The organism is Evansella cellulosilytica DSM 2522, from assembly GCF_000177235.2.
GTDB classification, from domain to species: Bacteria; Bacillota; Bacilli; order Bacillales; family Salisediminibacteriaceae; genus Evansella; species Evansella cellulosilytica.
This window is the reverse complement of sequence record NC_014829.1, coordinates 1-57,671: the sequence shown is the minus strand read 5'-3', so window position 1 is coordinate 57,671 and position 57,671 is coordinate 1. Positions and strand designations below refer to the sequence as shown.

The window sequence follows — 57,671 nt, the reverse complement described above, 5'->3', positions numbered from 1 at the left end:
TCTCTAAAAAGTCAGCGACCGTTGTCGAAGTTGTCCAAAATTCTTTTTCCTCACCGTCACTATGTACTATTACTTTAAATGCTTCTTCATAAGTAATAGTCATATTACTCGTAATAGCTTCATGTAACGATGGGCTGATGACATCGTGTTCATTCACTTCAACATCTAATTCGTCCAATAATTGTTTAACGTTACTAGCAATTGTCCATACTTCCTCTTCGTTTCCATCAATTGTGACAATCACTTGTTGTGCTGGTATATATACAATTTCTGTTGCGTCATTGATTACTGTATCTAGGGATGGTTCGATGTAATCGTGAACGCCTACTTCTATCCCGCGCTCCTTTAAAACCTCTCCAACTGTTGATGCATGAGTGTAAATCGTTTCTTGCTCATCATCTACCTCAACGGTAACTGATATTTTCGTAGCCTCATAGATAGCGAATACGAGAATTCCCATCAACGTTAGGAGGCCAACACTGGATATGGCAAATTTTCTCCATGAAAGACGAGAGAAAAATTGCTTCATCCATTGAGTCATGGTTGAACCCCTCCTTCAGAATCCAAATTATATGACAGAGCCACCATCTTGTCAACATAATTGTTGTGAATCATCCTTGCCATTATCTAGTATTTCCAAAAATATTGGTAGGGAAACTTCTCGACACAACTATTTTATGTTTTGTACATGCTATGTAGAACAATACATTTCCGTGATTATTTTAGACATTGTTATTTAATATCCGCTATCAATCTATGTCACTTTATTCCGAAAAGTTTTTTTGCATTTTCAGTTGTCATTTTTGCAAAATCGACTACATTTATTTCTTTTAGCTCAGCTATTTTTTCTGCTATTAGCTTTACATAAGCTGGTTCATTTCTTTTTCCTCTGTATGGGTGTGGCGCTAGATATGGTGCATCAGTTTCAACTAAAATACGATCCATTGGTATTTCTTTAGCAACATCCTTTGGAAGCTGGGCGTTTTTAAAAGTAACAGGTCCCCCAAAAGATATATGGAAACGTAAGTCTAGACACTGTTTCGCTATATGTAAATCACCACCGAAGCAGTGCATGATACCTCCTACTTCTTGTGCATCTTCCTCCTTCAATATATTTACAATATCTTGATGGGCTTCTCTATCATGAATAATAAGTGGCAACTTTACTTCTTTTGCTAATTGAATCTGCTTGCGAAAAACTTCTTTTTGTACGGACTTAGGTGATTTATCCCAATGATAATCTAAGCCTGTTTCACCAATAGCTACAACTTTTTCATGTGACGAAAGCTCTTTTAACCACTGTAAATGACGCTCTTCAAAGTCGATGGCGTCGACAGGATGCCATCCAACAGCCGCATATATAAAGTCATACGTTTCAGCTAACTGTATTGCTTTCGGTATCGTTTTCTCATCAAAGCCAACAACGACCATGTTTGTAACTTCGTTAGCCAAAGCTCGCTCTATCACTTCGTTTACATCTTCTTCATATTGATCTGCATTTAAGTGTACGTGTGTATCAAATAACATGTTTACTATGCTCCTTTTTCTATTTGTTATAGTAAGAAAGTGTCTCAAATGGTAATCATACCTTCTGAGACACTTTTCATTTCATTAGTAAAACTACTCCTTTATTTTACCTTCGCACCATTTGGTAATGACTCTCCTATTGTCGCTAAAGTAAGCTGATCTCCTTCAGATGCTGCAAGGATCATTCCTTGCGAAAGCTCCCCGCGAAGCTTTACCGGTTTAAGGTTTGTTACACATATTACTTTTTTACCTACCAAATTTTCTGGTGTATAATATTTTGCAATTCCAGAGACTACTTGTCGCTGCTCATAACCTAAATCTAGCTGGATTTTTAGTAGCTTATCTGCTTTTTTCACCTTTTCAGCTTTCATGACTTCCGCTACTCTTAATTCAACTTTTGTAAAGTCATCTATCGTAATCTCCTCGACTTCTGGAGCAGCTTTGTCTTGCTGTTTTTTATTTTTTTCCTCTTCTTCTGATATCACTTCTCCACCCATTGAAACGATGATGTGCTTTATTTCTTCCTTTACATCAAGTCGAGGGAAAAGCGGTTCTCCCTTTGTTACAACCTTTGTTCCACTTTCAGTTTTTCCAAAGTCCTGTAATGTGCTCCATACTGTTTGATCTTCTGTAATCCCTAACTGCTCCCAAATTTTCTTTGGTGCTTCTGTTAAGAACGGCTGAATCAAGATGGAAATATATCGAAGCGATTCTGCAAGATGATACATGACAGAACCTAATTGTTCTTTTGCTGTTTCGTCTCTCGCTATAATCCAAGGCTGTGTTTCATCTATATACTTGTTTGTACGACTTACAAGCTGCCAAATCGCTGTTAATGCAACGGAAAATTCCATGTCCTCCATGGCATCCTCAACCTTCTTTACTGTTGCATTGACGTGGTCGACTAATGATTCATCGTATGATGTTGCATTCTTAATATACTTTGGCATTTCTCCATCAAAATACTTATTGATCATCGCCACTGTACGATTTAATAAATTCCCTAAATCATTGGCCAAATCATAGTTCACTCGATCGACGAAGCCTTCTGGAGTAAATGTTCCATCTGAACCAAAAGGCACTTCTCTTAGTAGGTAGTAGCGTAGAGCATCAAGTCCATACCTTTCAATGAGTGGTACTGGATCGACTACATTGCCTTTGGATTTAGACATCTTACCGTCCTTCATTAATAGCCATCCGTGACCGAAAACTTTCTTTGGTAATGGTAAATCTAAAGCCATTAACATAATAGGCCAATAAATCGTATGGAAACGTACAATTTCCTTACCAACTAAGTGTACATCTGCTGGCCAATATTTTTTATACAATGTTTCATCATCACTGCCGTACCCTAACGCTGTAATATAGTTTGATAATGCATCAATCCACACGTATACAACATGCTCTGGGTTACTTTTAACGTTAATACCCCAATCAAATGACGTTCTTGAAACTGCTAAATCCTCTAATCCAGGCTTAATGAAATTGTTGATCATTTCATTTTTTCTCGACTCTGGTTGGATAAAGTCTGGGTTTTCTTCATAATACTTTAGTAATCGATCTGCATATTTACTCATGCGAAAGAAATACGACTCTTCTTGTACCTTTTCTACTGGACGACTACAATCTGGACATTTTCCATCCTTAGCTTGGTAATCTGTAAAAAAGGATTCGCACGGTGTACAATAAAGACCTTCATACTGATCTAAATAAATATCTCCTTGCTGCAATAGCTGGTCAAATATTTTTTGAACGACCTTCTTATGACGCTCCTCCGTCGTGCGAATAAAATCATCATAGGAAATATCTAGCTTAGACCATAGACTCTTAATCGTTTTAACAATATCATCAACAAATTGCTGTGGTGAAACACCTTTATCCTCTGCTTTACGTTCAATTTTTTGGCCGTGCTCATCAGTACCTGTTAAGAACATCACATCGTAACCACGTAACCTTTTATATCTGGCCATCGCATCCCCAGCCACAGTTGTATAAGCATGGCCGATATGTAGTTTATCACTCGGGTAATAAATTGGTGTTGTTAAATAAAACGTTTTCCTTGCTTCGCTCATATTCACATCCTCCTAACTTTTCCCTTTTACTAGTATTCCTGTTATTCAACACTTAAAAACAATAAAACATAAGATTTCCTGTAAATAACTTGTTAAAAATAAAAAAACTCTCATCCAACTTGGGACGAAAGTTACACTCACGTGGTACCACCCAGATTCACTGTCTACTTTATCCTTTGACAGCCTCTGAAGCTACACAATATAGTCGTAGCTAACTAAATAACGCTTAGATACGTTTCCCCCTTACAACCTAATTGCTCGAAGGAAAATTCCTCAAGGACCATATTCAAAAGTGCTTTTCATACCAGTTTTCAGCTACCCTGGCTCTCTGTCATGAAATACGACCTTTTACTCATCCTGTCATTGGACATATGATATGTAAATTTCATGGTTTATAAAATGCCATCTTACTCTACAAAATATACATAATCAACGTGTTCCATGTCAAGGTGTAACACGAGTTTTACTGCTTTAAAACTTCTTTTATGGAAAAATATGAAAAAAAAGGTTTTGCCTATGTAGTTTAGGGTATATAGTCAATACTCATTTTCCAAATTTACAGAAAGGAGTAAGTACTTTTTATAAAAGATTTTGTAATTCACATAAAAAAATAACATCTTTTTTATAATCTTTTGCGTATTCGACAAATATCTATTTAAATTTACAAATATAGAGTATTTTTCAATTGACTTCTTTTGGAAAACTTGGTATTCTAAGTTTAATAGAATTTTGTCGAAAAATGACATGATATGACAAATAACATCAAGATATATTAATTGAGAGGAGAATTTATTGTATGAAATCTACTGGAATTGTGCGTAAAGTTGACGAATTAGGGAGAGTTGTTATTCCAATTGAACTACGTCGTACACTTGATATTGCTGAAAAAGATGCTCTAGAAATATATGTAGACGATGAAAAAATCGTTTTGAAGAAATATAAGCCAAATATGACTTGTCAAGTAACTGGAGAAGTTTCTGACGACAACCTATCTATTGCAGATGGAAAAATTATTTTAAGCCCACAAGGTGCAAAAGAAATCATTCGTGAGCTTGAAAATTATTTAACTAAGCAAGACTAGAACTTTATTTATACTTAATAAGAAAAGACTAAAAACGAGCTTGACGAAGCTCGTTTTTAGTCTTTTCTTAGAAGCGATCAAGAAATGATGCTAGTCTTTAAAGTAGTATTGAGTGCTCTTCTCGCTAATACGCGTAGCATCATTTCCACCGCAAAATTTAAACATTCATATCCTTTATAAAGAGGGAGACTCAAAAGGTTGATTATCACCTAAAGAGTCTCCCTTTTTATTTAATTTTTCAGCCAATTATAGTTTCATTGGCTGAAAAATTTTAGGTCATCTACGCTAATACTAATCAATGCATCGTTAGTTTATATGATATTTCTGATAAACATCTCGTTTTTTTAACCCGCGGTCCTCTGCTGTTCGTTTTATTGCATCTTTAGATATCATCTCTTCATCATCAATATACGCTTGCACATGTTCTTTAATCGAGAGGGATTCCCACCAAGGAGCTTCCTGTAATTGCTCTATCTCTTCTTCTGTTGCGCCTGATAGTATAATTACACATTCTCCCTTTATACCTTCTTGCTCAATATGTGATAAAACCTCTTCGATTCTTCCTCGTACAAATGTTTCATACTGTTTCGTGATCTCACGGCATAATGCTATTTGTCTATTCCCTAATACTTCTCGTACCGCTTCTAAAGTTTCCTTTAATCTGTGCGGAGCCTCATATAAGATGAGGGTGCTCAATGATGCTTGCCATCTTTTTAGTGTTGTCTCTCTTTCTTTTTTCTTTCTATTTAAAAATCCTAAAAAAGTAAACTCATCTGTAGATAAGCCAGACGCAATTAATGCTGTTAATGCCGCATTTGCCCCAGGTAAAGCAATGACTGATAGCCCTTCAGCTGTAAACCTAGCAACAAGATCAGACCCCGGATCAGAAATAGCTGGCATACCAGCATCACTCACTAAAGCAATTTTCTCTCCTGACTTTACTCGCTCTACTAAATAGTTTTCTCGTTCTTTTTTATTATGTTCATGATAACTAATTAACGGGGTATCAATAGAAAACACATGGCATAACTTTTTTGTATGCCTTGTGTCTTCAGCTGCGATAACATTTACACCTTTTAATACATCCACTGCTCTATATGTCATATCTTGAAGATTTCCTATCGGTGTAGGAACAAGATATAAACAACCTGCCTCATCGTTACTCCGAAAGCTTTGCTGTATAAACATGATTGGTCTTCCCTTCTAAGCGCCATTTATTTTTCATGATAATATTTATTAAATTCCTCTGTAAATTCTTTCCCATCACCGTATACGATAAACGGAGGTAATGTCTTTATCCCTGGTTTTCCAGCTCGTGAACCTTCAATTAATACCATATTTGCTTCTCTATCCTTTTTTGGATGAACATACTGTATTCGTTTCGGTTCGAGTTGATATTTTGTCATTAACGTTATTATTTCCACTACACGTTCTGGACGATGCACCATCGCTAACCTTCCAGTTTGTTTTACTAACCTCGAAGAAATACGTATGACATCCTCTAAGTTACAGGCAATCTCATGACGAGCATAAGAGACTTTTTCATTATTATTTATTCGATCTAGCGCAATTACAGGGAAATAAGGGGGATTACATGTCACAAGATCATATGTGCCCCACTCCACCTCATCTTGTAAATGAAGAATATTTTTGTTTATTACGTTTATTTGTTCTTCTAAACCATTATAACTAACGCTTCTTTCAGCTAATGAACAAAGAATATCTTGAATTTCTACTGCGTCTATTTTCGCTTCTGTTCTGACGCTTAACATTAATGGGATTGCACCATTCCCTGAACAAAGGTCTATTACTTTTCCCTGCTCTTTAGGTACTTTTGCAAATTTTCCTAATAGTACAGCATCCATTGAAAATGAAAAAATGTCTTTCCTCTGATAAATATAACGTTGTTTACCTGGCATATAGTCTAATCTTTCCATCGGTTGCTCCTGCAATTTACATCACTCCATTAACAGTGTTCTCTCATGCTGTCTTAAAATATAGCGACTATGAAGAAAAAGCCTTTCCTATTAACTTAAGGAAAGACTTAAAGCCGCTTACACTTTATTTAAAAATGTTAAACAGAAAAGACAATCGCCCTCTTTACGAATACTTCCATAGTGCATATTACAAATATGAAAGCCTTCCTGATATAAGCGTGCAAGATTATCATAGCCTTCACGAAAATCAGTATGAGTACGACCTGCACTTTCTTGATCGCCTTTTGGAGACGGACTGGTGTTGTTTTTTGAATCGTTTTCTTTTTCTTTCATATCTTGATCTATACGATCACGCAAATGATCATTCTCTATTTGAAGGTGATGATTTTCTTCTAGTAATAGGGCAAGTTGTTCTTTTAAATCCTTTAATTCACTATGAAGTCCGCCAATGCTTTCCTCTAATTGACTGACACGAGCAAATATCTCATGTTTTTTCACGATTCCCACACCTCATTATTTCGTGGTTTCCGTGGCGATAGCTCCCTCTTCCATTAGCTCAGCCATTGTAAATTCAATGACACGACTTGACTCAAATAATTCGATTTGAACAAGTCTTTCTAGCATATTAAGTCCTACAACTTTTCCTTTTCCATAAGATGTCTTAATTTCTTCATTGAGGTCTGGAAGATCTTTCTTTGCTGTTTCATACATATCATTCTCATACTTTAAACAACACATGAGACGACCACATAAACCTGAAATTTTCGTTGGATTTAACGATAAATTTTGATCTTTGGCCATTTTTATTGAAACAGGTTCAAAGTCTCCTAGGAAAGTAGAGCAACAAAGCATACGTCCACAAGGTCCTATACCACCAAGCATTTTTGCTTCATCCCGAACGCCAATTTGTCGTAACTCAATTCTCGTTCGGAAAATTGATGCTAAATCTTTTACTAACTCCCGAAAATCAATACGCCCATCTGCTGTGAAATAGAAAAGAACTTTATTACGATCAAAAGTATACTCAACATCTACTAATTTCATGTCTAGATCGTGTTCATTAATCTTTTCAATACACACAGTAAATGCCTTTTGAGCTTCACTATGATTTTCTTCTACGATTAGTTTGTCTTTATCCGTTGCAAGGCGTAAAACGTTTTTTAAAGGTAATACAACATCATTTTCATGTACTTCCTTTATACCAATGACGACTTTACCAAACTCAATACCCCTTGCTGTTTCAACGATAACATAATCGTCTTCTTGTATATCTATATCCCCCGGTGAAAAATAATATATTTTACCGGCTTTCTTAAATCGAACACCTACTACTCGATGCACGTTATCCCTCCTGTAACCGAAGGAGCATTTGCTCCATTAATAGCTGGGGAGCGGCATTAGCACCCAATCGACGTTTTGCATCCATAACCGCCTGGAGGTTGGATCCCAGCTTTCTTTGTGATAATTTTAAAGCTTGTTCTTCAAGCTTATTCTCTTGATCTATATTAACGATTTGCTCTTTTTGATCTACTTGGATACGTAATACGTCTCGATACCAAATCATCAATAAATCCAATCCTAGCAGCATGTCCTCTTTTTCTTTAAAAAAGGACATCCATTGATCTTGTAATGTTATGAATACAAACTTTGGACGCAAATGTATCTCATCAACTAATTGTATCACTTTGCTTCTAGCCTGTGCAATCCAATTATCATGGCAAAACTGGATTGCTTCTTCCAAATCAAAGGTAATTTGAGAAACTGCCAATGCATCAGGTTTATTTATTCCTTTATCTATTAGCTTTTCTACTAATATTTGCTGTGACAAAGGCGCAAAGGACAATACTTGTGATCTCGAAACTATTGTTTTAATAATTTGTTGGTATTGCGTTGTCATTAAAACTGCTAATGCTTCTCCATCGGGTTCCTCTAAAAACTTTAAAATACTGTTAGCTGCACCAATCGTCATTTTCTCAGCATCTTCTACAAGATAAACCTTCTTCGTAGATTCCATACCTCTAAAGCTAAATTCTTTCTTTAAGTGACGAATTTGGTCAACTTTTATCGTTTGTCCTTCTGACTTTATTGTATGAACATCTGGATGATTACCAGAATCTATTCTTTTACAGTCGCTACAGTTATCACACGGCTCAAACCCTTGCTTTTGTTGACAAAAAAATGATTTAGTTAACGCATTAGCTACTTCTTTTTTTCCAGTACCACGTGGTCCTTCAAACAAGTAGGCATGACTTAATCGATTCTTCTTAATACTATTCGTTAACATTTTTACAACAATACTTTGGGTCGCTTTTAATTCTTCCCAAATCATCATATATCTCCGTCCTTAAAAGACACTATATAATTAAAATTTTTCAAAACGATCAACTGGTAAAATAAATACAGTAGCTCCACCTATTTGTACTTCAACAGGATATGGGACATAAGAGTCTGCGTTTCCACCCATAGGGGAAATCGGAGCCACTAACTGCTCCCGCGTTTTACAGTTCTCTTTTATAATCGATAAAACTTGCTCTACATTTTCATCGTCTGTTCCGATTAAAAAAGTAGTATTTCCTGCTTTTAAAAAGCCACCAGTACTCGCTAGCTTTGTTGCTCGAAAATCCTTTTCTATTAAAGCGTCTGACAACCTATTACTATCTTTATCTTGAACAACCGCCATGATTAGTTTCATCGTTATTCCCCCTATATCGAAGTTACTTTATTATATAGTGTATTATAACAAGAAACAAACGTTGCATATTACTTTTTTTCTTTAGCTTGTACAATGTCGAAAACTTTTGTCCAAGCAGCTTCTATAACTTCAGTTAAAGAAAGTGAAGCATCAACCATTTCAATACGATCTGGTTCTCTTCCTTGTAATTCGTGATACGCTTTCCTGACTATATAATGGAAGTCTAAAGCTTCTCGATCGAGTCGATTAAACTCTCTATTTCCGTGTTTTGCAATACGTTCTAAACCTATTTTAGGATCGATGTCAAAGAACAACGTTTTACTCGGCATAAATCCTCCAGTAGCAAAAAGGTTAATATTTAATACTTCTTCAATCCCTATTTTTCTAGCTACCCCTTGATAAACGAGGCTACTGTCTATAAATCGATCACAGAGAACAATATAACCTTTATCAAGATACGGAAAAACCTTTTCAACTAAATGCTGCCTTCTAGCAGCTGCGTATAATAATGCTTCTGTTCTTGCATCCATTTCTGTATGGTCTGGATTTAAAATAACATCACGAATTTTCTCGGCTATTATGCTGCCTCCTGGCTCTCTCGTCATCACTACTTTTTCATCAGAAGCTTCTAGTCTATCTTTTATTTCCTTTAGTACTGTCGTTTTTCCTGCACCTTCTCCACCTTCAAAAGTTATGAAAACTCCACTCACATGCCATTCTCCTTCTCTTTACGTACAATTAGTATTCCTAATCCCTTCCAATCATTTCCTGTTTGGAAGTAGCTATTATTATCTTTTAACTGCATTAATTTTAAAACATGATTTTTTGTTATTACCTCACCCTTCATTATAAATGGAACTCCTGGAGGATAAGGTGTTATTGTTTCAGCTGAAATTTTGCCAACTGCAGCCTCCAACTCCACACGCTCTTTTTGATACTTATCAACTTCATGTATAGAAAGTGCTGGACTAGAACTTTGATCATACTCATTCATTACTATTGGCGAAATTGGATCTGATTTACCTACTTCTTTAAGACCTTTTACTATCTTTTTTGCCCAATCACCTATAGGTAACGCTCCACTTGCTAATGGAAGCACTAATAATAAATGGTTAGGAGAAACCAACTCTGGATAAATATCTAGCTTCTCCAATTCACCTTGCCAACTCGAAGCAACCTTATTTTTTGAAATAAAAGCTACTTTTAACGGATCTTGCCTATAATGACCTATTAAACTCGGAGATAACATCCATGTTGGACCTTCTCCCAGTTTTTCTCTTAATGTTGAGATTTGCTTTAACAAAGCATTCGTTCCTTCATGAATAATATTAGCTAAATAAGCTCTTGCTACATCTAATGATGCCATTAGTGGATAAGAAGGACTACTCGATTGAAAAATTTTTAAATAGTATTTAAATTTATTAACGTCTACCAGCTTACTGTTTACGTGTACAAAAGAGCTCATTGTCATTGCTGGTAGCATCTTATGCGCAGAATGAACGATAATATCCGCTCCGGCAGCTATCGATGATGTAGGCCAATTTGAATCACCAATAATGAAGTGTGCACCATGTGCTTCATCAACACCGACAATCATATTTTTTTTATGTGCATGTTCTACGTGCTTTTTAAGACATTGGGCGTAGCCTTCATAAGTTGGACTCGTTAATACTAACATTTTTGCATCGCTATATTTTGTAACAGCCTCTTCGACCACCTTTTCGGAAATGCCGAGGGCTAGTCCAGTTTCATTATCAACCTCTGGCTCTAAATACACCGGTCTTGCTTTCGCTAGCTCTATTGCATGAAAAACTGATTGGTGACTATTCCTTTGGACAAGGATCGTATCTCCCTCACTAACGGAAGACATAATCATTGCTATATTGCCAACAGTCGTACCACCTACTAAGAAAAAACTATTTTTCACGCCGTAAAGAGCACTAGTTAACTGTTGTGCTTCTTTAATTACACCTGTAGGGTGATGCAAATCATCCAAATTTGTAATTTCCGTTAAGTCAATTTCTAAAATCGATTTATACGTACTTACCGCTTTTTCGTAAAAAAATAGCCCATTTTTATGACCAGGTACATGAAAGGATGTGGGCTTCTTTTTAGCATGTCTTATTACTTTATCAAATAGTGGGGTTCTATTTTGATTCATTTCTTTGCCTCTTTCTACAAATTGTACCTATTATTATACAGAAGTTTTTATTTAGTTTCATCGTTAGTTAATGTTCAAGTAGCTCATGTTTTTATTTTTGTGAAAAAACGGAGCAGTATCATCGCGCTAAGGTAAGGGTTGTCCATCTTAGAGGGGGGGGAGGTAAAATCTTCGACCGCTTAAAGGGAGGGCACTGAAAAAATTTGGTCTTTCACTTTTTCAGTGCGCTAAATAATGTGCGTAGCCGTCGTAATCGTTAAAAAGCTTGATAGGGTTAAGTTTCTCCTATCAGGCGAGCGACTGTAATACAATTAAAAGCCACTGAAAAAGTTGCTCTATACTTTTTCAATGGCCTCCTTAAAGGAGGAGGGACTTCTCATATCATTCTTTTCCGTGTAGATATTTTTTAAGAATTTCGAGATATATCGTAGAGACCTAATAATGTATTGCTCATAATAAAGCTGAACATCCTTCAATATCCTAACATTCTAAAGATAAACAAAAGGTTGACCCAAAAGTTTGTTTTTATCTTTTGAATCAACCTTTTAACAATGAAACGGGATCAGTTTCTAATAGTAGTTTAGCCATAGCAAAAAAATTTCTATAGCTTATATGAACCAACCTTGTTAACTATTCTTAATAATTACGAAATATATTATTGCTATACTAAAATTTTTTCATAATAATAATAATTATGCATTCTTTTCTGTTGACGGCATTAACGCTTCCTTCACTTTTTTAAGTCTATTTAAATAGTATCTATAACTACTATTATCTGTATCTGACGTAACGATGTCATGTTCACACTCAGTGCAAATAAAATAGTTTAATAAGTGTATTCCCTTACCTTTCTCTTCTTCACAAATTAAGCATTCTTTTAAACTCTCATACTTCTTTTCTTCTAATAAACTTTTCAATTTATCTCCACCTCCATTATTTATTATGGACTAGACTTCCTATTTTCATACATTTTTAATTTTATAAATAATCACAGTTCAACCTATGCTATCATCTTTGTATGTGTGATTATTACCTTATAAACTTCTAAATAAAATATTTTAATATAGTAACACAATAGTTTGTTAGTGAGCTCATTTGTAATGTTTTGCTTAGTCATTTTTACGTGTTGAGGTGTGCGGAGACGTTAGAAAATCTATTTTTAAGATCGTTAAACGAGCTATTTTTCAGAGGTTGCTCACCGGTATGATGTTTTTTGTGTTTCTTTGGGATTATTTTGTTAGTTTTTTTGGGGGATGCTTCTTTTGAATGGTGAATTGGCATGATTGAGCCACACTTGGTTATTGTTTGAGTTCTCGATAGTTTTTTGTGCTTGTTTAAAGGTTGAGGTTTGGGTTTTGGGACAGTATTGATTTCGTATGATGACCTTCGTTGGGTGTGGGTTGGCTTTTGGGGTAGCATTGGCTTCATATGGTGACCTTCGTTGGGAGCGGTTTTAGTTTTGGGGTAGCATTGGCTTCATATGATGACCTTCGTTGAGTGGGGATTCGTTTTTGGGGCAGCATTGCTTGCCTATGATTACCTTCGATGAGTGAGGATTAGCTTTTAGGGTAGCATTGCTTGCGTATGGCGACCATCGTTGAGTGAGGATTAGCTTTTGGGGTAGCATTGCTTGCGTATGATTACCTTCGATGAGTGAGGATTAGCTTTTAGGGTAGCATTGCTTGCGTATGATACACCTTATTTTGTTTTTCTTAAGATTTCATGTTTCATTACTCTCGTATGACACACTTTATTTCATTCCCACTACTTTCTCGCGTGTCATTGGCTTCGTATGATACACTTTATTCCGTTCCCACTTCTTTCTCGCGTGTCATTTGCCTCATATGACACACTTTATTTCGTTCCTCCCACTTTCTTATGCATCATTGCCTTCGTATGATACACTTTATTCGTTTCCACATACTTTTTCACGTGTCATTGCACTTCTATGACACACTTTATTTCGTTCCCACTACCTTCTCGCGTGTCATTGGCCTCGTATGATACACCTTATTCCGTTCCTCCCACTTTCTTATGCGTCATTGCCTTCGTATGATACACTTTATTCGTTTCCACATACTTTTTCACGTGTCATTGCACTTCTATGACACACTTTATCTCGTTCCCACTACCTTCTCGCGTGTCATTGGTCTCGTATGATACACCTTATTCCGTTCCTCCCACTTTTTCTTGCGTCATTACACTTGTATAAAACACTTTATTCTATTTCCACCATTATTTCCGCATCATTGCGCTCCTCCCTAAAAGAACACTCCTCATTCATTTCACCACATTTATCAAATAAAATCCTACCTTCGGTACACAAAAGTCCAAATCGTAAACAAATAAAAAAAGCCACTCTCTATTGAGAATGACTTTATCTGCCCAGCAACGTCCTACTTTCACAGGGGGAAACCCCCAACTATCATCGGCGCTGGAGAGCTTAACTACCGTGTTCGGCATGGGAACGGGTGTGACCTCTCCGCTATCGTCACTGGACTATTTATGAGAGTTTATCCTCTCAAAACTAGATAACATATTCTGATTAAATGATCGTCTTAGTAAAGTTTGGTTAAGCCCTCGATCGATTAGTATCTCTCAGCTTCACATGTCGCCATGCTTCCACATGAGACCTATCAACCTCATCATCTCTGAGGGATCTTACTCACTTACGTGATGGGAAATCTCATCTTGAGGGGGGCTTCATGCTTAGATGCTTTCAGCACTTATCCCTTCCACACGTAGCTACCCAGCTATGCTCCTGGCGGAACAACTGGTACACCAGCGGTGTGTCCATCCCGGTCCTCTCGTACTAAGGACAGCTCCTCTCAAATTTCCTACGCCTGCGACGGATAGGGACCGAACTGTCTCACGACGTTCTGAACCCAGCTCGCGTACCGCTTTAATGGGCGAACAGCCCAACCCTTGGGACCTACTTCAGCCCCAGGATGCGATGAGCCGACATCGAGGTGCCAAACCTCCCCGTCGATGTGGACTCTTGGGGGAGATTAGCCTGTTATCCCCAGGGTAGCTTTTATCCGTTGAGCGACGGCCCTTCCATACGGTGCCGCCGGATCACTAAGCCCGACTTTCGTCCCTGCTCGACCTGTATGTCTCGCAGTCAAGCTCCCTTATGCCTTTGCACTCTACGAATGATTTCCAACCATTCTGAGGGAACCTTTGGGCGCCTCCGTTACTTTTTAGGAGGCGACCGCCCCAGTCAAACTGCCCACCTGACACTGTCCCTGATCCGGATTACGGACCGAGGTTAGAATTCCAGTACAACCAGGGTAGTATCCCACCGACGCCTCCACCGAAGCTAGCGCTCCGGCTTCCAAGGCTCCTACCTATCCTGTACAAGTTGTACCAAAATCCAATATCAAGCTACAGTAAAGCTCCATGGGGTCTTTCCGTCCTGTCGCAGGTAACCTGCATCTTCACAGGTAATATAATTTCACCGGGTCTCTCGTTGAGACAGTGCCCAAATCGTTGCACCTTTCGTGCGGGTCGGAACTTACCCGACAAGGAATTTCGCTACCTTAGGACCGTTATAGTTACGGCCGCCGTTTACTGGGGCTTCAATTCAGAGCTTCTCCCGAAGGATAACCCCTCCTCTTAACCTTCCAGCACCGGGCAGGTGTCAGCCCCTATACTTCGCCTTACGGCTTGGCAGAGACCTGTGTTTTTGATAAACAGTCGTTTGGGCCTATTCACTGCGGCTCTCTCGGGCATACACCCTAATAGAGCACCCCTTCTCCCGAAGTTACGGGGTCATTTTGCCGAGTTCCTTAACGAGAGTTCTCCCGCGCGTCTTAGAATTCTCTTCCCGCCTACCTGTGTCGGTTTGCGGTACGGGCACCAGTCACCTCGCTAGAGGCTTTTCTTGGCAGTGTAGGATCAGGAACTTCGGTACTATAATTTCCCTCGCGATCACAGCTCAGCCTTATGACAAGCGGATTTGCCTACTTGTCAGCCTCACTGCTTCGACGCACATATCCATCAGTGCGCTTACCCTACCTTCCTGCGTCCCCCCGTTGCTCAAACGGTGACGTGGTGGTACAGGAATTTCAACCTGTTTGCCATCGCCTACGCCTTTCGGCCTCGGCTTAGGTCCCGACTTACCCTGAGCGGACGAGCCTTCCTCAGGAAACCTTAGGCTTTCGACGGAGGGGATTCTCACCCCTCTTTTCGCTACTCATACCGGCATTCTCACTTCCAAGCGCTCCACATGTCCTTCCGGTCATGCTTCAACGCCCTTGGAACGCTCCCCTACCACTGTCCGTAAGGACAATCCATAGCTTCGGTGATACGTTTAGCCCCGGTACATTTTCGGCGCAGAGTCACTCGACCAGTGAGCTATTACGCACTCTTTCAATGGTGGCTGCTTCTAAGCCAACATCCTGGTTGTCTAAGCAACTCCACATCCTTCTCCACTTAACGTATACTTTGGGACCTTAGCTGATGGTCTGGGCTGTTTCCCTCTTGACTACGGATCTTAGCACTCGCAGTCTGACTCCCGAGGATAAGTAAATGGCATTCGGAGTTTGACTGAATTCGGTAATCCTGTGGGGACCCCTAGTCCAATCAGTGCTCTACCTCCAATACTCTCACCTCGAGGCTAGCCCTAAAGCTATTTCGGGGAGAACCAGCTATTTCCGTGTTCGATTGGCATTTCACCCCTACCCACACCTCATCCCCGCACTTTTCAACGTGCGTGGGTTCGGGCCTCCATCCAGTGTTACCTGGACTTCACCCTGGACATGGGTAGATCACACGGTTTCGGGTCTACAACAACGTACTATGGCGCCCTATTCAGACTCGCTTTCGCTGCGGCTCCGTCTCTTCAACTTAACCTCGCACGTTATCGTAACTCGCCGGTTCATTCTACAAAAGGCACGCTGTCACCCATTAACGGGCTCCAACTACTTGTAGGCACACGGTTTCAGGATCTATTTCACTCCCCTCCCGGGGTGCTTTTCACCTTTCCCTCACGGTACTGGTTCACTATCGGTCACTAGGGAGTATTTAGCCTTGGGAGATGGTCCTCCCGGATTCCGACGGGGTTTCACGTGTCCCGCCGTACTCAGGATACACTCCGGAGGAAACAACGTTTCGGCTACAGGGCTGTTACCTTGTCTCGCAGACCTTTCCAGATCGCTTCACCTACGCTGTTTCTTTGTAACTCCGTATGGAGTGTCCTACAACCCCAAGAGGCAAGCCTCTTGGTTTGGGCTAATTCCGTTTCGCTCGCCGCTACTCAGGAAATCGCATTTGCTTTCTCTTCCTCTGGGTACTAAGATGTTTCAGTTCCCCAGGTCTGCCTTCTCATACCCTATGTATTCAGGTATGGATACCATCCCATTACGGATGGTGGGTTCCCCCATTCGGAAATCTCCGGATCAAAGCTTACTTACAGCTCCCCGAAGCATATCGGTGTTCGTCCCGTCCTTCGTCGGCTCCTAGTGCCAAGGCATTCACCGTGCGCCCTTTCTAGCTTAACCACTAAAAAGTGTGGCGTCTTACATTCGCCTTAACTAAGACACACAGTTGATTTCGTTAGAAGAATAGACTTCTATTGATATCTACTGGTGATCATTTAAATCAGTTTTTGTTATCTAGTTTTCAAAGGACAAATCGCACCACGCAAGTGTGCGATAATCAAGTAGTTGTGCTGTCTTTTGAGCTGATACGCGTTAGCGTTCAGCGAGCACAACGACTTTATTTTGAGAGTATGACCTCTCAAAACTAAACAAAAAGTCCAAAGCGAAGTTCGAAAGTAATGAGCTTTATGTTTCTACAGTTGTTGTAGAAAATAACTGCTCCTTAGAAAGGAGGTGATCCATCCCCACCTTCCGGTAGGGATACCTTGTTACGACTTCACCCCAATCATCTGTCCCACCTTCGGCGGCTGGCTCCAAAAGGTTACCTCACCGACTTCGGGTGTTACAAACTCTCGTGGTGTGACGGGCGGTGTGTACAAGGCCCGGGAACGTATTCACCGCGGCATGCTGATCCGCGATTACTAGCAATTCCGGCTTCATGCAGGCGAGTTGCAGCCTGCAATCCGAACTGAGAGTGGCTTTATGGGATTCGCTCGGCCTCGCGGCTTTGCTGCCCTTTGTACCACCCATTGTAGCACGTGTGTAGCCCAGGTCATAAGGGGCATGATGATTTGACGTCATCCCCACCTTCCTCCGGTTTGTCACCGGCAGTCACCTTAGAGTGCCCAACTGAATGCTGGCAACTAAGATCAAGGGTTGCGCTCGTTGCGGGACTTAACCCAACATCTCACGACACGAGCTGACGACAACCATGCACCACCTGTCACTCTGTCCCCCGAAGGGGAACGTCCTATCTCTAGGAGTGTCAGAGGATGTCAAGACCTGGTAAGGTTCTTCGCGTTGCTTCGAATTAAACCACATGCTCCACTGCTTGTGCGGGCCCCCGTCAATTCCTTTGAGTTTCAGCCTTGCGGCCGTACTCCCCAGGCGGAGTGCTTAATGTGTTAACTGCGGCACTAAGGGTATCGAAACCCCTAACACCTAGCACTCATCGTTTACGGCGTGGACTACCAGGGTATCTAATCCTGTTTGCTCCCCACGCTTTCGCGCCTCAGCGTCAGTTGTAGGCCAGAAAGTCGCCTTCGCCACTGGTGTTCCTCCACATATCTACGCATTTCACCGCTACACGTGGAATTCCACTTTCCTCTCCTACACTCAAGTCCCCCAGTTTCCAATGACCCTCCACGGTTGAGCCGTGGGCTTTCACATCAGACTTAAGAGACCGCCTGCGCGCGCTTTACGCCCAATAATTCCGGACAACGCTTGCCCCCTACGTATTACCGCGGCTGCTGGCACGTAGTTAGCCGGGGCTTTCTGGTTAGGTACCGTCAAGGTGCCAACCTATTTGAATGGCACTTGTTCTTCCCTAACAACAGAACTTTACAATCCGAAGACCTTCATCGTTCACGCGGCGTTGCACCGTCAGGCTTTCGCCCATTGCGGATGATTCCCTACTGCTGCCTCCCGTAGGAGTCTGGACCGTGTCTCAGTTCCAGTGTGGCCGATCACCCTCTCAGGTCGGCTACGCATCGTTGCCTTGGTGAGCCATTACCTCACCAACTAGCTAATGCGCCGCGGGCCCATCTCACAGTGTTAGGATTGCTCCCAACTTTTACAATAGAACCATGCGGTTCCATTGATCATCCGGTATTAGCTTCGGTTTCCCGGAGTTATCCCAGTCTGTAAGGCAGGTTGCCCACGTGTTACTCACCCGTCCGCCGCTGATCTCATAAGAGCAAGCTCTTAATTGATCCGCTCGACTTGCATGTATTAGGCACGCCGCCAGCGTTCGTCCTGAGCCAGGATCAAACTCTCCAAAAAATTGTTGAGTTCGATGTCTCTGACATCAAGCCAAATTTTGGCTAATTTTTAAATCTTATTGACGGGATATCCTTTCATCAATCGTATATACGACTAATGTGTCTATCCCACTTCGCTTGGCTTTTTGTTTAGTTTTCAAAGGTCAAAATTTGATGTTGTTGTTTTTGCAGCAACTCTTATACTATATCAGTAAAACAAATCACTGTCAACAACTTTTTTTATATTTTTGCCGCTCGTTTTGGCGACAAATAATAATATATCATTTACGCAAAACAAAGTCAACAGTTTTTATAAAATAAATAAAAGGCTGTTGACTATCATTTCTATTATGATATTAATAATAAATCAGCAAATACTAATGCTACTAGGCCAGGAATACCCAAAAAGCCTGAAACTGCAGCTGTAAATCCATTTATAGGTAAACTATAACCAAACATCGACCCGAAAGCATTTAAAAAGAATAACAGTAATGCACCTATTAATAATTTTACTGCCCCTTGACCTAGCCATCTTAACGGCTTCATTGGAGCACCTACTATTAATAGTAAAAAAATCAAAGCGCCTAATAACGATATGATAACGACTGGTTCCAACTGAACACCCCCTACATGTTTGCTAGACAGCGAATGGCCCCTATATTTATTTCCATTTTAATTCTGTACAAGCTTACTATGAATGTATGTCCAATTGTTTGAAAATATAACCTTTTACTTATTTCTCATTTTTGTTTTTCTTATACGCGCTTCTTTAAGTAAAAATAAGTATTTTGCTTTTTCAGTTAGCGCTTGGTAAATGACTTGGTTGTTTTGATCGACACTATTATTTATTAAAGCTTCTCTTTGATTCAAACTTTTTTTCAACTTAGCTAAATGCCATAAAAGATTAGCGTCCTCTTTTTCTCTCACTTTACCCTTTTTACTAAAGAACACAGCTTTCCCTCCAGTTCGTTAGATTTCTCTTCTACCCTCTATCGCCTTGGATAACGTTACTTCATCTGCATACTCGAGGTCTCCCCCTACAGGTAAACCATGCGCAATTCTCGTTACCTTTAATCCGGTTGGCTTTATTAACCTTGAAATATACATTGCCGTAGCTTCACCTTCAATGTTGGGGTTTGTTGCAATAATTACTTCTTGAATCGTATCATCTTGTAGTCTTTTCAATAAGTCAGGAATGTAAATATCTTCTGGTCCTATTCCATCAACTGGAGATATACAGCCATGTAGCACATGATATAAACCAGTATATTCCTTCATTTTTTCCATCGCGATAACATCTTTCGATTCCTGTACAACGCATAGCACCGTTTGATCTCGTCCATTATCCTCACATATTCTACACGGGTCTATGTCTGTAATATGATGGCAAACGGAACAATAAGTTAATTGTCGCTTCGCATTAACTAATGCTTTTGCAAAGTCTAATACGTCGTCTTCTCTCATATCTAATACATAAAACGCTAGCCTAGCAGCTGTTTTAGGACCAATTCCAGGTAATCGCATAAACCCTTCTATTAACTTCGATATCGGTTGAGGGTACTGCATGTCGACATCTTCCCTTCAATTTCTAAATGTAAAAACACTTATTAGTGCATTATATTATTGATAAAGATACAATTTTATTGTTCATAGAAAAGACTTGGTTTACACCAAGTCTTTTAAATTCTTTTAAATTATAATTAAAACAATCCAGGTATGTTCATACCTTTCGTAAATTTACCCATTTTTTCATTAACAAGCTCATCTACTTTTACTAATGCCTCATTTGTAGCTGCTAAAACTAAATCTTGGAGCATTTCAACGTCATCTGGGTCAACTACTTCTTCTTTAATTTGAATGTCTAATATTTTTTTCTCACCGCTAGCGATAACAGTAACCATACCGCCGCCAGCAGATGCTTCTACAGTTTCCTCTTTCAATTGCTCCTGTGCCTTTGCCATATCTTTTTGCATTTTCTGCATTTGCTTCATCATATTACCCATATTTTTCATATTAGTATAGCCTCTCTTCCTCTTTTTAATTTACTCTTTAATTTCTACCAAGTCTTCGCCAACTAACTTTAAAGCTTCATCAATAAGGGGGCTTTCCTCTTTATTACTTGCAGGCGCCTCACCATTATCAGCATCCAATTGATTTTGTTCCTTTAAAAATGCATCCTTCGTTTCTTCCCAGTGTGTTGATAATAGCGCTATTAAAGTAACGGATCGGTTCAGAAACGTCGCTAACGTTTTTTCTACCATATCTCTAAATTTATTATCAATCATATCACGATGCATTTCATTTTTGAAAGATAAAACTATTTCTTTTTCTGAGCAAGCTACTGGCTTACAATCGTTTAACCACGCTGATGCAGGAACACTTTGTTCCTTTATTTGTTCCATCACTTGTGGCCAAAACCCTTGAATAGACTGAAGGTGCTGTTTTGTCGCTTTTTGCAACATTCCTTTAGCACGACTTATTTGTGCCCTACTTTTCCCACTAGATTGTAACGGCTTTGGGCGAGAACGTGCTACTTCTTTTGTCTGTGTATTGTCTGCCTGTGCAGCAACTTGCCCATTTGCTATTTTTTTAAGCTCGCTCTCTAATTCAGTTACACGATTCAGTAACGCTTTTATTGTGTCGTTCTGGTCTAGCTCAGTAGATGAAGATGCATTTACAGGCGTTTTTAGTTGACATGCCTTTACTATAAACATCTCTAAAAATACTCTCGGATGATTAGACCATTTCATTTCTTGCTGAAAGTGATTCAATTGCTCCATAACGTTATAGATCCAGGCGGCTTCTAATTTTTCAACTATTTCCTTAAAACGTTCGTCGGTTAATAGCCTCTCTTTACTCTCCTCGAGTTGAGGCGCAGCTTTAAACATCAGAACGTCACGATAAAAAAAGATTAGATCTTCTAAAAAACGATTAGGATCTTTTCCTTCTTTAATAATGAGATCAACTGCTTCCAATCCTCCCGCAACATGACCTTCATTAAGTGCAAGTGCGACATCATAAAGAAGTTGCTGAGATACAGCTCCTATTATGGATAGTACATCATCCTCTGTTACAGATTCATCTGCATAGGAGATAGCTTGATCTAACAAACTCAAGGCATCTCGCATCCCACCTTCAGATGCTCGCGCAATTAATGATAAAGCAGCTTCCTCTACATGTACATGACTAGCTTCAATAATTTCTCGCATACGATCGATCATTGCTTGTGCACTAATTCGTTTAAAGTCGAATCGTTGACAGCGAGAAATAATGGTCAACGGTATTTTATGAGGTTCCGTCGTTGCTAATATAAAAATAACGTGCTTTGGCGGTTCTTCTAACGTTTTTAGCAATGCGTTAAAGGCTCCTGTAGAAAGCATGTGAACCTCATCAATAATATATACTTTATATTTTACTGCACTAGGAGCAAACTTCACTTTATCACGAATATCACGTATTTCATCAACGCCATTATTACTTGCCGCATCAATTTCCATTACATCAACGATCGTACCGTCTGAAATACCTTTACACGCAGCACATTCGTTACAAGGCTCAGTAACAGGTGCGTGTTCACAGTTTATCGCTTTCGAAATAATCTTTGCTGCACTTGTTTTACCAGTTCCTCGAGGCCCAGTAAATAAATAGGCATGGGAAAGCTTTTCTTCGATAAGTGCATTCTTTAAAGTTTTCGTGATATGCTCTTGGCCAACTACATCTGATAAACATGTCGGTCGCCAAACTCGATATAGTGCTTGATAGCTCATAAAGCGTACCCTTCCCTTCCTTATTACCGAAAACCTCTTTAATTTTTTTAAAAGTAATCGTTTCTACTCTTTCTCATTATACCGATTAACGTGTCCTTTTTCAAAATGAATCTCTCTTATAACATGATAAAGAAGACTGACAACTAGCTTCACAAGTTACCAGTCTATATTTGAACCATTGAAGAAGTTTGAAAGCTTTTCTCGCTACTAAGTGTGGTTATATTGCACCATCTAATTATAAAAAGTAAAAAGCTATCTGGAATACCAGATAGCTTCATTCATTATTATTAAAATGCCATGCACCTTCTGTCGATAATAGTATCATAAGCGTTACCTAAGCAGTTAGCTCGGATCAGGCGACTCTACGGCACACGGAAATGACTGCTTACTGCTGCTTCCTTCCGGACCTGACAGGGTTCACAGGTTTCCGTTGCGTAGAACCCAATCGTCAACACCACTTACTTAGGTCAGACCTTACAATACTAAAACCTCGAGAAGGGGTTCGGCCTCGCTATAGCGGATTGCGAGTACAGGGCACCGCTACCTCCCCGCTTAGCATGGCAAAGTTTATAACGTTGTTAGGCACCAGTTTTTGTGGTGCAAATAATAGTATAGAGGTTTTTTAGCTAATTTGCAATAGATGACGCCATTCAGTTTATGGAAGCTATGGTTAACTATTCCTTACCCTCATTCGTCTTTGCCGCTTCCTCTTCTACTTTCTTCAGCTTAGCAACTAATATATGGGGTGGTGTATGCATGACATGTTCAATGGGCATTTTTAGTTTCTCTGAAAACATTTTTGCCGTTTCAAGTGATATTTGGTTCGGTTTCATTATTACACCTCCAATGCTTATTCATACACTAGTCGGTCCCTTTCTTTTTCTGACGGAGCTTTTTAAAAAAATCTTTAAGTAGACGTGACGATTCCTCTTCATAAAGTCCACTCGTTACATATACTTGGTGATTAAGACGAGGCTCATCCAATAAATTCATTAATGAACCACAGCAACCAGCTTTCGGATCTGCTGCACCATACACGACTCTCTTCATACGAGATTGTACTATTGCACCTGCACACATTGGACACGGTTCTAACGTCACATATAATGTACAATCCTCTAATCGCCAGCTTCCAACTTCTTCACATGCTTTTTGTATGGCAATCAGTTCTGCGTGGTTTGTCACCATTTGCTGCTGTTCACGCAAATTGTGCCCTCTGGCAATAATCACATTATCACGAACAATGATAGCACCAATCGGGACCTCACCGATTTCCATTGCTTTTTCAGCTTCTACTAAGGCTTGTTCCATAAAAAATATATCTTCTTTACTTTGTTTTAAGCTCATACTCTCATCCTTATTCCATCATAACATATTTAGGTAAGGCTTTGTCTTATACATCATATACGATATAACTGAAAAAGAAAAACTCGTGCTTATGCACGAGTTTTAGTTTGAACTTTTTGGATCAAATGCGTCACGTAAGCCATCCCCAATGAAGTTAATAGCTAATACTGTTAGTAAAATAGCTAGACCTGCAGGTAACCACGCTTCCCAGTTATTTTCTAACATACGTAAACTGTTACCTTCTGTAATCATATTACCCCAAGTTGGTGTCGGTTGAGGTATACCAAAACCGATAAAGCTTAGTCCTGATTCGATAATAATCATCGTTGCCATCATTAACGTTGCGTTTACGATAATTGGACCAACCGCATTCGGTAAAAAGTGTTTAAATATAATTCTAAAATCCGAAGCCCCTATCGACCTCGCTCCGAGTATATATTCCTTCTCTCTTAAAGAAAGAAAAGTTGCTCGAATGAGCCTCGTTAATGTTGGCCAGGCGGTAAGTGCAATTACAGCAATAAAAATCACTATTGTGGTCCTTTCGAGTATTGCAACTACCGTTAAAACTAAGAGCATAAATGGCATGATCATCATTAAATCAGTAATCCTCATAATAATGCCATCTATTTTCCCTCCATAGAAACCTGCAATAGAACCTAATATGACTCCAATAACTACCGTAAAGAACATCGCAAAAAATCCAATTGTTAAAGAAACTCTTGAACCATGAACGAGCCTAGAAAAGTTATCTCTTCCGGAGCTATCTGTCCCTAGCCAGTTTTCACTACTTGCCTTCGCTTCTACATTATATCTTTCACTAGCCCTCGGATCGTGTGTCGCAATTTGATCTGCGAATATAGCAACGATAACGAAAAATAATAATATAAATATTCCAGCTATGGCTAATTTATTTTTTAGAAAACGACGCATCGCTAACTGAAAAGGACTTAAGCTTTTTTCAGGCTGTTCATTTACCTCAGGTGTTGGATCCATTTTGTTTTGTATTTGTGTTTGCATTAGCTCTCACCTCAATCGTAACGAATGCGCGGATCTACAATGGCGTAGAAAATGTCCGCTAATAAATTTCCAACAAGAATTGTTACCGCAAGAATTAAGTTAATGGCCATTATTACGGGGTAATCCCGATTCGTAATGGCGTTTAGAAACAATGTACCTAAACCAGGATAATTAAAAATTCGTTCTGTAATGATTGCACCACTTAATAACGTACCGAACTCTAAACCAAGTAAAGTTATGATTGGTATAAGAGCATTTCTCAATGTATGTTTATAAAGAACCGATTCATTACTAAGCCCTTTTGCTTTGGCTGTCCGTATAAAGTCACTACCTTTGACTTCTAATACTTCCGTTCGCATATACCTCATATATGCAGCTGTACTGGCTAGTCCCAACGTTAAACCAGGTAATACAAGGTGTCTTAATTTGTCAATGAAGAGCTCAAACCCGCTCAAGCCAATAGCCGATGTTGTACCTTGCGCAGGGAACCATCCCAAGGTCAAGGCAAATACATAGATCGCTAACAACCCTGCAAAAAAGTTGGGTGTTGCCAGACCTAAAAAGGCAAAGGTCGTAGCTCCATAATCAAAAAGTGAATATTTTCTATTCGCGGAATAAATACCTATCGGGATAGCTATTGCCAAGGTTACAGCTAAAGCGAATATTGAGAGGTAAAACGTATTCCATATTCTAGCCTGTATCAATTCCATTACACTTCTACCAGTATACTGTAGTGAATCTCCAAAATTTCCTTGTGCAACTGAAGTCAACCATCTCCAATACTGTACAGGAATAGGATCATTCAAACCAAGCGCTTCTCTTCTTTCCTCATAGACAGCTGGGTCAATATTCGGGTCAACTCTTTCACCCGACAACGGGTCACCTGGTGCCGCCATAGCAAGTGCAAACACTAAAACAGTGACAAGAAATAGCATTGGAATGAATTGAAGTATACGCCGCGCTATATATTTATGCATTCATCATTCCTCCTAAAAAATAAAAACAAGTGCACGGCACATACCGTGCACTGTTTTCACCTTATTACGACATTAGTTTTATTCTGCTAATTCCCATAAATAAGAATCAGTGTAAATACCTGCAGGGTACTCTTTTACATTTTGTAACGCTGCATTGTAAGCATAAATATTATCATTTGAATACAAGAATACTTGTGGAACTTGCTCAGACATATGAGCTGCCCAATCAGAATACGCTTGTTTTCTATAGTCTTGGTCAAATGCTTCTGGTGCTTGGATACCTGCTCTGATTAACTCATCACTTACAGGATCATTCCAACGAGTGTAGTTATATGGTGCAGTTGATAACCATAGTGCAGATGGATCTGGGTCAGCTGCCGATAAACTCCATCCAGCTAAATATAAATCCCAATCGTGATCATCTTCCTCAACTAAGTCGAAGTGAGGACCAGCTTCACGTGGCTGTCTTAAGTTAACTTTAATACCTACAGCTTCTAAGTCTTCTTGAATAATCGGTGCAGAACGCTCACGAATTTGGTTACCAGTAGGGTAGTCAAGATTTAATACCCACTCGTTTCCGTCTGGATCTTCACGGAATCCGTCACCAGTTACATCAACGTATCCAGCTTCATCTAATAATGCTTCTGCAGTTTCAGGGCTATACTCATAAGGGTTTACAGCACTTTCGTCAAATGCCCAAGATGCTTCTGGGAAGTTTGCATTTAACACTGTACCCATTCCGTGTAATAAACCTTCTACAATACCTTCACGATCAATTGCATAAACGACTGCTTGACGTACACGTACATCAGCTACTTTTTCATTTTCAATCCAGTTATCTGGGTCAATAACTCCGTTTTCTACATCCTCAGATGTTCTGTGGTGTAATTTAAAGCCCATATATTGATATCCAAAATCTTGGAACACATAAGTGTTAATATGATCTAACGCATCAACTGAACCAAAGTCTGCTGGCGGAACACCATTAGGTGCAGCGATCATATCGATATCACCATTTCCAAGTAAACCTGGCATTACTGACTGCTCGATAACTCTCCAAGTAATACTAGCAAGACCTGGCTCACCTTTCCAGTAGTCATCATAAGCTGTTAAAACGTATTGCTCTCCTTCAAGCATATCTGTTAATTGGAAAGGACCAGTACCGATGATTTCACCTGCATTTCTAGATGCAGAGTAATCAGGCATTTCTAAAACTGGAACATCGCCAAATACGTGCTCAGGAACGATAATAAATGCAGCATCAAAAACAGCGTTAATGTTTGTATCTGTATAAGTAAATTTAACTGTAAGTGGGTCTATAGCTTCAACTGACTCAAGGTCAGATACGTAGTTTGTACGTACACCACCTGCAGCAACATAATCCTCATCCATTAGTGTTTCATAAGTGAATACAACGTCAGCAGAAGTAAATGGTTCACCATCATGCCAAGTCACACCATCATTTAAAGTAAATGTAATTTCAGTGTAATCGTCGTTAATTTCCCAGCTCTCTGCTAAAGATGGCTCCCAATCTAGGTTTTCATCTAATCTAGCTAGTGCTTCATGTGTGAAATCTAAGATATTTGCTTCATATGCATCAGAATAAAATAATGGGTTAAACTGATGCCCAGGAGCAGAATACATACCTGCTACAATTGAGCCTCTCTCACCAGAATCTTCTGTAGCATCGTCTCCATTTTCATCTACCTCTTCTGTTTCATCATCAACATCTCCACCTGCTTCATCGTCGCTTCCGCAAGCTGCTATTACTAGCATGAATGCTAAAGATACAATTAGCATAAGCCAAAATTTACTGAATTTCATTGTTCATTTACCCCCTTAGTTTGTTGGAAAATTCTAAAAATAATAATTATGCAAGATTACGGTTCCCTTTCCCGCCCTCACCTCCTTAAAAGTGATTGTTTTAACCTACTTTTCTGTTGTATATAAGTGGCAAGCCACATACTGCCCATTACCTTGTTCAGTTAACTCTGGTAATTCTACCTTACATCGATCATGGACCTCTGGACATCTCGTATGGAAAGGACAACCTGAAGGTGGATTCGAAGGACTTGGCAACTCACCTTTTAACGTAATCTTCTCACGTTTCCTTTGTACATCTGGAATTGGTACTGCAGATAAAAGCGCCTGTGTATAAGGATGCAACGGTTTTGCAAACAAATCATCCTTAGGTGAAATTTCAGCGATTTTCCCTAAATACATAACAGCTATCCGGTCACTTATGTGCTTAACAACACTTAGATCATGCGCAATAAATAAATAAGTCAAATTAAAGTCATCTTGTAAATCTTCCATTAAATTCAATACTTGAGATTGTACTGACACGTCTAATGCAGAAACGGGTTCATCACCAATAATGAGCTTTGGATTTAATGTTAATGATCTTGCAATACCAATCCTTTGCCTTTGTCCTCCTGAAAACTCATGTGGGTATTTATTTCTCGCTTCAGGTGGCAACCCTACTTTTTCAAGTAAATCTAGCACTTTTTCTTTTCTCTCCGCACTATTTAAGATTTTCTGAACGATCATTGGCTCTTCAATGATTTCGCCAACGCTCATTCTCGGATTAAGTGAAGCAAAGGGATCTTGGAAAACCATTTGCATATCTTTTCGGTAAGGCCTCATTTTGCGATTACTAAGTTTGGAAATATCATCTCCTTCAAAAATGATGTTTCCTTCTGTTGGATCTAATAGTCGCAAAATTGTTCTACCTAAAGTAGATTTACCAGATCCGGACTCACCTACAATTCCTAATGTTTCCCCTTTATATAAATCAAAAGAGACATCGTCTACAGCTTTTACATGACCGATCGTTCGCTGCAGAACACCACCTTTTATAGGAAAATATTTTTTTAGATTTTGTACTTCTAGTAATTTTTCTCTCTCAGCCAACTAAGACCCCTCCTTAATCCTCATAGAGATAACATCTGACTTTATGATTAGCTTCCGTCTCTAAGAGATCAGGATTTGCTTCATTGCATTTGTCCATAACATGTTTACATCTTTGAGCAAATCGACAACCCTTTGGAAAACGATGTGCAGGTAAAACCGAACCTGGAATTGATTCTAGTCTTTCTACATCTGAATCTATATTTGGAATACTAGCTAATAGACCATTTGTATAAGGATGCTTTGGATTAGTAAATAACTCTTGAACCGTTGCTTCCTCAACAACCTGACCACCATACATAACTAATACTCTATCTGATACTTCTGCTACTACGCCTAAATCGTGTGTAATAAGTAGTATGGAAGACTCAAACTTTTCTTTCATTTCAACCATTAAATCTAGGATTTGTGCTTGTATCGTAACATCTAACGCTGTTGTTGGTTCATCTGCAATAAGTAGTTTTGGATCACACGACATTGCTATTGCAATCATGACTCGTTGTCTCATACCACCTGACAATTGATGCGGGTACTCATGAACAATTTCTTCAGCTCTAGCAAAACCAACAAGCTTTAGCAGATCAATAGACTTCTTTAATGCTTCCTTCTTCTTCATTTTCTTATGTTTCATTAGTGTTTCAGAGATTTGATTACCAATCGTAAAAACAGGATTTAATGAAGTCATCGGTTCTTGGAATATCATTCCAATGTCATTCCCTCTAACTTTTCTCATTTCTTTATCAGAGAGCTTTAATAGATCTTTTCCATCAAGCTCAATAGATCCTTCTACGATTTTTCCAGGAGGTGATGGAATTAACCTCATAATAGATAATGAAGTAATACTTTTTCCACTTCCTGATTCACCTACTATTGCAAGAGTTTCACCCTTTTTTACAGAGAAGTCTACACCATCTACAGCTTTGGCAACTTTATTACCTTCCATGTAAAAGTATGTTTTTAAACCCTTTACCTCTAAAAGTTGTTGTTCGTTTGTTTTTTGCTTAACTTCACTTTTAAGATCTTGCTCTTGCATTCTGCCACCCCATTTATTCTCAAAATCATCTGAAAATTTTATATTCGGAAAATACTTTTAATTTTCTTTGATAATTTATACATTAATGAGTAATTGAAATTTTATTTTACAATCTCTCACTAGTATTCAGTGATTTTTCTCTCAGTTTTATAAAAAATAATTTACCATAGAATAAATAATAAGTATATAGTTTTCTAAAAATTATTTCTTTTTAAAAAACTTCGCAATCCGAAACTTTCTGAAAACTTTTAATATTTATTCATTGGTATTGTACTATTTTTAAATAATACACGTTATTTATGCATTTATATTCATTTTTACTTATAAAAAATGAATATAAATAAATCAAAATTGTCAGAATTTCTCACAGAGATTTTTTAAAGTCTTTTGACAAAAGGTTTTTACCTTTTTTCATTATCTATTTTTCTATAATAGTAGACATTTTTTTGAAAGCGTTTACTTTTTGTTATGTATTTCACATGCAAAAAAAACAGTCTCACTATAAAATATAGTTTGACTGTTTTTTTATTATTATTTTGAAATTACTTCTTTTCCACCCATATATGGTTTTAATACGTCTGGTATTTTTACACTCCCATCTGGTTGCTGATAGTTTTCTAAAATTGCAGCAACTGTACGACCGATCGCTAATCCAGAACCATTTAATGTATGAACAAACTCTGCTTTTCCTTTAATATCACGCTTAAATCGGATATTCGCTCGTCTTGCTTGAAATGCCTCAAAGTTACTACAAGAAGAAATTTCACGATAAGCATTATTACTAGGGATCCATACTTCTATGTCATACTTTTTAGCTGCAGTAAATCCTAAATCACCTGTACACATGTTTAATACACGATATGGTAGTTTTAATAGTTGTAGAACCTTTTCTGCTTGAGATGTTAATTGTTCTAATTGCTCATATGATTCCTCTGGCTTTACAAAACGCACAAGCTCCACTTTATTAAACTGGTGCTGTCGGATAAGCCCTCTTGTATCTCTTCCAGCAGATCCTGCTTCAGATCTAAAACAAGCACTAAATGCCGTATACGCTTTTGGGAGTTCTTCAGCCTGCATAATTTCATCACGATGTAGATTCGTTACTGGCACCTCAGCTGTCGGTATTAAGAAATACTCTTCTTCACGGATTTTAAATGCATCCTCTTCAAACTTTGGCAATTGTCCGGTCCCGGTCATACTATCTCTGTTGACCATATAAGGAGGTAATATTTCTTCATAGCCATGTTCATCTTGGTGTAAATCCATCATAAAATTAATTAATGCTCTTTCTAAACGAGCACCTAACCCTTTATAAAAAACAAATCTACTTCCCGTCACTTTTGCGGCTCTCTCAAAATCAAGAATTCCTAAATTAGTAGCGATATCCCAATGTGCTTGATGTTCAAAATCAAACGCTGGTACCTCTCCCCATTTTCTAACTTCCTCATTTTCATCCTCAGTTGCACCAATTGGGGCACTTTCATGAGGTATATTTGGAATGGAGAGTAATATTTGTGACAATGTGCTATCTACTTCTCTTAGCTTGTCATCTAACTCCTTTACCTTTGTTGATACATCCTTCATTTCCTTAATTAAGTCATCTGCATTCTTTTTTTCTCTTTTTAACTGAGATATTTCTTGCGAGACCGTATTTCTCCTATTTTTTAAATCTTCTACTTCCTGAATAAGCTGTCTACGTGTCTCATCTAATTCACCAAAGCGATCTAACTCAGATATATCCTCATTGCGATGCTCTAGCTTTGCCTTCACTTCATCAAAACTAGAACGAAGTAGTTTTACATCCAACATTTGTAAATTCCTCCTTAAAATTTATGTAAAAATATAAAAAACTCCCGTCCCCATATAAGGGACGAGAGTTAACCCGCGTTGCCACCCTAGTTAAAGTATATATCATATACCTTCACTTTAAATCGGATAACGGCCGATTACCGAAATTGCCTACTAGTTGTTCAACAATTTGCTCTAGGATGGATTCACAAATATGTCCTACCGATTCACAGCACCCATCGGCTCTCTGAAAGCACAGTACTTGTTACTATTTCCTGTCATCACTCGTATATGATAAAATGTATTACTTATTTTAACCGAACTTACAAAAGATAATCAAGTAGGAACAACAATATTTCTCACCATATTAACGAAGTATTGATGCATACGAACATCGTCCGTTAATTCTGGATGATAGGAGCAAGCCAGAAATGGGCCTTGTCTAGCTGCCACAATTTCGCCTTCGTACTCAGCAAGTACTTCGACATCTTTACCTACTTCAACAATAATTGGTGCACGAATGAATACACCTTGTACATCATCGCCAATGCCTTTTACCTTTAATAAAGCCTCGAAACTTTCACGCTGTCTACCAAATGCATTTCTTTCCACTTTCATATCCATTAATGCAATATGTGGTTCTGCATGTCCAACAAGCTCTTTAGCCATAAGGATAGCACCTGCACAAGTTCCGAAAATAGGCTTTCCATTTTTACCGAAATCTTTTAGTGGCTCATAAAAACCATATTTATTTATAAGCCTTCGCATCGTTGTGCTTTCGCCACCAGGGAAAACAAGGCCATCTATATCCTCTAACTGTTCTACTTTTTTTACGATAACAACATTGACATCATTAGCTTCAATAGCCTGTACATGCTCTCTTACTGCCCCTTGTAGGGCTAAAACTCCTATGTTTATCATGGTGTGTTACTCCTCTCCATGCAATATCAGATCAGAAATTACCAACCACGCTCTTGCATACGATCTTTTTGTTCTAAAGTAGAAATTTCAATTCCCTTCATAGCTGTTCCTAAATTTTTCGAAAGTTCAGCAATGAGCGCATAGTCTTCGTAATGTGTTGTTGCTTCTACAATTGCTCTTGCAAACTTAGCTGGGTTATCGGACTTGAATATACCAGAACCAACAAATACACCATCAGCACCTAGTTGCATCATTAATGCAGCATCAGCAGGAGTCGCTACTCCACCAGCAGCAAAGTTAACTACAGGGAGCTTACCATTTTCTTTAATGTTTAATAGTACTTCAAATGGAGAACCTGTATTTTTAGCATATGTCATAATTTCGTCTACTGACATGTTAATTACTTCTTTAATTTGAGACTGCATCATACGCATATGACGTACAGCTTCTACGATATTCCCTGTACCAGGCTCACCTTTTGTACGAATCATCGATGCACCTTCTGCAATTCTACGAGAAGCTTCACCAATATCACGCGCACCACATACGAACGGTACTGTGTAGTCACGCTTATATAAATGATATACTTCATCTGCAGGTGTTAAAACTTCACTTTCATCAATGTAGTCTACACCCATAGCTTCTAATACACGTGCTTCAACAATATGACCAATACGTGCTTTTGCCATTACTGGAATTGTCACTGCATTTTGTACTTCTTCAACAATTGTAGGGTCAGCCATCCGTGCAACTCCTCCAGCAGCACGGATATCAGAAGGAACACGTTCTAGTGCCATTACTGCCACTGCGCCAGCTTCTTCTGCAATTTTAGCTTGTTCTGCATTAACAACGTCCATAATAACGCCGCCTTTTTGCATTTCAGCCATACCACGTTTTACTCGATCAGTACCAACTTGCTTTTCCATTATATAAATCCCCCTTAGGTATTCTTTTGGATGTTTTATGAATATCCAATATAATTTTGATTCCTTACTTATTATAACGTTAATTTCTAGTATTTCGATAGGAATCTTCACTGATTAGCAAAAATTTTCGATTTTTTATTGCATACATGTTTTATTTTATTCCAATTATAAGAAAAATAAAGATGATTGTTATAATAAAAATTTTTTCGTAATGTCTTAGATATTCTTCCTATATTTCTACCTTTTAAAAAAAGTGGAGAATGTCTCCACTTTCATCCTTATTCAGAACCGCCACCTAACGCGTTAACAATTGAATTCCATAAGCCTGAAAAGAAGTCTCCTATCCCTCTCATCGTTAATGAAAACCAACCAGCTTTTTCTACAGCTTCATTCGTTACGATGTCTACTGTTCGTGCAGAAGCTCCATTACCAAGTAAATATTCTTCCTCACCATCACCGACATATTCAACAACCAATTGACCGATGACAGTATTAGCTTCTATCGGCGCTATTAAACGACCTTCACTGTCAAAAAGTTCATCATCTTCATTAAATACAACAGAGTATTGATAAGATTCCTCATCGTTTCGATGAACGAATGCCGATACTGCATCTGTTGTTGAGATACTAACTACATCTTCTTTTCCTTTTACAACAGGGATTTCTTCAAATCCTTCAATTGTCATATTCTCAGGATATAACTCAACTCTTGAGAAGTTATTAAAACCATATTCCATTAACTTTCTCGTTTCATCATACCTTGCTAAATCGTCTTCGGGTCTTGATGTTAAAGGTCGAGGTAACCCCATAACAACAGTAATTAAACGTCGACCATTTTTTACTGCAGTTCCTGTAAAACATGCTCCAGCAGCAGTTGTAGTACCTGTTTTTAATCCATCAGCGTACTCGTAAAAATGACCTCGTCCCTCAAGCATCTTATTCCAGTTTGGCATGACAATCGCATCTTCCGTACCCTCTTTAAAAGTCATCTCTGGAATACTTGCCGTTTCTAACACCTCAGGATAATCATTTAATAAGTGGTATGCCAACGTTGCTGTTGCTCTTGCAGACATAAAGTTATCATCATCGATTTCTGTTCCACTTGGCCGATTTTCCAATAAAACTGAGTTCGGTAATCCGGTAGAGTTAACAAATTGAAAATCTCCTAAATTTGCTTCCGCAATCTCATTAAGGTTAGATATTCCATGTTTTTCTCCTTCTTCTCGGAGAAGATTCCCCATCCCGAGTTCCTTCCCCTTTTCATTCATCATCTCAACAAAGCTTCCTTCTGAACCTGCTATATGCTCAGCTACAGCCATCATCGAAGCATTAGCAGAGTATATTGCTATCGACTCATATAATTCTCTAACAGTATAATCCTCATCTTTACGTAATGGTACGTTAGAAAGATTGATTTGTTTCGATAAATCATTCACTAAATAGTCATTAATATAGACGATATCGTCCCAAGAAATATCCCCTTTTTCAATAGATTCATGAATTAAATATATACTCATCATTTTTACCATACTTGCTGGAGGTAATGGTTGATCAATATTTCGTCCATAAAGAATCTTTCCTGTATCAGCGTCAACTAATATACCAGTCTCTAACAAGTCTGACTCATAGTCTGCCTTTGTCGTTGTTACTCCAGTAAGTAAACTCGTAAATGTAAATATAATTAGTAGACCTATCATACCCATTCTTTTCAACAACATTACCCTCTCCTATCAACCTCGATTTATTAAATATTTATTGATTTAACTTTTCAATCTAGTATTTTTTTTTGATATGAACAAACGTCATTTTACCATATAAATATAAAAAAAAATAGATAGGGAGTGACCCTATCTATTGGAAATTTATTGTTGTTTATTCCCATTAAAGAGAATAGTTAGGAGCTTCCTTCGTAATTTGGACATCATGTGGATGGCTCTCTTTTAATCCCGCATTTGTAATTCTAACAAATTTTGATTCATCTCTTAGTACCACTAGATCCTTCGTGCCACAATAGCCCATTCCTGCTCGTACACCACCTACAAGCTGATGTATCGTATCCTTTAAAGGCCCCTTAAATGGCGTACGACCTTCAATTCCCTCAGGAACTAACTTTTGATTTCCTTCTTGGAAATACCTATCCTTACTCCCTTTTTCCATTGCACCTAACGACCCCATACCTCTGTATACTTTAAATTGGCGACCTTGGAAAATCTCAGTTTCTCCAGGGCTTTCTGAAACGCCAGCGAGTAGACTACCTAACATGACAGTATGAGCACCGGCAGCTAATGCTTTTACGATATCACCTGAATATTTTATACCTCCATCAGCAATGATAGGAATACCATGTTTACGCGCTTCTGTTGCACAGTCATATACTGCTGTCATTTGAGGTACGCCAATTCCTGCAACAATACGTGTTGTACAGATAGATCCAGGTCCAATACCTACTTTAATAATATTTGCACCTGCTTCAATTAAATCTCTTGTTGCTTCAGCAGTTGCAACATTTCCTGCAATAATATTGAGGTCAGGATACTTATTTCTTACTTCGCGAACTTTATTTAATACACCTTGCGAATGTCCGTGTGCTGTATCAATAACTAAAACATCGATTCCTGCATTTACTAGCGCATCCGTTCTTGTATCGGAATCTCCACCGACGCCTACAGCAGCACCTACAACAAGTCGTCCTTGTGTATCTTTTGCTGAATTAGGGAACTCAATGGCTTTTTCAATATCTTTAATTGTAATGAGGCCTTTTAACACACCGTTATCATCGACAAGTGGGAGTTTTTCTATTTTATACTTTTGTAACACCTTTTGCGCTTCAGCTAATGTCGTACCAACTGGTGCAGTTACTAATCCTTCTTTTGTCATAACATCTTTAATTGGGATAGAGTAATCTTCAATGAATCGTAAATCTCTATTAGTAATGATACCGACTAACTTCTGATTTTCATCTGCTATTGGTACACCTGAAATACGATATTTCGACATTAAGTGCTCTGCATCAAATACTTGGTGATTTTCTGATAAGAAAAATGGATTTGTAATAACACCACTTTCTGATCTTTTAACACGGTCAACTTGTTCTGCTTGTTCTTCAATCGACATATTTTTATGAATGATACCTAGTCCGCCTTCACGTGCAATAGCAATAGCCATCTTTGCTTCTGTTACAGTATCCATTCCAGCACTAATAATTGGAATATTTAATTGAAGTGTATCAGATAGCTTAGTTTTTACACTAACATCCTTTGGAAGTACCTCTGATCTAGCCGGAACTAATAGAACATCATCAAAGGTTAATCCTTCCTTTGCAAATTTATTCTCCCACATACCGTATTCCCCTTTCAATTTCTTCGCAAAATATTATTAGTAGCTTATCAAGAGGACAAACTACTGTCAAGGTAGGGGAAAATGTCTTATTTATTTGAATACACAAACTATTCGCAATTTTATTGGAGTGATAATCAATGTATAATGACATTTCATTTATAACGTTATTTAAATCGGTTGAATATGTAAAAAAATATTTATATGAACGATATAAAGAAGCTGGGTTTTCATCCCCCAAAGAGTTAGCATTTCAAAATAGCTATTCTTTTGTATATTATATTGAACTTGGTCAATCTTATTTTGAACAAGGAAAAAAAGCACCCTTATCCATAAAGCCTGTACTATTTTTTTACGGACTAAGCCATTGGCTAAAAGGAGCATTACTTACTATTGATCCAAATTACCCTGCAACAACGCAAGTGTTAGCACACGGTGTCTCGACAAGAAAACGAAAGAAACAAGGATACAGATTTCTAACAGATGAAATAAAAATACAAAAGGAAGGCTTTTATCCATATGTATCAAAATCACTGTTTAACATAAAAGAGCTAACAGGGGAAAAATATAAAATGCGTCATTTAATCATGTCGATCCCTGAATTAGCTTTTTTAATTGAAAAGTTTGAAGGAGAATCGATTTTAATACAAGTTAATAAAGTTCAAAATAAAGTTTATGCCCCATTAAGTTTGCTTAAAAAAATGAAAATAACACCTAGAAGATTTGAGTTAATGATAAAAGAAAAAACAAATACTATTGTGCAATGTATTGAAAAGGAGGAAAATCTGATTATTTCATATAGCGGTAACAACGATAAAAACAATTTTCCTCTATATTATAATTTAAATGATAAGAAATACTATTTACCATCTGTCCCTCATTTGTATTTGAAAATACCGGAAATACTTTCTCATTTCTTATTATTATACAATTTAAGTATGATTTGCCGTTATGAAACAGAGTGGTGGGGTGAACTACTTTATTCCTTCTCATCAAATGATCGTCCATATATACAATCCTTTTTAGATTGCACAGAACGAAAGACCCCTTATTTAATGGAGTCGTTGTTTAAGGCGAAGTGAATTGGTTTGGAGTCAGAAATTGAGTTGGAGTTAAAGTTGTTAAATGAGTGTTGGTGAGCGGAATTGGTGATATAGTTTTTTTCTCAATAATTATTGCTATTGGTAGTAGTGATCTCTATGGGAGCAGTGCTTTTGTTAGTTGGCCTTCGTTAGGTGAGGGTTCGGGGGTTCGGGGGTTCGGGGGTCGGGCTGTTTTGATTGCCTATGTTGACCTTCGTTGAGTGAGGATTGGTTTTGGGGGCGGCATGCTTGGGTATGATGACCTTCGTTGAGTGCTGGTTTGGTTTTGGGGCAGCATTGCTTGCTTTTGGTGACCTTTGTTGAGTGCGGGTTTGGTTTTGGGGTGGCATTGGCTTACTATGATTACCTTCGTTGAGTGGTGGTTTAGTTTTGGGGTAGTATTGCTTGCTTATGATTACCTTTGTTGGGTGCGGTTTGGTTTTTGGGGTAGCATTGGCTTACTATGATTACCTTCGTTGAGTGTGAGTTGGCTTTTGGGGCAGCATTGGCCGCCTATGATTACCTTCGTTAGGTGAGTTTTTGTTTTTGGGGTAGCATTGGCTTACTATGATTACCTTCGTTGAGTGCGGTTTGGTTTTTGGGGTAGCATTGGCTTACTATGATTACCTTCGTTGAGTGCGGTTTGGTTTTTGGGGTAGCATTGGCTTACTATGATTACCTTCGTTGAGTGCGGGGTTGGTTTTGGGGTAGCATTGGCTTACTATGATTACCTTCGTTGAGTGCGGGGTTGGTTTTGGGGTAGCATTGCTTGATTATGATTACCTTCGTTGAGTGCGGGGTTGGTTTTGGGGTAGCATTGCTTGATTATGATGACCTTCGTTGAGTGCGGGGTTGGTTTTGGGGTAGCATTGCTTGATTATGATACACCTTATTTTATTTTACTTAAGATTTCATGTTTCATTACTCTCGTATGACACACTTTATTTCATTCTCACTACTTTCTCGCGTGTCATTGGCCTCGTATGATACACTTTGTTCCGTTCCTCCCACTTTTATATGTGTCATTGCCTTCGTATGATACACTTTATCCGTTTCCACCTAAATTCTCACGTGTCATTGCACTTCTATGACACACTTTATCTCGTTCCTACTACTTTCTCGCGTGTCATTGGCCTCGTATGATACACCTTATTCCGTTCCTCCCACTTTTATATGCGTCATTGCCTTCGTATGACACACTTTATTTCATTCCCACTTCTTTCTCGCGTGTCATTGGTCTCGTATGATACACTTTATCTCGTTCCCACTACCTTCTCGCGTATCATTGGCCTCGTATGATACACTTTATTCTATTTCCACCATTATTTCCGCATCATTGCGCTCCTCCCTAAAAGAACACTCCTCATTCATTTCACTACATTTATCAAATCAAACCCTACCTTCGGTACACAAAAGTCCAAATCGTAAACAAATAAAAAAAGCCACTCTCTATTGAGAATGACTTTATCTGCCCAGCAACGTCCTACTTTCACAGGGGGAAACCCCCAACTATCATCGGCGCTGGAGAGCTTAACTACCGTGTTCGGCATGGGAACGGGTGTGACCTCTCCGCTATCGTCACTGGACTTTTTATGAGAGTTTATCCTCTCAAAACTAGATAACATATTCTGATTAAATGATCGTCTTAGTAAAGTTTGGTTAAGCCCTCGATCGATTAGTATCTCTCAGCTTCACATGTCGCCATGCTTCCACATGAGACCTATCAACCTCATCATCTCTGAGGGATCTTACTCACTTACGTGATGGGAAATCTCATCTTGAGGGGGGCTTCATGCTTAGATGCTTTCAGCACTTATCCCTTCCACACGTAGCTACCCAGCTATGCTCCTGGCGGAACAACTGGTACACCAGCGGTGTGTCCATCCCGGTCCTCTCGTACTAAGGACAGCTCCTCTCAAATTTCCTACGCCTGCGACGGATAGGGACCGAACTGTCTCACGACGTTCTGAACCCAGCTCGCGTACCGCTTTAATGGGCGAACAGCCCAACCCTTGGGACCTACTTCAGCCCCAGGATGCGATGAGCCGACATCGAGGTGCCAAACCTCCCCGTCGATGTGGACTCTTGGGGGAGATTAGCCTGTTATCCCCAGGGTAGCTTTTATCCGTTGAGCGACGGCCCTTCCATACGGTGCCGCCGGATCACTAAGCCCGACTTTCGTCCCTGCTCGACCTGTATGTCTCGCAGTCAAGCTCCCTTATGCCTTTGCACTCTACGAATGATTTCCAACCATTCTGAGGGAACCTTTGGGCGCCTCCGTTACTTTTTAGGAGGCGACCGCCCCAGTCAAACTGCCCACCTGACACTGTCCCTGATCCGGATTACGGACCGAGGTTAGAATTCCAGTACAACCAGGGTAGTATCCCACCGACGCCTCCACCGAAGCTAGCGCTCCGGCTTCCAAGGCTCCTACCTATCCTGTACAAGTTGTACCAAAATCCAATATCAAGCTACAGTAAAGCTCCATGGGGTCTTTCCGTCCTGTCGCAGGTAACCTGCATCTTCACAGGTAATATAATTTCACCGGGTCTCTCGTTGAGACAGTGCCCAAATCGTTGCACCTTTCGTGCGGGTCGGAACTTACCCGACAAGGAATTTCGCTACCTTAGGACCGTTATAGTTACGGCCGCCGTTTACTGGGGCTTCAATTCAGAGCTTCTCCCGAAGGATAACCCCTCCTCTTAACCTTCCAGCACCGGGCAGGTGTCAGCCCCTATACTTCGCCTTACGGCTTGGCAGAGACCTGTGTTTTTGATAAACAGTCGTTTGGGCCTATTCACTGCGGCTCTCTCGGGCATACACCCTAATAGAGCACCCCTTCTCCCGAAGTTACGGGGTCATTTTGCCGAGTTCCTTAACGAGAGTTCTCCCGCGCGTCTTAGAATTCTCTTCCCGCCTACCTGTGTCGGTTTGCGGTACGGGCACCAGTCACCTCGCTAGAGGCTTTTCTTGGCAGTGTAGGATCAGGAACTTCGGTACTATAATTTCCCTCGCGATCACAGCTCAGCCTTATGACAAGCGGATTTGCCTACTTGTCAGCCTCACTGCTTCGACGCACATATCCATCAGTGCGCTTACCCTACCTTCCTGCGTCCCCCCGTTGCTCAAACGGTGACGTGGTGGTACAGGAATTTCAACCTGTTTGCCATCGCCTACGCCTTTCGGCCTCGGCTTAGGTCCCGACTTACCCTGAGCGGACGAGCCTTCCTCAGGAAACCTTAGGCTTTCGACGGAGGGGATTCTCACCCCTCTTTTCGCTACTCATACCGGCATTCTCACTTCCAAGCGCTCCACATGTCCTTCCGGTCATGCTTCAACGCCCTTGGAACGCTCCCCTACCACTGTCCGTAAGGACAATCCATAGCTTCGGTGATACGTTTAGCCCCGGTACATTTTCGGCGCAGAGTCACTCGACCAGTGAGCTATTACGCACTCTTTCAATGGTGGCTGCTTCTAAGCCAACATCCTGGTTGTCTAAGCAACTCCACATCCTTCTCCACTTAACGTATACTTTGGGACCTTAGCTGATGGTCTGGGCTGTTTCCCTCTTGACTACGGATCTTAGCACTCGCAGTCTGACTCCCGAGGATAAGTAAATGGCATTCGGAGTTTGACTGAATTCGGTAATCCTGTGGGGACCCCTAGTCCAATCAGTGCTCTACCTCCAATACTCTCACCTCGAGGCTAGCCCTAAAGCTATTTCGGGGAGAACCAGCTATTTCCGTGTTCGATTGGCATTTCACCCCTACCCACACCTCATCCCCGCACTTTTCAACGTGCGTGGGTTCGGGCCTCCATCCAGTGTTACCTGGACTTCACCCTGGACATGGGTAGATCACACGGTTTCGGGTCTACAACAACGTACTATGGCGCCCTATTCAGACTCGCTTTCGCTGCGGCTCCGTCTCTTCAACTTAACCTCGCACGTTATCGTAACTCGCCGGTTCATTCTACAAAAGGCACGCTGTCACCCATTAACGGGCTCCAACTACTTGTAGGCACACGGTTTCAGGATCTATTTCACTCCCCTCCCGGGGTGCTTTTCACCTTTCCCTCACGGTACTGGTTCACTATCGGTCACTAGGGAGTATTTAGCCTTGGGAGATGGTCCTCCCGGATTCCGACGGGGTTTCACGTGTCCCGCCGTACTCAGGATACACTCCGGAGGAAACAACGTTTCGGCTACAGGGCTGTTACCTTGTCTCGCAGACCTTTCCAGATCGCTTCACCTACGCTGTTTCTTTGTAACTCCGTATGGAGTGTCCTACAACCCCAAGAGGCAAGCCTCTTGGTTTGGGCTAATTCCGTTTCGCTCGCCGCTACTCAGGAAATCGCATTTGCTTTCTCTTCCTCTGGGTACTAAGATGTTTCAGTTCCCCAGGTCTGCCTTCTCATACCCTATGTATTCAGGTATGGATACCATCCCATTACGGATGGTGGGTTCCCCCATTCGGAAATCTCCGGATCAAAGCTTACTTACAGCTCCCCGAAGCATATCGGTGTTCGTCCCGTCCTTCGTCGGCTCCTAGTGCCAAGGCATTCACCGTGCGCCCTTTCTAGCTTAACCACTAAAAAGTGTGGCGTCTTACATTCGCCTTAACTAAGACACACAGTTGATTTCGTTAGAAGAATAGACTTCTATTGATATCTACTGGTGATCATTTAAATCAGTTTTTGTTATCTAGTTTTCAAAGGACAAATCGCACCACGCAAGTGTGCGATAATCAAGTAGTTGTGCTGTCTTTTGAGCTGATACGCGTTAGCGTTCAGCGAGCACAACGACTTCATTTTGAGAGTATGACCTCTCAAAACTAAACAAAAAGTCCAAAGCGAAGTTCAAAAGTAATGAGCTTTATGTTTCTACAGTTGTTGTAGAAAATAACTGCTCCTTAGAAAGGAGGTGATCCATCCCCACCTTCCGGTAGGGATACCTTGTTACGACTTCACCCCAATCATCTGTCCCACCTTCGGCGGCTGGCTCCAAAAGGTTACCTCACCGACTTCGGGTGTTACAAACTCTCGTGGTGTGACGGGCGGTGTGTACAAGGCCCGGGAACGTATTCACCGCGGCATGCTGATCCGCGATTACTAGCAATTCCGGCTTCATGCAGGCGAGTTGCAGCCTGCAATCCGAACTGAGAGTGGCTTTATGGGATTCGCTCGGCCTCGCGGCTTTGCTGCCCTTTGTACCACCCATTGTAGCACGTGTGTAGCCCAGGTCATAAGGGGCATGATGATTTGACGTCATCCCCACCTTCCTCCGGTTTGTCACCGGCAGTCACCTTAGAGTGCCCAACTGAATGCTGGCAACTAAGATCAAGGGTTGCGCTCGTTGCGGGACTTAACCCAACATCTCACGACACGAGCTGACGACAACCATGCACCACCTGTCACTCTGTCCCCCGAAGGGGAACGTCCTATCTCTAGGAGTGTCAGAGGATGTCAAGACCTGGTAAGGTTCTTCGCGTTGCTTCGAATTAAACCACATGCTCCACTGCTTGTGCGGGCCCCCGTCAATTCCTTTGAGTTTCAGCCTTGCGGCCGTACTCCCCAGGCGGAGTGCTTAATGTGTTAACTGCGGCACTAAGGGTATCGAAACCCCTAACACCTAGCACTCATCGTTTACGGCGTGGACTACCAGGGTATCTAATCCTGTTTGCTCCCCACGCTTTCGCGCCTCAGCGTCAGTTGTAGGCCAGAAAGTCGCCTTCGCCACTGGTGTTCCTCCACATATCTACGCATTTCACCGCTACACGTGGAATTCCACTTTCCTCTCCTACACTCAAGTCCCCCAGTTTCCAATGACCCTCCACGGTTGAGCCGTGGGCTTTCACATCAGACTTAAGAGACCGCCTGCGCGCGCTTTACGCCCAATAATTCCGGACAACGCTTGCCCCCTACGTATTACCGCGGCTGCTGGCACGTAGTTAGCCGGGGCTTTCTGGTTAGGTACCGTCAAGGTGCCAACCTATTTGAATGGCACTTGTTCTTCCCTAACAACAGAACTTTACAATCCGAAGACCTTCATCGTTCACGCGGCGTTGCACCGTCAGGCTTTCGCCCATTGCGGATGATTCCCTACTGCTGCCTCCCGTAGGAGTCTGGACCGTGTCTCAGTTCCAGTGTGGCCGATCACCCTCTCAGGTCGGCTACGCATCGTTGCCTTGGTGAGCCATTACCTCACCAACTAGCTAATGCGCCGCGGGCCCATCTCACAGTGTTAGGATTGCTCCCAACTTTTACAATAGAACCATGCGGTTCCATTGATCATCCGGTATTAGCTTCGGTTTCCCGGAGTTATCCCAGTCTGTAAGGCAGGTTGCCCACGTGTTACTCACCCGTCCGCCGCTGATCTCATAAGAGCAAGCTCTTAATTGATCCGCTCGACTTGCATGTATTAGGCACGCCGCCAGCGTTCGTCCTGAGCCAGGATCAAACTCTCCAAAAAATTGTTGAGTTCGATGTCTCTGACATCAAGCCAAATTTTGGCTAATTTTTAAATCTTATTGACGGGATATCCTTTCATCAATCGTATATACGACTAATGTGTCTATCCCACTTCGCTTGGCTTTTTGTTTAGTTTTCAAAGGTCAAATTATTAGTACTGTTTTTTCGACAGCTATAATAGCTTATCATTTTGCACTCATAAAGTCAATAACTTTTTTACGAAAGAATATTGTGTTCATGAGCGACTTTTTCTATTATAACTAGATAGATTGTACAAGTCAATAATTTATTTATTATTATTCCAATAGTTGTTCCTCTACATAAACATCATGGTGAGATGTTAACTCAAAAAGGTTTCCGTTTTCTAATTTAATAGTTGGTCTAGTTGGTTCTTTTTCATCTAGAAAAACTATTTCGCCTATATCATTTGAACTCAATCTTACTTTTGTTCCTATCGATAAATCGAGTATAACTTGAGTAAAATGATGGAGAACAATGTGATCTATTTTACCAAAGTGCTCTTTTCTTAAAGATTCTATTACTTTATAAGGTGATTTTTTCGTTCTATAGTGTCTTTCTGAAGTCATCGCATGGTAAATATCACAGATAGATATTATTTTTGCGAATAAGTGGATTTTATTACTTTTTAATTTATATTGATATCCACTGCCATCCTCTCTTTCATGATGTTGAAGGACACCTAATAACGCTTCTTTTGTAAAACCTGCGACATCCTCTAGCATGCGATATCCAAATAAAGGGTGAGTTTTAACTTGCTCATATTCATCTATTGTTAGAGCACCTTTTTTTTCAAACACATTAAACGGTAACTTTGCCATACCACAATCAGATAGTAAGCCTGATAATCCTAATTGAATTACTTCACCGTTCGATAGCCCCATTTTTCTACCTACTAAAGACGATAGAACACTTACTGCCACGGAATGAAAATATATATATTCATTTTTGTTACTATAGTGGTGTAATTGTATTAAATCTTCCTTCTTAGGGGTCTTATTATATAAAGGGAGAAACACTTTCCTTACTGCAAATGCATCAACTTTCGTGCCACCTTGCCAGTGATTAAATAGTTTTTTAAATTGTTGAACTGCAAATAAATATCGGTCTATAAAAGGGTCTTCAATAGTATCTTTTCGCTTTGCATCTTCTACAATGACACTATTTGCTTTAAACAAACTACCATTCTCAAGCTTATTTTCAATAGTAACAGAAGGAACCATAAATATTTTAAGAATATTAATAAGCTCATTAGTTAACACTGTTTTTTTCTTCATAATTGGTGTATTTGTTTTTTTATAAATATCTTCAGCCAGTATAGTTCCTGGTATTAAGTATTCTATTTTAACTTTCATTACTATTCTCCCCTTAGACCTTTAAGCTTTTGCTATTTTATCTATTATCCTTATTTATGTATAAAAATCTTAAGCTATTATGTCAAATTAAGTCAAATATACTTTATATAAAGTTTAACATAATGTTCAACCGAATATAATTTCATCTTTTTATATTTTTTGAGTTTTTATAAATTACAACGTTAAGAGATTCGTTCATCAGAAAATATATTCCCTGAAAATAATTAATAAGACGGTTTCATATAAGTTAATAAAAGCCCCTGTAAATCACTACTTTTGCCGAGCGTAAACGATAATTAATCCAATTAAAGTAGGCTTTTAAGTGGAAAAGTTGCTCTGTATTTTTTCAGAGACCTCTCCCGATGTGAGCTGCCCCAAGCTAAGGCGGCTCGCATCTTTCTTGAAAATAATCTTTAACAAATCCTATAAAAAAAGAGGAAGGCACAAAAAGGAATTGCTCCTTTTCTACCTTCCTCATACTCTTCTTAATAAGGGTCAGAAGGATGTCCAAGCTTTTCTGCTTGTTCAACCGCTTCATCCGCTTCCGCGTTTCCAATCGGATTTCTATGTGATGTATTTTCATCTTCCATTTTACTTATGCCATCTGCTACTCTTTGTCCATATTCTTTATCGCATTTCATAAACATGTCTATCATTGTTTGTTTAATTTCTTTACGACATGGGGTTAAAGTGGTCACTAGATTTTTTATTAAGTCATCTCGCTCCCAATCGGATAGACGACGGTATGTTTCTCCAGCTTGTTCAAAGTTATTTTGGCGATCAATTGTTTCTCTTTTTAGTTCACCTTCTACATATGGAGTATGTTCTTTTCCTTTTTGATTTGCCTCTTTTAGTCCGCCGATAATAGAAGGCTCATAGTTAACATGTGGATTTTGCGTCTTCCCTTTATCCACTACATATTCCATTTGACCACCACGTTGGTTTGTCGCAACATCTTTTTTTGGTGCATTAATTGGCAATTTCAAGTAATTTGTCCCAACACGATAACGTTGTGTATCTGAATACGAGAACGTTCTCCCTTGTAACAATTTATCGTCGGAAAAATCTAATCCATCCACTAATACTCCTGTTCCAAATGCAGCTTGTTCAACTTCGGCAAAATAGTCTTCTGGATTTTTATTTAATACCATTTTTCCTACTGGCTGCCATGGTATGTCATCCTTGTACCAAAGTTTTGTTGGATCTAATGGATCATAATTCAATTCTGGATGTTCATCATCACTAATGATTTGTACAAATAATTCCCATTCAGGGTAATCACCATTTTCAATTGCTTCATAAAGATCTTGTGTTGCATGGTTAAAGTTCTTGCCTTGTATTTTTTCCGCTTCATCTTGTGTTAAATTCTTTATACCTTGTTTTGGCTCCCAGTGATATTTTACTAAGTGTCCTTTGCCTTCCTCATTTACCCATTTATATGTATTCACTCCTGATCCTTGCATGAGACGATAGTTTGCAGGTATTCCCCATGGTGAAAAAAGGAAAGTAATCATATGCATGGCTTCCGGAGTTTGCGATATAAAATCAAAAATTCTCTCTCCATCTTGTAAATTTGTTACAGGGTCAGGCTTAAATGCATGTACTAAATCAGGAAATTTTAGAGGATCACGAATAAAAAAGATCTTTAAATTATTCCCTACTAAATCCCAGTTTCCATCTTCTGTATAAAATTTTACTGCAAATCCTCTAGGGTCTCTTAATGTTTCTGGAGAGTGACCACCGTGAACGACAGAAGAGAAACGCACAAAAACAGGCGTTTGTTTCCCTTTTTCTTGAAATAGCTTTGCTCTAGTATATTTAGATATTGGCTCATCTCCTACAGTACCATATGCTTCAAAATAACCATGTGCACCTGCACCTCTCGCATGGACGACGCGTTCAGGAATTCTTTCTCGATCGAAATGACTAATTTTTTCTAGAAAGTCGTAGTTTTCTAATGTTGTTGGACCGCGATTACCAACTGTTCTGACGTTTTGATTGTTTGTTACGGGATGACCTTGCCGATTCGTTAGTTCATCATGTTGAGCAGATGTATGTTCATTCGTCTCTTTACTCAATTTCTACACCTCAAATACATTTGAAATTTAAAATACAGTAGTATTATTTTCCAAAAATAGCGATTTATACTATAAAAAAACTGCACGGTCGATTATTAGAAACAATTCTAATAATGATCGTACAGTTTTTTAAAATGAAGCTATGCTAAAATTTTTTAATGACAATGCTCCGTTTGATGTACGGAGAGAGCTAAATAAGTGAAAGAGAGACACCATTTCAATACAACACTAGAAAATGAAGTATTACTCTTCTTCTTTATTTACATCCGCTTCTGCTACTTCGTTTTCTTCACTATTATTTAAGTCACTGTCTTCCATTGATTCTTCTTGCTCATCTATTATTTCCTCATCATCATCAATGTTTACACGTGCAACGGTTGAAACGTGTTCTTCATCACCAACACGGATGAGACGAACTCCTTGTGTATTACGTCCAGTCGTTGATATTTCCTCAACGTGCATTCTAATAATAACACCAGAGTTTGTAATAATCATTAAATCATGATCATCGGAAACGACTTTCAATGAAATTAACGGACCATTTTTATCGGTAATATTGCATGTTTTAATCCCTTTACCTCCACGTGTTTGAATGCGGTACTCACTCACTGGTGTACGCTTTCCAAACCCTTTTTCGGTAACAATTAATACAGCCTGGTCTTCTTCAATTGTGTCCATACCAACTACTTGATCATTTTCCTGCAGTGTTACACCTTTTACTCCGGTTGCAGTACGTCCCATTAAACGGACATCATTTTCGTGGAAACGAATAGACATCCCTTTTCTTGTTCCCGCGATAATTTCTTTAGTACCATCTGTTAATCTAACACCGTGTAGTGCATCGCCTTCACGGAGGTTGATCGCAAACAAACCACCTCGACGAATGTTAGAAAAGACTTTTAATGCAGTACGCTTTGCGATACCGTCTTTCGTCATAAAGAATAAATATCTTTCTTCATCAAACTCATCAACTGGAATAACCGTACTTACATACTCATCTTTTTCGATTTGTAATAAATTGATGATAGGAATTCCTTTAGCTGTTCTATTAAATGACGGTATTTCATAGCCTTTTAATCGATATACTTTCCCTTTGTTTGTAAAGAAAAGTAAGTGGTCATGGGAATTTGTTATGAATAGATGTTGTACAAAATCATCATCATGTGTTCCCATTCCTTGGACACCACGTCCACCACGTTTTTGGCTTCGATAAGTAGAAAGTGGAATTCGTTTAATGTAACCGTTATGTGAAAGGGTAATAACGACATTTTGGCGTGGAATGAGATCTTCGTCTTCCATACTATCTTCACCAAACGTAATGATCGTTCTTCTTTCATCGTTATAGCGGTCACGAATATCTGTTAATTCTTCACGAATGATTGCAAGTACTTTTTCGTCATCAGCTAAAATAGCCTTTAGTTCTTTAATTTTTTCCACAAGCTCTTGATATTCTGCTTCAATTTTATCGCGCTCTAAGCCCGTTAAGCGTTGAAGTCGCATGTCTAAAATTGCTTGGGCTTGGTCATGACTTAAAGAGAAGTTTTCCATTAACCCTTGTCTAGCAATTTCTGTTGTTTGAGAGCCTCTAATTAATGCAATAATTTCATCAATATGGTCAAGCGCAATACGCAATCCTTCTAAAATATGTGCTCTTGCTTCTGCCTTCTTTAATTCGAATTCAGTACGTCGACGAATGACTACTCGTTGGTGCTCGAGGTAGTGGTAGAGTACTTCTTTTATAGATAATACTTTAGGTCTTCCATCAACGAGGGCAAGCATGTTAATACCAAAGCTCGATTGTAGTGCTGTTTGCTTATACAAATTATTTAACAAAACATTTGCATTCACATCTCTACGAAGCTCTATAACAATTCGCATTCCTGTTCTGTCGGACTCGTCGCGTAAATCTGTAATTCCATCTAGCTTTTTATCTCTTACTAGTTCAGCAATTTTTTCAATTAAACGAGCTTTATTAACTTGGTAAGGAATCTCTGTAACAATGATTCTCGGTTTACCATTATTGTCTTCAATCTCAGCTTTTGCTCGAATAGTAATAGAACCTTTTCCTGTTTCATAGGCACGACGAATACCCGAGACACCTACAATTTCCGCTCCCGTCGGAAAGTCTGGCCCTGGAATATATTCCATAAGCTCTGTGCTAGTGATCGTAGGGTTTTCACTTAACGCAAGTACTCCATCAATGACTTCGCCTAAGTTATGAGGCGGAATATTAGTAGCCATTCCAACCGCAATTCCAGACGTTCCATTCACTAGTAAATTAGGAAAGCGTGCTGGGAGAACAATTGGCTCTGTCTCAGAACCATCATAGTTTTCTTGATAATCTATCGTATCTTTATTAATATCTCGAACAAGCTCCATAGATATTTTGGACATCCTTGCTTCTGTATAACGCATCGCTGCGGCTGCATCACCATCGACAGAACCAAAGTTTCCATGCCCATCAACAAGCATATATCGATAACTAAAATCTTGTGCCATTCTTACCATAGTTTCATAAACTGCAGAGTCACCATGTGGATGGTATTTACCAATTACTTCCCCTACAATACGTGCGGACTTCTTATAAGCTTTATCTGAAGTCATTCCTAACTCATTCATCGCATATAGTATTCGACGGTGAACTGGCTTTAATCCATCTCGAACATCAGGTAATGCACGGCTTACGATAACACTCATCGCATAGTCCATGAAGGATGTTTTCATTTCCTGACTGATATTAATTTCTTTGACTCTTGATTGATCTTGTTCCGACATTCTAGTACCTCCGTTCACCTATTTACAAAACGAACTTTCTTTTCCATTCTATTATTCATTATACCCTACATAAACGTACATCAACCATGCAGCCCTATTGCTGCATGGCCTTGATGTTTATCTCAATCGAAATGTAACGATATGAGGATGTTTATGATAAACGCATCGAGTGATTATATATCTAAGTTTTTCACATATTGGGCATTTGCTTGAATAAACTCTCTTCTCGGTTCTACTTTGTCACCCATTAGTGTTTCAAATGTTTCATCAGCAACCATTGCATCCTCTAAAGTAACTTGTAGCGTTGTACGTGTACTTGGATCCATCGTTGTTTCCCACAGTTGAGTTGGGTTCATCTCTCCAAGACCTTTATATCTTTGTAAACCAGGTTTCGGTGTTTCTGCGAGTTCTTTTATAATACGTTCCATCTCTTTTTCGTTATATGCATATTGTACTGTCTTTCCTTGTTGAATTTTAAATAAAGGAGGCTGTGCAATGTAAACATAACCTTCTTCTAGCAAAGGCCTCATATAACGGTAAAAGAATGTTAACAGTAATGTACGAATATGCGCGCCATCAACATCAGCATCTGTCATAATAATAATTTTATGGTAACGTGCTTTTGAAATATCAAAGTCGCCACCAATTCCAGTTCCTAATGCTGTAATGATCGCCCTTACTTCGTTATTCGATAAAATTTTATCTAGTCTTGATTTTTCTACGTTAAGAATTTTACCTCGAAGTGGTAGTATTGCTTGGAAATGTCTGTCCCGTCCTTGCTTTGCAGATCCCCCTGCAGAGTCACCCTCTACGATATACAATTCGCTAATTGTCGCATCTTTTGAAGAGCAATCTGCGAGTTTTCCAGGAAGAGAGCTCACTTCTAAAGCTGATTTTCTTCGTGTTAACTCTCGTGCTTTTTTCGCAGCGTCACGTGCTCTTGAAGCCATAATTCCTTTTTCAACAATTTTTCTTGCTACGTTAGGGTTTTCAGCCATATACTTTGCCATATGCTCTGAAAATAAGGAATCTGTTATTGTTCTAGCTTCACTGTTTCCTAACTTAGTCTTCGTTTGTCCTTCAAATTGTGGATCAGGTATTTTAACAGAAATAATCGCAGTTAGTCCTTCACGAACGTCATCACCAATTAAATTAGGATCTGTTTCCTTAAATAAACTATTTTTCCTAGCATAATCATTTATGACACGTGTTAAGGCCGTTTTAAAACCTGATTCATGTGTACCACCTTCGTGGGTATTAATATTATTTGCAAAGGAATATAAATTGCTGGCAAAACTATCGTTGTACTGCATTGCTATTTCAACTGAAATGCCATCTTTTTCACTTTCAATAAAAACAGGTGGCTCATGAATAGGCTCTTTCGTACGATTTAAGTGTTCTACAAATGAGGAGATACCACCTTCATAGAAATACTCTGCTTTTTTTCCATCATTTCTTTTATCTGAAATTAAAATACGTAAGCCTCTATTTAAAAAGGCTAATTCTCGCAGTCTATTTGCAAGTGTATCATAGTCGTACTCTGTCGTTTCAGTAAAAATTTCATTATCTGGCTTAAACTTAATAATCGTACCAGTTTTATCTGTTTCTCCAATCACTTTCAGATCAGCTGATGGAACACCTCGTTCAAACATTTGATAATGTACTTTTCCATCAAGATGTACCTCTACTTCCAATTTGGTAGAGAGGGCATTAACAACTGATGCACCAACACCGTGGAGACCACCTGAAACTTTATATCCACCGCCTCCAAACTTACCACCTGCGTGAAGGACAGTCATAATAACCTCAACAGCTGGACGTCCCATTTTTTCATGAATACCTACTGGAATTCCACGTCCATTATCTTCAACGGTTATACTATTATCTTCCTCAATTGTGACCGTAATCGTATCACAATAGCCTGCCATTGCCTCGTCAATACTATTGTCGACGATTTCCCAAACGAGGTGATGAAGCCCACGACCACTCGTAGAACCAATATACATACCCGGTCGCTTACGAACTGCTTCTAAACCTTCTAATACTTGAATTTGACTTTCATCATAGGATTGTTGTTCCATTGTCAATTTCTTCACCTACACTTTTCCGTACAGTAGCCATTTAACTGCAACGATTTAATATCTATTTTAAAGTAATGTTGATTAAAAGTTTTAAAACAAAAGAATAATAACTACATCATTTCTTCTTCATCAAGAATTGTAACCGTCTCTGCACGTCTTTTCAGTGTTTGAGAGGATATAGGGGATAAATAAACTTCTTTATCCGTAACAACGATAGATTTAGGATTGTCATCATCTGTAATAGCTACCGTCTTTTTATTTTTTATCTGATAATCAATAAAATCTAAATTATCTTGGGATAAATCTTTAGATTGATGATCTAATATAGCAATAATTTTATTTGCTCTTATTACCATATCTGCACCTAAGTGTATGAACATTACAGTCACCTCATTTTTTTACTTCAATCTTTCCTTCTTGTACATAGAACATGTCAGCATTACGGAGTGTAGCATGTTCAATTCCATCTACACTAGTCGTGGTTACAAATGTTTGTACTTTACCTTGAATTGTATTAAGTAAATGGGACTGCCGGTGATCATCTAGCTCTGAAAGTACATCATCCAATAGTAAGATCGGATATTCTCCTACTTTTTCATGGATTAGTTCAAGCTCTGCTAATTTAACAGAAAGTGCTGTTGTTCGCTGCTGACCTTGTGAACCAAATGTTTGAATATCTCTTCCGTTTACTAAAAACTGCAAATCATCACGGTGAGGTCCAATTAAAGTGATACCACGTCGTAATTCATTATCCTTTAACCTATCGAACTCCTCTTTTAGTACTGTTAACAGTGTCGACAAGTCCATGTCTTCTGATACGTTAATTGAGGGAACATAGTTAATCTCTAGGCTTTCTAGACCACGACTTATATCATGATGTATAGGTGCTGCCCATTTTTGTAATTTTTTTATAAAATCATACCTTTTTTCAATTACATGACCAGCAGAAATAATCAGCTGGTCTGTCATGACGTCCAACATCGTTGCGTCAGGCTTTTGTTTTTTTTGTAATACATCTTTAAGCCATTGGTTTCTTTGTTTGAGCTGTTTATGATATTGCGATAAATAATATAAATAAACAGGGTGTATTTGTCCCATTTCCATATCTAAAAAGCGTCGTCGAATTTGTGGACTACCTTTTACTAGTGATAGATCTTCAGGCGCAAACATAACAATGTTACACGAACCAATATATTCACTTAGTCTTTTTTTCTCCAAATGGTTGATCTTTACTTTTTTACCTTTAGTTGAAAATATCACTTCCATCTGTAAAGGACCATTTTTATTATTTATCTGACCTTCGACTTTAGCAAAAGGTTGATCCCATCTAATGAGCTCTTTATCCTTTGTCGTACGATGTGATTTAGCCATTGCAAGAACGTATATGGATTCCATTAAATTTGTTTTTCCTTGTGCATTTTCTCCAATGATCACATTAATTTTATTATTAAATGGGAGCGTTAAGTGGTCATAGTTTCGATAATCTCTAATCGTTATTTGCTTTATATACAACGTTTACGATTCCTTCTCGATTAAAATAGATCCAAAGTCATCGATAACAATAACGTCCCCAGCATACAACTTTTTTCCTCGACGATTTTCATTCTCCTCGTTTACGACTACTAGTGTATCTTGTAAAAACCATTTCGCTTGACCACCAGTGCTAATTAGACCTACTTCTTTTAAAAGTTGACCTAAAGTAATGTAATCATCATGGATCGTTACTTTTTGTTCCAAATTTTCCACGCTCGCTTCCGTTTAATTAAAAGCAATTTTGACACGACAAAAATACCTCACCCTTTATTGTACTAAAAGTTCTTAAAATAAGCCAATCGCGCTTAAAAAGATGACAACATATACAAAAAAAGGTTTAGGATTCTATTTATTAAGGCAAATACTACCGAGGAAAAATCCCTCGGTAGTAGTATTAACAATGGGTCACAAAAAGTGATCAATAAGTTCTAACTGGTGAGAATAGATGGAGCATATTTTCGTGTTCTGTAGGCTTAATTACAAATGGACTCATAGCTCCTGTAAAATCAATAGTCACTTCTGTAGAATCAATCACTCTTAATGCGTCAATAATATTTTTCCCATTAAAAGAAATACGGAGTTCTTCTCCATTAAAGTCGAGAGTAGCGACATCTTCTGTAACTTTACCTACTTCAGGAGTGACAGAAGTGATTTCTAGATGTGTATTACTTAATGTTTTTAAATTAACGACATTATTTTTCCCATCTCTTGATAATAGAAGGGCTCTTTCTATCGCTTGCATAAACTTTTTCGTCTCAAGCTTCACGTTCGTTTTAGAATTAGTTGGAATCATATTGTTCGTGGCAGGATAATTACCATCTAATAATCTTGAGAAAAAGAGTAAGTTCTTTGCTTTAAATAAAATTTGATTTTCTGTAACAATGATATCCACCCATTCTTCGTTATCGTCAAGAATTTTACTTAACTCATTTAAGCTTTTTCCTGGAATAACAACGTTAGAAAATGATAGATCATTTGTATTCGTTTCTGCTTTCGCATTTCTCATCGCTAAACGATGACTATCAGTAGCTGTACATGCTAATGTTCCTTCTTCAATAGCCCAATGTACCCCTGTTAAAATAGGTCTTGTTTCTACAGTGGAAACTGCAAATACTGTTTGTCTAATAATATTTTTTAGTAAATCAGTTTTTAATTTAAAAACATTGTCTTCCTCAATTTCAGGGAGACGAGGGTATTCATTTGGATCTAAACCGTTAAGATTGAAAACAGAAGAACCAGACTTTAATGTTGTCACAAATTGCTCAGAAACAGATAGCTCAATCGTATCCTCAGGTAATTTTTTTACTATTTCTGCAAAAAATCGTGCTGGTAATACGATACTCCCTGGTTGCTCTAATTCTACATTTTGTATTTCTTCATCTTCCAAAGGAATAAATGACTCTATTGAAATATCGGAATCACTTCCTGTTAATGTAACCCCATCAAAAGAAGCTTCGATTTTTATCCCAGTTAAAACAGGAATGGTTGTTCTTGGTGAAATGGCTTTTGATACATGTTGTACACTTTGAACAAATTGATCACGGTTAATCGAAAATTTCATTTAAAATTTCCTCACTTTCATATATTTATGAACAGCTATTTTTTTTTAGATTAAGAATGTATAAAACTTGGCATTGGGATTTTTCCACCGTGTGTACTAGCTAGTACTTTATCAGATACGGTAAAATTTCAACGCTTTAAAGAAAAAAATATTAATAACAGATTCGTGAAGTTTTTTCTTACGTTTTATTTAATTTCTAAAAGTAAAAAAGATAGTCATAATATATTATTTTTATTTATAAAATATAGAAGTAATAGTAATATAGCTTGTTAACATGTGGATAATATATCGCCACCTCAATGGTATCATAGTTATTCACATGTGGATAATGTGTTGATAAGTGCGTACCAGTTATTCACAGTAATCACATTCCATTATTTCAGCTGATCTTTAATTTCTTGTATTTGTTTCTGTAAATCAGAATCAGTAGAAAATAATTTTGTTATTTTTTCATGAGCATGAATGACTGTTGTATGATCTCTTCCACCAAATTCAGTACCTATTTTTGGTAACGAATTATCAGTAAGTTCACGGGACAAGTACATAGCAATTTGTCTAGGGTATGCAACGTTTTTTGTTCTTTTCTTCGCTTTTAATTCTTCCACTCGAATCTGGAATGTCTCCGCGACTGTTTTTTGAATGTCCTTGATTGTAATTGTTTTAGGCTTCGCATTCGGGATAATATCCTTTAATGCAACAGCAGCTAAATCAGCATTCATATCTTGATTAATTAAGGAAGAGTAGGCGACCACCCTTATTAAAGCTCCCTCTAACTCACGAATATTAGTATCGATTTGATTCGCAATATAAAGCATGACTTCATTTGGTATGTCGAGATTTTCAGCCTTTGCTTTCTTTCTTAAAATAGCAATTCTCGTTTCAAGATCTGGAGGAGTAATGTCAGTAATTAAGCCCCATTCAAATCGAGAACGCAAACGGTCCTCTAAAGTTGGAATTTCTTTAGGTGGACGATCACTAGATATCACAATTTGCTTTCTTTCTTCATGAAGTGCATTAAAAGTATGGAAAAATTCTTCTTGTGTCTGTTCTTTTCCAGCAAGAAATTGAATATCATCAATTAAAAGTACATCAACATTACGATATTTATTTCTAAAATTGACTGCTTTGTTGTCACGAATAGAATTGATGAATTCATTAGTAAATTTTTCAGAAGATAAATAAACAACTTTTGCATTTGGCTTATGATCGATAACGTAATGACCAATAGCGTGCATCAAATGGGTTTTGCCTAGTCCAACGCCTCCGTAAATAAATAACGGGTTATAAGCTTTAGCAGGTGCTTCTGCAACCGCTAAAGAAGCTGCATGTGCAAAACGGTTGCCACTACCGATTACAAATGTATCAAACGTATATTTAGGGTTAAGCATATGCTTAGGTTTTTCATCATTTGTAGTAACAGGTGCTTTACTAGGGGATTTTACTTTTTCTAGTAATTCAATATCATCATTTTTATCTTCTTTAGGAAGAATGAAGCGAGCTTCTAATTCAGCACCAGTCAATTCATTTAACGTTTCTGTAATAATTGCAAAATAACGATTTTCTAACCAATCACGAGCAAATTCGTTTGGAGCAATGACTGTTATCGTATTCGTACTCTGATCAATGGAATCAGCCTTTGTAAATTTAAACCATGTATCAAAACTTGGTTTACTAACTTTTTCTTCTATTTTCTTTAGTGCTTGATCCCAAAGGTCGTTTAAGTTTTCCAAGCTATTAACCCTCCTTTACGAAATTATATTTTTTCTTTAACTGCGTTAAAGCACGTTTAATTTACAAAACTTTACTAAATATGCAACGTGTATAAGTTTTGTTTAACGCACTGAATATAGATGTATAAATATAAAAAA

General features: G+C 38.9%; 40 protein-coding genes, 6 rRNA genes, 1 other RNA gene and 2 other annotated features (1 of these 49 running past the window's edge). Of the genes, 2 read left to right on the top strand and 45 right to left on the bottom strand.

The window, feature by feature from the left end:
• The 3 genes from BCELL_RS00230 to metG all read right to left on the bottom strand — a co-directional run.
• Window positions 1-541, bottom strand: partial view of a resuscitation-promoting factor gene (locus BCELL_RS00230; RefSeq protein WP_013486675.1) — the beginning only. The gene continues 677 nt to the left of window position 1, outside the view; 541 of the gene's 1,218 nt are visible here — the first part of the coding sequence; it begins with the start codon at window positions 539-541; the stop codon falls past the left edge of the window.
• Window positions 542-759: 218 nt separating this feature from the next.
• Window positions 760-1,527: a TatD family hydrolase gene (locus BCELL_RS00225; protein WP_013486674.1), complete on the bottom strand. Its 768-nt coding sequence runs from the start codon at window positions 1,525-1,527 to the stop codon at window positions 760-762.
• Between the two features lie 101 nt (window positions 1,528-1,628).
• Entirely contained in the window at window positions 1,629-3,599 is a 1,971-nt protein-coding gene (gene metG / locus BCELL_RS00220) for a methionine--tRNA ligase (RefSeq protein WP_013486673.1), read from the bottom strand.
• A gap of 117 nt (window positions 3,600-3,716) precedes the next feature.
• Window positions 3,717-3,972, bottom strand: a binding site (T-box leader).
• A gap of 423 nt (window positions 3,973-4,395) precedes the next feature.
• Here metG and BCELL_RS00215 point away from each other — a divergent pair.
• Window positions 4,396-4,680 (top strand): transition state genes transcriptional regulator AbrB, encoded by a 285-nt coding sequence (locus BCELL_RS00215; protein WP_013486672.1) that lies wholly within the window; start codon window positions 4,396-4,398, stop codon window positions 4,678-4,680.
• A 306-nt stretch (window positions 4,681-4,986) separates the two neighbouring features.
• On the opposite strand, the gene rsmI is transcribed toward BCELL_RS00215, so the two are convergent.
• The 30 genes from rsmI to guaB all read right to left on the bottom strand — a co-directional run bounded on the left by rsmI (window position 4,987) and on the right by guaB (window position 36,855).
• Window positions 4,987-5,868 (bottom strand): 16S rRNA (cytidine(1402)-2'-O)-methyltransferase, encoded by an 882-nt coding sequence (gene rsmI, locus BCELL_RS00210; RefSeq protein ID WP_013486671.1) that lies wholly within the window; start codon window positions 5,866-5,868, stop codon window positions 4,987-4,989.
• Between the two features lie 26 nt (window positions 5,869-5,894).
• A complete protein-coding gene (locus tag BCELL_RS00205; RefSeq protein WP_013486670.1) occupies window positions 5,895-6,617 on the bottom strand; it encodes a tRNA1(Val) (adenine(37)-N6)-methyltransferase in 723 nt (240 codons plus the stop codon).
• 117 nt (window positions 6,618-6,734) lie between these two features.
• Window positions 6,735-7,115, bottom strand: a complete 381-nt coding sequence (gene yabA, locus BCELL_RS00200; protein ID WP_013486669.1) for a DNA replication initiation control protein YabA — start codon at window positions 7,113-7,115, stop codon at window positions 6,735-6,737.
• Window positions 7,116-7,130: 15 nt separating this feature from the next.
• Entirely contained in the window at window positions 7,131-7,958 is an 828-nt protein-coding gene (locus BCELL_RS00195) for a PSP1 domain-containing protein (protein WP_013486668.1), read from the bottom strand.
• Window position 7,959: 1 nt separating this feature from the next.
• Window positions 7,960-8,949, bottom strand: coding sequence for a DNA polymerase III subunit delta' (gene holB, locus BCELL_RS00190; protein WP_342633089.1), 990 nt, complete (start codon window positions 8,947-8,949; stop codon window positions 7,960-7,962).
• A 30-nt stretch (window positions 8,950-8,979) separates the two neighbouring features.
• The gene (locus tag BCELL_RS00185; protein WP_013486666.1) at window positions 8,980-9,309 is read right to left on the bottom strand and encodes a cyclic-di-AMP receptor; all 330 of its coding nucleotides are present in this window, start codon (window positions 9,307-9,309) and stop codon (window positions 8,980-8,982) included.
• A gap of 68 nt (window positions 9,310-9,377) precedes the next feature.
• Entirely contained in the window at window positions 9,378-10,019 is a 642-nt protein-coding gene (gene tmk, locus BCELL_RS00180; protein WP_013486665.1) for a dTMP kinase, read from the bottom strand.
• The gene (locus BCELL_RS00175; RefSeq protein WP_013486664.1) at window positions 10,016-11,470 is read right to left on the bottom strand and encodes an aminotransferase class I/II-fold pyridoxal phosphate-dependent enzyme; all 1,455 of its coding nucleotides are present in this window, start codon (window positions 11,468-11,470) and stop codon (window positions 10,016-10,018) included. The genes tmk and BCELL_RS00175 overlap by 4 nt, the downstream gene beginning before the upstream one ends.
• A 692-nt stretch (window positions 11,471-12,162) precedes the next feature.
• A complete protein-coding gene (locus BCELL_RS00170; RefSeq protein ID WP_013486663.1) occupies window positions 12,163-12,387 on the bottom strand; it encodes a sigma factor G inhibitor Gin in 225 nt (74 codons plus the stop codon).
• A gap of 1,466 nt (window positions 12,388-13,853) precedes the next feature.
• Window positions 13,854-13,969: ribosomal RNA gene (gene rrf, locus BCELL_RS00165) — 5S ribosomal RNA — on the bottom strand.
• A gap of 69 nt (window positions 13,970-14,038) precedes the next feature.
• Window positions 14,039-16,971: ribosomal RNA gene (locus BCELL_RS00160) — 23S ribosomal RNA — on the bottom strand.
• A gap of 326 nt (window positions 16,972-17,297) precedes the next feature.
• Window positions 17,298-18,852: ribosomal RNA gene (locus BCELL_RS00155) — 16S ribosomal RNA — on the bottom strand.
• Together the 16S, 23S and 5S rRNA genes form the textbook arrangement of a ribosomal RNA operon.
• 326 nt (window positions 18,853-19,178) lie before the next feature.
• Complete coding sequence (locus BCELL_RS00150; protein WP_013486662.1) at window positions 19,179-19,445, bottom strand: pro-sigmaK processing inhibitor BofA family protein; 267 nt, start codon at window positions 19,443-19,445, stop codon at window positions 19,179-19,181.
• Between the two features lie 114 nt (window positions 19,446-19,559).
• Window positions 19,560-19,781, bottom strand: coding sequence for a YaaL family protein (locus tag BCELL_RS00145; RefSeq protein ID WP_013486661.1), 222 nt, complete (start codon window positions 19,779-19,781; stop codon window positions 19,560-19,562).
• Window positions 19,782-19,799: 18 nt separating this feature from the next.
• The gene (gene recR / locus BCELL_RS00140) at window positions 19,800-20,396 is read right to left on the bottom strand and encodes a recombination mediator RecR (protein WP_013486660.1); all 597 of its coding nucleotides are present in this window, start codon (window positions 20,394-20,396) and stop codon (window positions 19,800-19,802) included.
• Between the two features lie 134 nt (window positions 20,397-20,530).
• Window positions 20,531-20,842 carry a YbaB/EbfC family nucleoid-associated protein gene (locus tag BCELL_RS00135; protein WP_013486659.1) on the bottom strand — a complete coding sequence of 104 codons (312 nt, stop codon included), beginning with the start codon at window positions 20,840-20,842 and terminating at the stop codon, window positions 20,531-20,533.
• Between the two features lie 30 nt (window positions 20,843-20,872).
• Entirely contained in the window at window positions 20,873-22,597 is a 1,725-nt protein-coding gene (gene dnaX / locus BCELL_RS00130; RefSeq protein WP_013486658.1) for a DNA polymerase III subunit gamma/tau, read from the bottom strand.
• 295 nt (window positions 22,598-22,892) lie between these two features.
• Window positions 22,893-23,158: signal recognition particle sRNA large type (gene ffs / locus BCELL_RS21900), an RNA gene on the bottom strand.
• A gap of 113 nt (window positions 23,159-23,271) precedes the next feature.
• Window positions 23,272-23,430 carry a YycC family protein gene (locus tag BCELL_RS21895; protein WP_013486657.1) on the bottom strand — a complete coding sequence of 53 codons (159 nt, stop codon included), beginning with the start codon at window positions 23,428-23,430 and terminating at the stop codon, window positions 23,272-23,274.
• 28 nt (window positions 23,431-23,458) lie between these two features.
• Window positions 23,459-23,944 (bottom strand): tRNA adenosine(34) deaminase TadA, encoded by a 486-nt coding sequence (tadA, locus tag BCELL_RS00125; RefSeq protein WP_013486656.1) that lies wholly within the window; start codon window positions 23,942-23,944, stop codon window positions 23,459-23,461.
• 102 nt (window positions 23,945-24,046) lie between these two features.
• The gene (opp4C, locus tag BCELL_RS00120; RefSeq protein WP_013486655.1) at window positions 24,047-24,961 is read right to left on the bottom strand and encodes an oligopeptide ABC transporter permease; all 915 of its coding nucleotides are present in this window, start codon (window positions 24,959-24,961) and stop codon (window positions 24,047-24,049) included.
• A gap of 11 nt (window positions 24,962-24,972) precedes the next feature.
• Window positions 24,973-25,938 (bottom strand): ABC transporter permease, encoded by a 966-nt coding sequence (locus BCELL_RS00115; RefSeq protein ID WP_013486654.1) that lies wholly within the window; start codon window positions 25,936-25,938, stop codon window positions 24,973-24,975.
• Window positions 25,939-26,016: 78 nt separating this feature from the next.
• Entirely contained in the window at window positions 26,017-27,762 is a 1,746-nt protein-coding gene (locus tag BCELL_RS00110; RefSeq protein ID WP_013486653.1) for an ABC transporter substrate-binding protein, read from the bottom strand.
• Window positions 27,763-27,867: 105 nt separating this feature from the next.
• Window positions 27,868-28,851: an ABC transporter ATP-binding protein gene (locus BCELL_RS00105; protein WP_013486652.1), complete on the bottom strand. Its 984-nt coding sequence runs from the start codon at window positions 28,849-28,851 to the stop codon at window positions 27,868-27,870.
• A gap of 13 nt (window positions 28,852-28,864) precedes the next feature.
• A complete protein-coding gene (locus BCELL_RS00100; RefSeq protein WP_013486651.1) occupies window positions 28,865-29,881 on the bottom strand; it encodes an ABC transporter ATP-binding protein in 1,017 nt (338 codons plus the stop codon).
• Window positions 29,882-30,412: 531 nt separating this feature from the next.
• Window positions 30,413-31,690, bottom strand: a complete 1,278-nt coding sequence (gene serS, locus BCELL_RS00095) for a serine--tRNA ligase (RefSeq protein WP_013486650.1) — start codon at window positions 31,688-31,690, stop codon at window positions 30,413-30,415.
• Window positions 31,691-31,744: 54 nt separating this feature from the next.
• Window positions 31,745-31,960: a binding site (T-box leader), on the bottom strand.
• A gap of 45 nt (window positions 31,961-32,005) precedes the next feature.
• Window positions 32,006-32,590 (bottom strand): pyridoxal 5'-phosphate synthase glutaminase subunit PdxT, encoded by a 585-nt coding sequence (gene pdxT, locus BCELL_RS00090; protein ID WP_013486649.1) that lies wholly within the window; start codon window positions 32,588-32,590, stop codon window positions 32,006-32,008.
• A 38-nt stretch (window positions 32,591-32,628) separates the two neighbouring features.
• A complete protein-coding gene (gene pdxS, locus BCELL_RS00085) occupies window positions 32,629-33,516 on the bottom strand; it encodes a pyridoxal 5'-phosphate synthase lyase subunit PdxS (RefSeq protein WP_013486648.1) in 888 nt (295 codons plus the stop codon).
• Window positions 33,517-33,794: 278 nt separating this feature from the next.
• Window positions 33,795-35,234 (bottom strand): D-alanyl-D-alanine carboxypeptidase family protein, encoded by a 1,440-nt coding sequence (locus BCELL_RS00080; RefSeq protein WP_013486647.1) that lies wholly within the window; start codon window positions 35,232-35,234, stop codon window positions 33,795-33,797.
• 163 nt (window positions 35,235-35,397) lie between these two features.
• Entirely contained in the window at window positions 35,398-36,855 is a 1,458-nt protein-coding gene (gene guaB, locus BCELL_RS00075) for an IMP dehydrogenase (RefSeq protein ID WP_013486646.1), read from the bottom strand.
• Window positions 36,856-36,992: 137 nt separating this feature from the next.
• On the opposite strand from guaB, the gene BCELL_RS00070 reads away from it, so the two are divergent.
• On the top strand, window positions 36,993-37,934 hold the full coding sequence (locus tag BCELL_RS00070; RefSeq protein WP_013486645.1) for a YaaC family protein: 942 nt from the start codon (window positions 36,993-36,995) through the stop codon (window positions 37,932-37,934).
• Between the two features lie 1,470 nt (window positions 37,935-39,404).
• Here the strand turns inward: BCELL_RS00070 and rrf (BCELL_RS00065) are convergent.
• From rrf (BCELL_RS00065) to dnaA, 12 genes are all read right to left on the bottom strand, one after another.
• Window positions 39,405-39,520, bottom strand: a 5S ribosomal RNA gene (gene rrf, locus BCELL_RS00065).
• A gap of 69 nt (window positions 39,521-39,589) precedes the next feature.
• Window positions 39,590-42,522 (bottom strand): 23S ribosomal RNA (locus tag BCELL_RS00060).
• A 326-nt stretch (window positions 42,523-42,848) separates the two neighbouring features.
• Window positions 42,849-44,403 (bottom strand): 16S ribosomal RNA (locus BCELL_RS00055).
• A 295-nt stretch (window positions 44,404-44,698) separates the two neighbouring features.
• Window positions 44,699-45,775, bottom strand: a complete 1,077-nt coding sequence (locus BCELL_RS00050) for an HD-GYP domain-containing protein (RefSeq protein WP_013486644.1) — start codon at window positions 45,773-45,775, stop codon at window positions 44,699-44,701.
• Between the two features lie 485 nt (window positions 45,776-46,260).
• A complete protein-coding gene (locus BCELL_RS00045) occupies window positions 46,261-47,853 on the bottom strand; it encodes a catalase (RefSeq protein WP_013486643.1) in 1,593 nt (530 codons plus the stop codon).
• A gap of 243 nt (window positions 47,854-48,096) precedes the next feature.
• Entirely contained in the window at window positions 48,097-50,628 is a 2,532-nt protein-coding gene (gyrA, locus tag BCELL_RS00040) for a DNA gyrase subunit A (RefSeq protein WP_013486642.1), read from the bottom strand.
• 173 nt (window positions 50,629-50,801) lie between these two features.
• Window positions 50,802-52,709: a DNA topoisomerase (ATP-hydrolyzing) subunit B gene (gene gyrB, locus BCELL_RS00035; RefSeq protein WP_425357450.1), complete on the bottom strand. Its 1,908-nt coding sequence runs from the start codon at window positions 52,707-52,709 to the stop codon at window positions 50,802-50,804.
• Window positions 52,710-52,819: 110 nt separating this feature from the next.
• Entirely contained in the window at window positions 52,820-53,089 is a 270-nt protein-coding gene (gene remB, locus BCELL_RS00030) for an extracellular matrix regulator RemB (RefSeq protein WP_013486640.1), read from the bottom strand.
• A 10-nt stretch (window positions 53,090-53,099) separates the two neighbouring features.
• Complete coding sequence (gene recF, locus BCELL_RS00025; protein ID WP_013486639.1) at window positions 53,100-54,221, bottom strand: DNA replication/repair protein RecF; 1,122 nt, start codon at window positions 54,219-54,221, stop codon at window positions 53,100-53,102.
• Between the two features lie 3 nt (window positions 54,222-54,224).
• Window positions 54,225-54,455: a S4 domain-containing protein YaaA gene (yaaA, locus tag BCELL_RS00020; RefSeq protein WP_013486638.1), complete on the bottom strand. Its 231-nt coding sequence runs from the start codon at window positions 54,453-54,455 to the stop codon at window positions 54,225-54,227.
• A 205-nt stretch (window positions 54,456-54,660) separates the two neighbouring features.
• Window positions 54,661-55,803, bottom strand: a complete 1,143-nt coding sequence (dnaN, locus tag BCELL_RS00015; RefSeq protein ID WP_013486637.1) for a DNA polymerase III subunit beta — start codon at window positions 55,801-55,803, stop codon at window positions 54,661-54,663.
• 374 nt (window positions 55,804-56,177) lie between these two features.
• Entirely contained in the window at window positions 56,178-57,533 is a 1,356-nt protein-coding gene (gene dnaA / locus BCELL_RS00010; protein WP_013486636.1) for a chromosomal replication initiator protein DnaA, read from the bottom strand.
• Between the last annotated feature and the right edge of the window lie 138 nt (window positions 57,534-57,671).

What these genes read in the sequence shown, in the direction of transcription:
- BCELL_RS00225 (WP_013486674.1), bottom strand. Translation starts at nt 1,527, where the DNA reads ATGTTATTTGATACACACGTACACTTAAATGCAGATCAATATGAAGAA.
- metG (WP_013486673.1), bottom strand. Translation starts at nt 3,599, where the DNA reads ATGAGCGAAGCAAGGAAAACGTTTTATTTAACAACACCAATTTATTAC.
- BCELL_RS00215 (WP_013486672.1), top strand. Translation starts at nt 4,396, where the DNA reads ATGAAATCTACTGGAATTGTGCGTAAAGTTGACGAATTAGGGAGAGTT.
- rsmI (WP_013486671.1), bottom strand. Translation starts at nt 5,868, where the DNA reads ATGTTTATACAGCAAAGCTTTCGGAGTAACGATGAGGCAGGTTGTTTA.
- BCELL_RS00205 (WP_013486670.1), bottom strand. Translation starts at nt 6,617, where the DNA reads ATGGAAAGATTAGACTATATGCCAGGTAAACAACGTTATATTTATCAG.
- holB (WP_342633089.1), bottom strand. Translation starts at nt 8,949, where the DNA reads ATGATGATTTGGGAAGAATTAAAAGCGACCCAAAGTATTGTTGTAAAA.
- BCELL_RS00185 (WP_013486666.1), bottom strand. Translation starts at nt 9,309, where the DNA reads ATGAAACTAATCATGGCGGTTGTTCAAGATAAAGATAGTAATAGGTTG.
- BCELL_RS00175 (WP_013486664.1), bottom strand. Translation starts at nt 11,470, where the DNA reads ATGAATCAAAATAGAACCCCACTATTTGATAAAGTAATAAGACATGCT.
- recR (WP_013486660.1), bottom strand. Translation starts at nt 20,396, where the DNA reads ATGCAGTACCCTCAACCGATATCGAAGTTAATAGAAGGGTTTATGCGA.
- BCELL_RS00135 (WP_013486659.1), bottom strand. Translation starts at nt 20,842, where the DNA reads ATGAAAAATATGGGTAATATGATGAAGCAAATGCAGAAAATGCAAAAA.
- dnaX (WP_013486658.1), bottom strand. Translation starts at nt 22,597, where the DNA reads ATGAGCTATCAAGCACTATATCGAGTTTGGCGACCGACATGTTTATCA.
- BCELL_RS21895 (WP_013486657.1), bottom strand. Translation starts at nt 23,430, where the DNA reads ATGAAACCGAACCAAATATCACTTGAAACGGCAAAAATGTTTTCAGAG.
- tadA (WP_013486656.1), bottom strand. Translation starts at nt 23,944, where the DNA reads ATGAGCTTAAAACAAAGTAAAGAAGATATATTTTTTATGGAACAAGCC.
- opp4C (WP_013486655.1), bottom strand. Translation starts at nt 24,961, where the DNA reads ATGCAAACACAAATACAAAACAAAATGGATCCAACACCTGAGGTAAAT.
- BCELL_RS00115 (WP_013486654.1), bottom strand. Translation starts at nt 25,938, where the DNA reads ATGCATAAATATATAGCGCGGCGTATACTTCAATTCATTCCAATGCTA.
- BCELL_RS00110 (WP_013486653.1), bottom strand. Translation starts at nt 27,762, where the DNA reads ATGAAATTCAGTAAATTTTGGCTTATGCTAATTGTATCTTTAGCATTC.
- BCELL_RS00100 (WP_013486651.1), bottom strand. Translation starts at nt 29,881, where the DNA reads ATGCAAGAGCAAGATCTTAAAAGTGAAGTTAAGCAAAAAACAAACGAA.
- serS (WP_013486650.1), bottom strand. Translation starts at nt 31,690, where the DNA reads ATGTTGGATGTAAAACTACTTCGTTCTAGTTTTGATGAAGTGAAGGCA.
- pdxT (WP_013486649.1), bottom strand. Translation starts at nt 32,590, where the DNA reads ATGATAAACATAGGAGTTTTAGCCCTACAAGGGGCAGTAAGAGAGCAT.
- pdxS (WP_013486648.1), bottom strand. Translation starts at nt 33,516, where the DNA reads ATGGAAAAGCAAGTTGGTACTGATCGAGTAAAACGTGGTATGGCTGAA.
- BCELL_RS00080 (WP_013486647.1), bottom strand. Translation starts at nt 35,234, where the DNA reads ATGTTGTTGAAAAGAATGGGTATGATAGGTCTACTAATTATATTTACA.
- guaB (WP_013486646.1), bottom strand. Translation starts at nt 36,855, where the DNA reads ATGTGGGAGAATAAATTTGCAAAGGAAGGATTAACCTTTGATGATGTT.
- BCELL_RS00070 (WP_013486645.1), top strand. Translation starts at nt 36,993, where the DNA reads ATGTATAATGACATTTCATTTATAACGTTATTTAAATCGGTTGAATAT.
- BCELL_RS00050 (WP_013486644.1), bottom strand. Translation starts at nt 45,775, where the DNA reads ATGAAAGTTAAAATAGAATACTTAATACCAGGAACTATACTGGCTGAA.
- gyrA (WP_013486642.1), bottom strand. Translation starts at nt 50,628, where the DNA reads ATGTCGGAACAAGATCAATCAAGAGTCAAAGAAATTAATATCAGTCAG.
- gyrB (WP_425357450.1), bottom strand. Translation starts at nt 52,709, where the DNA reads ATGGAACAACAATCCTATGATGAAAGTCAAATTCAAGTATTAGAAGGT.
- remB (WP_013486640.1), bottom strand. Translation starts at nt 53,089, where the DNA reads ATGTTCATACACTTAGGTGCAGATATGGTAATAAGAGCAAATAAAATT.
- dnaN (WP_013486637.1), bottom strand. Translation starts at nt 55,803, where the DNA reads ATGAAATTTTCGATTAACCGTGATCAATTTGTTCAAAGTGTACAACAT.